We start from the raw sequence: 57,671 nt of genomic DNA on the forward strand, positions 1-57,671 counted from the left end.
CTCCGCCCAACGCGGTCCTTGCAGGAGTGAGCCTGCTTGCGATAGCAGTGTGTCAGTGGACTCAATGTTGGCTGACACACCGCCATCGCGAGCAGGCTCACTCCTAAAGGGGATTTGTAGTGTTTGGGAGATCAGGTCCGAAGCAAACAGTTCGAGGCGTTCGCGGGTGTCGCCGGCAGTGCGCCAGACTTCTTCGCTTTGCGATTGCAGCGCCTCGGGACGCGGGCCTGTCCATGGATCGGCCAGCGCACAATCGAGTGGATCGAATCCGAGTTCGAACGCTTTGGCGAGTGCTCGCAACAGGCTTGATTGCGCGCCTTTGCCGTCGCCTCGTGGAATCCGTAGCAGCGCGAGCAACGTATCAATGCGCAAACGCCCGGTCGGCGACTCGCCAAAAATGTGCAGACCGTCGCGGATCTGCGACTCCTTCAGATCACACAGATACGTATCGAGGCGCGGCAACCAGATCGCTGCGTCGGCATCGCTGTCCAGCGCGGCATCGAGTTGCAGTTCGCGGTCGATCTGCGTATCGCGCACCAGTTGCAGAATGTCGCGCTGTAGCTCCCGGGCGCGGCGCGGATCGAGCAGTTGCGCTTCGTAATACTCATCGGCCAGCAGCTCCAGATTACGCAGCGGGCCGTAGGTTTCGGCGCGGGTCAGCGGCGGCATCAGGTGGTCGATGATCACCGCTTGCGTGCGCCGTTTGGCCTGGGCGCCCTCGCCCGGATCGTTGACGATAAACGGATAGATGTTCGGCAGCGGCCCGAGCAGTGCGTCCGGCCAGCAGTTTTCCGAGAGGCCGACGCCCTTGCCCGGTAGCCATTCGAGGTTACCGTGCTTGCCGACGTGGATCACCGCGTGGGCGCCGTAGGTCTTGCGCAACCAGAAATAGAACGCCAGATAGCCGTGGGGCGGCACCAGATCCGGGTCGTGATACACCGCGCTCGGATCGACCTGATAGCCGCGCGCCGGTTGAATGCCGACAAAAGTCAGACCGAAGCGCAGACCGGCGATCATCATGCGTGCGTCGCGGCACATCGGATCGTTTTGCGGCGCGCCCCAGCGCTCGGCCACGGCCGTGCGATTGGCCTCGGGCAGTGCGTTGAACTGGGCCAGGTAATCATCCATCGCCAGACTTTGCTGGCACGGGCGCAGATCAATCGTCTCGAGATCGTTGCTGACGCCACCGAGCAATTGCTGAATCAACTCGGTGCCGCTGCCCGGCAGCTCTGCCGCGACCGGATATCCCTCAGCCTGCAACGCACGCAGGATGTTCAGCGCCGCCGCCGGCGTGTCGAGACCGACACCGTTGCCGATGCGGCCGTCACGGGTCGGGTAATTGGCGAGAACCAGTGCGATGCGCTTACCGGCATTCGGCACCCGCGCGAGGTCGATCCAGCGCCGCGCCAGCTCAGCGACGAAATCCATGCGTTCGGGCTGCGCACGGTAACAGACCACATCGGACTGGCTGCGCTCGCTGCGCCAGGCCAGATCCTTGAAGCTGATCGGCCGACTGATGATGCGTCCGTCGAGTTCCGGCAAGGCAATGTGCATCGCCAGATCGCGCGGGCCCAGCCCCTGCTCGCTGTCGCGCCAGCCGGGCTCGTTGTCCTGGGCGCAGATGGCCTGAATCACCGCAATGTTGCGGCGAAACGGCCGCAGGTGCGGGGCTTCCGGGCTGGACTGGGCGAAACCGGTGGTATTGAGAATGACCCCTGCCTCGACTTCATCCAGCCAATCCTCGACCACGCTCAGGCAGCCCGGCTCTTTCAGACTGGCGACGGCGATCGGCAGCGGATTGAGCCCCGCCGCCTGCAAGCGCTGGCAGAACACGTCGATGAACGCGGTGTTGGCCGCCTGCAAATGCGAGCGATAAAACAACACCGCCGCCACCGGGCATTCCGCCTGCCAGTCGGCTTGCCAGTCAGCCAGTGCGGCGCTGGTTTTGTCCGGGTGATAAATCGCCGTACGCGGCAAGGCTTGCGGCTCGCCCCACGGGTAATCACGGGCGAGCCAGCGGTTGGCCAGGCAATGAAAGAAATCCAGCGCATTGCCCAGGCCACCCTGACGCAGGAACTGCCAGAGGCGGTCGCGATCTTCGGCGGGCACGGTGCTCAGGTCACTGAGCTCCGGGTCGGGGCGATCATCGCCCGGTACCAGAATCACCTGCACGCCGCGCTCCGACAGCTCGACCAACCGCTCGACGCCGTAGCGCCAATAAGCGATGCCCCCGTGCAGCGAGATCAAAATCACCTTGGCGTGGCGTAACACCTCGTCGACATACAGATCGACCGACGCGTGATTCTGCACCTGCATCGGGTTGGCCAGACGCAGGCTCGGGTAATCCTCGGGCAACTGCTGCGCGGCTTCGGCGAGCAGCGCCAGGCTGGAATCGCCGCTGCACAGGATCACCAGTTCGGCGGGGGTTTGGCCAAGGTCGGCGATGTTGTCATCCGACACGAAACCGCCGGGCTGGGTCCTGAGCAGGTGCATGGTTTAAACGCTGAGCGCGGCGCGCAGTTGCGCTTCGAGTTGTGCGGCGTCGAGTTCCTGACCGATCAGCACCAGACGGGTGACGCGCGCTTCATCGGCGCCCCACTGACGGTCGAAATGCTTGTCGAAACGCGTGCCCACGCCTTGAATCAGCAGGCGCATTGGCTTGTTCGGAATGGCGGCGAAACCTTTGACACGCAGGATGCCGTGCTTGACCACCAGTTGCGTCAGGGCGTCGAGCAGCAGGCTTTCGTCGGCTTGCGGCAGTTCGATGGAGATCGAATCGAAGGCGTCGTGATCATGGTCGTCATCGCCTTCACCATGGTGGTGATCATGATGGCTGTGGCGGCTGTCGATGTGTTCTTCGGAACCGGCGCCGAGGCCGATCAGCACGTCCAGCGGCAGACGACCGTTGCTCGCTTCGATGATTTTCACCGCCGGCGGCAGTTCTTCGGCGACTTCAGCGCGTACACGCGCCAGATCTTCAGGGCTGGTCTGGTCGGATTTGTTCAGAATGACGAGGTCAGCGCTGGCCAGTTGATCGGCGAACAGTTCGTGCAGCGGCGATTCATGATCGAGGTTCGGATCGAGTTTGCGCTGGGCATCGACCTGATCCGGGAACGCAGCGAAAGTGCCGGCGGCCACGGCCGGGCTGTCGACCACGGTGATCACCGCATCAACAGTGCAGGCGCTGCGGATTTCCGGCCACTGGAAAGCCTGCACCAGCGGTTTTGGCAGGGCCAGCCCGGAAGTTTCGATGAGGATATGGTCGAGATCGCCGCGACGGGCTACCAGTTCGCGCATCACCGGGAAGAACTCTTCCTGAACGGTGCAGCACAGGCAGCCATTGGCCAGTTCGTAGACCCGGCCGGTGGCTTCTTCTTCGGTGCAACCGATGGTGCATTGCTTGAGGATTTCGCCGTCGATGCCCAACTCACCAAACTCGTTGACGATCACCGCGATACGACGGCCCTGGGCGTTGTCGAGCATGTGCCGCAGCAGCGTGGTTTTGCCCGAACCGAGGAAGCCGGTAACGATGGTGACGGGGAGTTTGGCCAGTGTTTTCATCGGTATGCCCTTTGGCAAAGCGGCGGGCATACGGGACGAGAACCGGCAACGCGCATGCGCGCCGGAAGCGTTCGCCACCGGATCACCCCGCCCGGTTGTAGTGAGAATCTGTGACGAGGCAGGTCTCCTGGCTGACGGCGTTCAGGCTTGGCCTGGCATTCGCTGCGCCTTCCCGCTGGCTCTTTGATCGAGCTGGCAGTGGCGTGGCAGCGAACTTCACCGTTCACAGTTGCGGGGGCAGCCGCGGCTTTGACCGCGTTCCCTTCTTAGCTTCGGCATGTGCCGAAGAACCTCGAAAGCGCAAGGCTACGCATGGTGTGGGGATGGGTCAATGTTTGGATTGGGGGCGTATTCGTTTCTGCGGGTGCTGCTGATTAGGGTTCCGCCCTTACGGCGGGTCACTTTTTCCAAACGCCGAAAAAGTAACCAAAAAGGCTTTACCCTGACGTTCGGCCCTCGCCTAGGCTCGGGTCCCTTCGCTCCGGGATTCATCCGGGGGGCATCGCCTCCGGTTTGCTTCGCTGCACCTCCTCTCGATGTGTTTGGCTGCGCCAAACGGTCGCTACGCTCCCACCCCCGGCTAAATCCCTCCACTCAGCCTGCCGACGGGCGCTGAGATCAAAAGCGGTACTCGAGCTAACGCTCATTGTGTTGAGTGGTGAGGAGCAAGGGCTGTGGGCTGTGGGCTGTGTGCTGCCTTTGCTTTTCTGTGGGAGCTGGCTTGCCAGCGGTGGCGGCCTGCCAGACGACCAACGTCTACCCGCTGACCTCAATCCCTGTGGGAGCTGGCTTGCCAGCGATAGCGGCCTGAAAGCCGACCAGGCTCTTGCAGACTGACGCCGGGGGCAGCCTTTTTGGTTATTTTTCGCTGAGCCGGCATTCCGGCGTCTGGAAAAAGTGAACCGCCGTAAGTGCGGAAACCTAATCAGCAACACCCGCAGCACTGGATATGCCCATTCAATTGACTAAATTCCCCCCCACATGCTCTCCTACACAACTTGTTACGGGTGCCCTTCACAGGGTGAAACGGGAAACCGGTGAATCATGTGCTTTACTCAAAGCCATGTCAGTCCGGTGCTGCCCCCGCAACGGTAAGCGAGCGAAGCGTCAGATCCACTGTGTCCCTGCGGCATGGGAAGGTGACGCTTACAGGTCGGCCTGACGCCAACCCCTCGTGAGCCCGGAGACCGGCCCGCAACACACAGCGCGCATTTGCGTCGCTGAACCTGACAACCCGCGGTGGGCGGGCGCTGTTCGAACCTCTGCGTGCCTGACTCGCAGGGGTTTTCATGCGCTCTATTCACCCGCTGACACTCCAGAGGGAAGCGCCATGTCGATCATCAGCAGCACCGCCAGCAACACAGACAAAATCGCCAGCACCGCCACACTGAGCCAACGCCTGATCGCGGCGTTCTTCGCCTCAATCCTCGGTGCCGGCCTCGTCTACTTCGCCGGTTTTTCGCACATCGAAGCGGTGCACAACGCCGCTCACGATACCCGCCACAGCGCCGCGTTCCCGTGCCACTGAGACCTGCCGACATGATCAAGCGTATTGCGCAAACCGCAGGTTTTACCGGGCTGCTGGCCGCCCTGCTCCTGACGCTGCTGCAGAGCTTCTGGGTTTCGCCACTGATTCTGCAGGCTGAAACCTTTGAAAAAGCCGAACCGGCTGTTGCGGTCCACGAACACGCTGCCGGCACCGCGGCGCACACGCACGACGCCGAAGCCTGGGAGCCGGAAGACGGCTGGCAGCGTGTGGCCTCGACCACCGGCGGCAATCTGGTGGTGGCGGTCGGTTTCGCGCTGATGCTCGCCGGTCTGTACACCCTGCGTGCACCGACCAAAACCTCGCAAGGCCTGCTCTGGGGCCTGGCTGGTTACGCCACCTTCGTGCTCGCCCCGACGCTGGGCCTGCCGCCTGAATTGCCGGGCACCGCTGCCGCCGATCTGGCCTCGCGGCAGCTGTGGTGGATCGGTACCGCTGCGTCCACGGCCGTCGGCCTCGCGCTGATCGCCTTCAGCCGTCCATGGGTGATGAAGATCCTCGGGGTAGCGATCCTTGCGGTGCCCCATGTGATTGGCGCGCCACAACCGGAAGTGCATTCCATGCTCGCCCCTGAAGCACTTGAAGCCCAGTTCAAAATCGCTTCGCAGTTGACCAACGTGGCGTTCTGGCTGGCCCTGGGCCTGATCAGCGCGTGGTTGTTCCTCCGCAAAAGCAATGGTCACTACCACGTATGATGAATGACCGCGCAGCGTCGACCTTTGTGGTCGGCCTGGGCTGCCAGCGTGGCTGCCCGGCCAGCACGCTGCGCGCGTTACTCGATCAGGCCTTGCAGGCCCATCGCATTGAACTTGAGGCAGTCAAGGCCCTGGCCAGTATCGACCTCAAGCGTGATGAACCGGGTTTGCAGGAACTTGCCGCACAACTGGCTCTGCCGTTGCTGTACTTCAGCAGCGCAGAACTGGCCGGTTATCAGCAACGGCTCAGTCACCACTCGCAGATCGCCTACGAGCGAACCGGTTGTTACGGCGTGGCGGAAAGTGCCGCCCTGGCCCTGGCCGAACAACTGATTCAGGCCCCGGCAAAGCTGCTGATTTCCCGTCAAAAATACGCCCAGGCGACGTTGGCCTTGGCCGGCGCTGCGTAAACCCCCGATAATCCCTGCCCTCGATCATGAGCAATCTTCATCTGAAGGGTTGCTGCGGCTGTTTTCAAAGGATTCCACGATGACCGTCTACTTCATCGGCGCCGGCCCCGGCGACCCGGAATTGATCACCGTCAAAGGCCAGCGGCTGATCCGTCGCTGCCCGGTGATCATCTATGCAGGCTCGCTGGTCCCGGCGGCGGTGCTGGAGGGGCATCAGGCCGAGACCGTGGTCAACAGCGCCGAATTGCATCTGGAGCAGATCATTGAATTGATCAAGGTCGCCCATGCCAACGGTGAGGATGTGGCGCGCGTGCATTCGGGCGATCCGAGCCTGTACGGCGCGATCGGCGAGCAAATTCGCCATCTGCGTGAGCTGAACATTCCGTTCGAGATCATCCCCGGCGTGACGGCAACAGCGGCGTGTGCGGCGTTGTTAGGCGCCGAACTGACTCTGCCGGATGTGTCGCAGAGCGTGATTCTGACCCGTTATGCCGACAAAACCGCGATGCCGGCGGGCGAAGAACTCGCCAGTCTGGCGCAGCATGGCGCGACCATGGCGATTCATCTGGGGGTCAATCATCTGGAGAAAATCCTCGTGGAGCTGCTGCCGCACTACGGCGCGGATTGCCCGATTGCGGTGATTCACCGGGCGACGTGGCCGGATCAGGACTGGGTGGTGGGGACGCTGGCGGATATTGCCGGGAAGGTTGCAGCCAAAGGGTTTCGGCGTACGGCGCTGATTCTGGTTGGACGGGTGTTGGGCAGTGAGGTGTTTAGCGAGTCATCGTTGTATCGCGCAGGGCATGCGCACCTGTACAGGCCCTGAATCATATGGGATTGGGTACAACCTGTGGCGAGGGGATTTATCCCCGATGAACTGCGCAGCAGTTCCTTTTCTGGGGCTGCTACGCAACCCATCGGGGATAAATCCCCTCACCACACAATAAACAGGCACTCATTAATCAAGTGCATAAAAAAACGGCGCTCACGGGGCGCCGTTTTTCATGTCCGCAGTGAACACCTTAATTAGTAGTAGGCGTTTTCTTTCTGCGTGTGGTCGGTCACGTCGCGAACACCTTTCAGCTCAGGAATGCGCTCAAGCAAGGTGCGCTCGATGCCTTCCTTGAGGGTGACGTCCGCCTGGCCGCAGCCCTGGCAACCGCCGCCAAACTGCAGCACGGCAATGCCATCCTCAACCACATCGATCAGGCTGACCTGACCGCCGTGGCTGGCCAGCCCCGGGTTGATTTCGGTCTGCAGGTAGTAGTTGATCCGCTCGTTGACCGGACTGTCGGCGTTGACCATCGGCACTTTGGCGTTTGGCGCCTTGATGGTCAACTGGCCGCCCATACGGTCGGTGGCGTAGTCGACAACGGCGTCGTCGAGAAACGCTTCGCTGAACGAATCAATGTAAGCGGTGAAGCTTTTCAGCCCCAGCGCGGTGTCTTCGGGTTTTTCTTCGCCCGGCTTGCAGTAGGCAATGCAGGTTTCGGCGTACTGGGTGCCAGGCTGGGTGATGAAGACGCGGATGCCGATGCCCGGGGTGTTCTGCTTGGACAGCAGATCAGCCAGGTAATCGTGGGCGGCGTCGGTAATGGTAATAGCGGTCATGGAAACTCCTCGCAGGCTTGGGCGCAGTTTACGCCAATCGTTGCGCCGGACAAAGTCCTAGTATTTTTGTCGGGAAAGATTCTCGACCGGCTCGTCGTCCACTCGCGCCTTGAGCCAGCGATAACTGCGTTTTTCCACCCATTCGTAGCTCAGCCACGAACCGACGCCGATGGCCAGTACACAGACGCCAAACATCAAATAAGGGTTGATACCGTAGCGCTGCGCGAGGAAACCACCGGCCGACAGCACCAGCACATGCATCAGGTACACCGAATAGGAGCAGTCGCCCAGCAGCTTGAGCACTCGGCTGCGCTCGACATAACGCTCCAGCGCCATGCACGACAGCACCAGCACCGCGCTCGGCACGCCCCAGTTCAATAGCCTTGGCGCCGGCGCGAGGTGATAAATGGCCAGCAACGCCGCGCCGATTCCCAGCAACGGCAGCCATAGGCCGGCACCGATCCAGCCACGGCGGTAGAGCATGCCGATGGCGATCCCCAGCAAAAACTCATAGACGATATCCGAGCGATAGAACGCGCTGATCCAGCCAAACCCGGTCCACGCCTGACTGACCGCGAACAGCAACGCCGCGACCACCAGCAGCCGCACTTCCAGGCGAAACAGCAGAGCCCAGGCGAACAGCACGTAGAAGAGCATTTCGTAATTGAGCGTCCAGCCGACATTGAGCGTTGGATAAATGCCGTAGCCACCGGGATTTTCGGTCGGAATGAAGAGCAGCGACAGGAGCAGATGGTTCCAGTCCAACGACTGATCCGGCAACAGCGGCTGAGCGAACACCACCAGCAACGCCATCAGCAACGTGTACAGCCAATACGCCGGGACGATGCGAAACAGCCGGTACAGCAGAAACCGCGTCGGCGGCAGCGACTTGCCCTCAGTGGAGAGGAAAATCACCAGGCCGCTGATGACGAAGAAGATATCGACCCCCACCGCGCCTTTGTCGATGAACAACTGCCCCAGCGGTCCACGTGCCTTGAAGTCGAAGAAAATCTGCATGAAGTGGTGGCAAACCACCGTCCAGGCGGCAAGTGCACGCAGGGCTTGCACTGAAATCAACATTGACCGCTCCTGACCAGATCGCTCGAAACCACCGCCGATACCTTGTAGGAGTGAGCCTGCTCGCGATGGCGTCAGCCCGATCAACATGTGATGCGCCTGACACACCGCGATCGCGAGCAGGCTCACTCCTACAATAGTTTCGCGGTGTCGCCAGGTATTGGGACAGCAGGTCCCACTCAAACGATCAAAGATTCTCGTAGCGGTTCATGTCCAGTACGCCCTCTTCCACCGGCTCGGTTTCGTGCATGTACTGACTCAGGTCGTGAAAATAGAACCAGAATTGCGGATGACTGCGACGAATCCCCCAGCGTTCGACGATTTTCTCGAAGCGGTCGGCGTCCTTGGCATGCTCCATGGCGTCAACAAACGCGGGTACCTGATCGGCCGGAATATTGAACATGAAGTTCGGATAACTGCTGAGTACCCCAGGATAAATGGTCAAGGTGTCGAGCCCCGGCTGATAGCGCAGCGACTCGCCCAACAGGAACGCCACGTTGCTGTGCGCGCGATTGCGCAGCAGGCTGTAGACCTCGCGCTTGCCGCTGGCGGTCTCGATGCGCAACATCGTTGCTTCCGGCAGTTGTTCGATGACCTTCAAGCCGGCAGCCGGGCGCGATGTCAGGCGACTGAGGGCCTGTTCGGCATTCTGCAGCGCCGGGTCGATATTCGGCCGCGAGCAATACGCGCCGTCGCACCGGTTGATCGGATCAGGCCGCGCATTGAGATCGCCGTAACGCGCCAGCAACTGCATGGCGAAGTCATATTTGGGGTCTTTCCCTGCGAGTTTCAGCCCGGTCGGCTTGTCGTCGTCGATCGCCTCATAATCAAGCCACATCTTGAACTGACCGCTGCTCTGGTACCAATCGTCGAGGTAGTCCTCACGGGAATCGGCCGGCATCAGGCGCAGGAAATTCTGCTCGGCGCCGTTGCGGATCAGGTCGAAATACAGGCGGGTCTGCGCCTGATGGGAGACATTGCCGAACACATCGAAGTTGACCGCCAACTGGTAATAGGTGCGCTCCAGCAGCGGATAATCGAACAGCCACATAGTCTGTGGCACTTCGCCGATCAGGCCTTTGGTCACCGAGGCGCTGTCGAAGTGGCGGAAGATGCTCAACAGCGCATTGTCGTTGCCGGCCCACAGGGTCGACCAGCTCGGCGGCGGTTGGTCGGCGTAGCTGTCGCGGCGCAGGGCCTCGTACTCGTTACGCTTGTCGCGGTAGTTGCGCCACAGGCTGAGGACACTGCCGACGTCATCGTTCTGCCCCGGCATCGCCAGCAACGGTGTGGCATGGCCGCGATAGTTCGGGTCGGTGATATACAGGTCGTGCTCCGGCGCCTGGAACAGCGCCCAGAAGTTGTCGCGGATCACGTCGGTCGCGATCTGCCCCCGGCACACTGGCCCGCGAATGAAGGTGCGAACGAAGTACTCGGCGTTATCGAGCATGAACTGATAACGCGCCTGTGCCGGGATCGCCTCGAACGTGGCAAACGGGTTGGCCCGGCTCTGCGGTCCATACCCCGGCAAAGCGTTGACCTGCCAGTTGCCGCTGTAGAACAGGCTTTTGACCCGCGCCATCTTCGCCGCGCTCAGCGGATAGGTGATGTGGGTCTTGTGCACGATCACCCCTTGCACGGGCCACAAGCGGTAGTACACCTGAGTACCCGGATCATCGTTCGGACGGCGGGTGGCAATCAGGTCGATTGGCTGGCCGGTCGGTGTGCGCGAACGCACCCACTGGAAGTAATGCCCTGGCTCGCCGTCCTTGAAATACAGGTGCGCGAGAAACCAGTGCTCGTACAGCCAGCGTCCGACCAGACTCTGACGGGCACCGGGGGTGTTGAGCAGGTTTTCCCACTGCACGATCTGCAGTGCCTCTTTGGCGCTGGGCGCCAGGCCTTGCTCGTCAATTGGCGCACCGGACGCCAGCCAGCGTTGCAGCGTCTGGTATTGCTGATCGGTCAGACCGGTCACCGCCAGTGGCATGCCTTCTTTCGGATGAGCGCCGGCATAGCCTTCGAACTCGGCGGGCATCGCGCACATGTTTTCCCGTTGCAGGCCGAGGACGATGTCTTCAGGGAGTTTGGCATTCGGGGTCAACGGGGTTTTGTGCCCCAGCTCCAGCATGCGCGCCATCAGCGCCGCCTGACTGCCTTGGGCATCGAGCACCGAATAGAAGTCTTTCTGCTGCCAGGCACGCTTGCCAAAAGCGTCGTAGAACAGTCGGGTGGTCGGCGCGGCCTGAGTCCGCTCGCCGTCATACACCGGCATCTTGCTCGCGCCACGGGCGGCGCCTTCACCACTGCCCAGGTTCAGCTGACAGGCGGAGTCGTAGCACGCATGGCAGGCCACGCACTTTTCGGTGAAGATCGGCTGAATATCACGGGTATAGGAAATAGTGGGATCTTGCGCAGCAGCGCCCCAGCTTAAAAACAGCAAAAATATGCTGATGACGCGGTACGACATGCCCTTGATCCCGATCCTGAAAAAAACGTCGCGATTCTACAGGATGACGCCCGCACCAACATGAGCGATATTCATGCAAAACCGCCGCATGCTCCAAAACCGCACAGGTTTGTTATGATCCCGGCCCTTCGTCATGGTCTTTTCGAGTAGTCCCAATGTCCGATCGCAGCGTTCGACTTCAAGCTCTCAAGCAAGCTCTCAAAGAGCGCATCCTGATTCTCGATGGCGGTATGGGCACGATGATCCAGAGCTACAAGCTCGAAGAACAGGATTATCGCGGCAAACGCTTCGCAGACTGGCCGAGTGACGTCAAGGGCAACAACGACCTGTTGGTGATCACCCGTCCGGATGTGATCGGCGGCATCGAGAAAGCCTATCTGGATGCCGGCGCCGACATCCTCGAAACCAACACCTTCAACGCCACACGGATTTCCATGGCCGACTACGGCATGGAAGAACTGGCGTACGAACTAAACGTAGAAGGCGCACGCCTGGCCCGCAAGGTTGCCGACGCCAAGACCGCCGAGAACCCGGACAAGCCGCGTTTCGTTGCCGGCGTGCTCGGTCCTACGAGTCGCACCTGCTCGCTGTCGCCGGACGTCAACAACCCCGGCTACCGCAACGTCACCTTCGATGAACTGGTGGAGAACTACACCGAGGCCACCAAAGGCCTGATCGAGGGCGGCGTCGACCTGATCCTGATCGAAACCATTTTCGACACCCTCAACGCCAAAGCGGCGATCTTCGCCGTGCAAGGGGTGTTCGAAGAGCTGCACATCGAACTGCCGATCATGATTTCCGGGACCATCACCGACGCTTCCGGCCGCACCCTGTCGGGCCAGACCACCGAAGCGTTCTGGAACTCCGTGGCCCACGCCAAACCGATTTCCGTGGGCCTCAACTGCGCCCTCGGCGCCAGTGAACTGCGCCCCTACCTGGAAGAGCTGTCGAACAAGGCCAGCACCCACGTTTCGGCGCACCCGAACGCGGGTCTGCCGAACGAATTCGGCGAGTACGACGAACTGCCGTCGCAAACCGCCAAGGTCATCGAAGAATTCGCCCAGAGCGGTTTCCTCAACATCGTCGGCGGTTGCTGCGGCACCACCCCGGGCCATATCGAAGCGATCGCCAAAGCCGTGGCCGGTTACGCACCGCGACAGATTCCAGACATTCCCAAGGCCTGCCGCCTGTCCGGTCTGGAGCCGTTCACCATTGATCGCAGCTCGTTGTTCGTCAACGTCGGCGAACGCACCAACATCACCGGTTCCGCCAAGTTCGCCCGTCTGATCCGTGAAGACAACTACACCGAAGCCCTGGAGGTCGCCCTGCAGCAGGTCGAGGCCGGTGCGCAGGTGATCGACATCAACATGGACGAAGGCATGCTCGATTCGAAGAAGGCTATGGTGACCTTCCTCAATCTGATCGCCGGTGAACCAGATATCTCTCGCGTGCCGATCATGATCGACTCGTCGAAATGGGAAGTGATCGAAGCCGGCCTCAAGTGCATTCAAGGCAAGGGCATCGTCAACTCGATCAGCATGAAAGAAGGCGTCGAGCAGTTCATCCATCACGCCAAGCTGTGCAAGCGCTACGGTGCCGCCGTGGTGGTGATGGCGTTCGACGAAGCCGGCCAGGCCGACACCGAAGCGCGCAAGAAAGAGATCTGCAAACGCTCCTACGACATTCTGGTCAACGAAGTCGGCTTCCCGCCGGAAGACATCATCTTCGACCCGAACATCTTCGCCGTGGCCACCGGTATCGAGGAACACAACAACTACGCCGTGGACTTCATCAACGCCTGCGCCTACATCCGCGATGAGCTGCCGTATGCCCTGAGCTCCGGCGGCGTGTCCAACGTGTCGTTCTCGTTCCGTGGCAACAACCCGGTGCGCGAGGCGATCCACTCGGTGTTCCTGCTCTACGCGATCCGCGCCGGCCTGACCATGGGCATCGTCAACGCCGGTCAGCTGGAGATCTACGACCAGATCCCGCAGGAGCTGCGCGACGCCGTTGAAGACGTGATCCTCAACCGCACGCCGGAAGGCACCGACGCCCTCCTCGCCATCGCCGACAAATACAAGGGCGACGGCAGCGTCAAGGAAGCCGAGACCGAAGAGTGGCGCAGCTGGGACGTCAACAAGCGTCTGGAGCATGCGCTGGTCAAGGGCATCACCACCCACATCGTCGAAGACACCGAAGAATCGCGCCAGTCGTTCGCCCGTCCGATCGAAGTGATCGAAGGCCCGCTGATGTCCGGCATGAACATCGTCGGCGACCTGTTCGGCGCCGGCAAAATGTTCCTGCCGCAAGTGGTGAAATCCGCCCGCGTGATGAAGCAGGCGGTGGCCCACCTGATCCCGTTCATCGAACTGGAAAAAGGCGACAAGCCCGAAGCCAAGGGCAAGATCCTCATGGCTACGGTGAAGGGAGACGTGCACGACATCGGCAAGAACATAGTCGGCGTGGTGCTGGGCTGTAACGGCTATGACATCGTCGACCTTGGCGTGATGGTGCCGGCCGAGAAGATTCTGCAGGTGGCCAAGGAAGAAAAGTGCGACATCATCGGCCTCTCCGGCCTGATCACGCCGTCGCTGGACGAAATGGTTCATGTCGCCCGGGAAATGCAGCGCCAGGATTTCCACCTGCCGCTGATGATCGGTGGCGCGACCACCTCCAAGGCGCACACCGCGGTGAAAATCGAGCCGAAGTACAGCAACGATGCCGTGGTCTACGTGACCGACGCCTCTCGTGCGGTAGGTGTGGCAACGCAATTGCTGTCCAAGGAGTTGAAGGCCGGTTTCGTCGAGAAGACGCGCCTGGAATACGTCGATGTGCGTGAGCGCACCTCCAACCGCAGCGCCCGTACCGAGCGTCTGAGCTACGCCGCTGCCATTGCCAAGAAGCCGCAGTTCGACTGGGCGAATTACCAGCCGGTCAAACCGATCTTCACCGGCAGCAAGGTGCTGGACAATATCGACCTCAAGGTCCTCGCCGAGTACATCGACTGGACGCCGTTCTTCATTTCCTGGGACCTGGCCGGCAAGTTCCCGCGCATCCTCGAAGACGAAGTGGTCGGTGAAGCCGCCACCGCGCTGTACAAGGACGCCCAGGAAATGCTCGCCAAGCTGATCGACGAAAAGTTGATCAGCGCCCGCGCGGTGTTCGGCTTCTGGCCGGCCAATCAGGTGCATGACGACGACATCGAGCTGTACGGCGATGACGGCAAGCCGTTGGCCAGACTGCATCATCTGCGTCAGCAGATCATCAAGACCGACGGCAAGCCGAACTTCTCGCTGGCCGACTTCGTGGCCCCGAAAGACAGCGACGTCACCGACTACGTTGGTGGTTTCATCACCACGGCCGGCATCGGCGCCGAAGAAGTGGCCAAGGCTTATCAGGACGCCGGCGACGATTACAACTCGATCATGGTCAAGGCCCTCGCCGACCGTCTGGCCGAGGCATGTGCCGAGTGGCTGCACCAGCAGGTGCGTAAAGAGCACTGGGGTTATGCCAAGGACGAGACCCTCGACAACGAGGCGCTGATCAAAGAGCAATACAGCGGCATCCGCCCCGCTCCGGGTTATCCGGCGTGCCCGGATCACACGGAGAAGGCCGCGCTGTTTGCCCTGCTCGACCCTGAGGCCGCCGAAATGCGCGCCGGTCGCAGCGGTGTGTTCCTCACCGAACACTACGCGATGTTCCCGGCGGCAGCGGTCAGCGGCTGGTACTTCGCCCATCCGCAGGCGCAATACTTTGCGGTGGGCAAGGTCGACAAGGACCAGGTGCAGAGCTACACCTCGCGCAAAGGACAGGAACTGAGCGTAACCGAACGCTGGCTCGCACCGAACCTGGGCTACGACAACTGAGACTTGCCAGGGCATGGGCGCCTGTTGCCGCCCATGCCCTGCCGGTCACTCAGTTCACGGGCGCCATGAAGGGCCCGGCTGCGGTGAAGCCGGTCGCGCCTGCTGCGGTGGCCCGTCAACGGTTGCCAGCCTCGTGATTTCCCCACGCGACAACTCGATCAGTTTCTCGTTGCGCGCAGTGGTCAGTTCGATCTCCAGCCGATTCATCGCCGTCTGGTACTGCTCCGTGGACAGTGCATCGCCTTGCCAGTCCGGATACGTGTCCTCGACCTCAATCTGTCGTCGCGTGGCATTTTGCTCAAGGGTGGCGAAGGTTTCAGGATTGCGTTCTACCAGGTAGCGGACCCAGTAATCGCGCAAGACCAGATTCCGCAGAAACTCGTCGGACGCTTCGGTCTCCAGTACGGTGCGACGTGCATCGAGCAGTGCCTGTCCATGAATCGGTGTGCCATACAGCATCTGTTGCGGTTGTCCGGGCAATTCCAGCCCATCCGGCCAGCCGGCGGTCATGCCGATCCGGTATTGCAGGCGAATTTCCGCTCGATCTTCACCGACAGCGACGCGCTCAGCCAGGCGATCGACCTGCTCCAGCCGAAACATTTGCCGCGACAGGTCCAGCAAGGCCCGGCCGCGCCGATCCGAAGACCACCGGGGCACATCGCGCAGGGCGTTGTATTTGAACACCCGGGTTTCCATCTCGCTGAAAGACAGGCTACGGCCGTCGGCACACGTCGCATGAGTCTGCGCATCGACAAACAGCTTCTCGCGCAACTCGCTGTTTTCCGCGGCGGCCCGGATCACCTCCCACACGCGAAAACTCAGATGGGCAGGCGACAGCTTGAAATCACTGGTGTCGCGCAGCGTCCAGAGCAGATGAAAGAACGGTCCGTAGCCGTCTGCCTCGGCCAGTTGCCGCCACAGTGCCGCATGCTCGTCACGCAAGGTGCCAGTCGTATTGGCCAACCAGGGTTCAAGGGCATCCTGCGCGACATAAGTGGCCGGGTTGTCGATGGACTCCAGTTCCTCCACATTGGCCTGTGGGTCGACCTGCTCAAGGTCTTCTTCGCTGTCGGAATCCCATTCCAAATCCGAGTCAGACTCTGACGAGCTGTCCGGATGACGGTTAGCCGCGGCGATGCGCAGATCCAGTTCATTGCGGGAAATCCCCATGACATCACCATCGCCGTGGGCAATGCTGTAATCGCGCAGGCGCTCCAGACTGTCGCGCGACAACTGACTGTTTTCTTCCAGGCGGGTGCCGCGCGCCAGCATCTCATGACCACCGTCGAACAGACCGGCCGGAATCATTTGCAGGCGATTGCCCCGCACATCCAAAGTGTGCAGATACTCTGACTCAAGGGCGCCGACGGGCCAGGCATGAAGGCCGTTGTACGCCAGGTTCAGGGTTTCAAGGCGACCGAACGCACTGACATCGAAAGTATCCAGCTGATTGTTGCTCACATCCAGCCAGCGCAACCGCTCCCCTCGCAACGTTTCATACAACGTTCGCGGGTCCGTGAAACGGTTGCTATTGAGCTCCAGCCGTTCGAGCCGCGACATGCCTCGCACGGCATCCGGTATCGCCTCCAGGTCATTACCATCGAGCACCAGTGTGTCGACTGCGGGAAATGCCCTCAAAAACCCGTTCGAGCCTTGCTCAGTGATCCGTACACCGGTGAGCAAAAGGCGTGTCACCGCGGGAAACTGCACGGGCAAAGCCGGTAAGTCGCCTGTTTGCGCCTTCATGAGATCCAGCACTTGCCCATTCTCTTGGGTTGGCGCGATCAGCCCGTCCAGCCAGCAGCGGTAAATCTGTTTCGCCGCCAGGCTGCGACTTTGCGCCGACACAAACCTTCTCGACGTTTGGAACTCGCGGATATAGAGCCAGCCGTTCAACTGGACAGCCAGTGTTTCACCCGTCTGCTTCCAGTCATTGAGCCGGCCTTCGATCTGCAGATCACTGAGGCCGGCATTGCGCAGGTGCGCAATGTGCTGCAGCGCCCGTTGCGGACTCAACAGTGGATCGAGCGCCTGCAAACGCGCAGCGAACCCGACGGTATCTGCAGGCGCGGACGTGTGCCGGGGCAGCGGCAACAGGCCTTGCTTCACACTCCAGCCGGTTTCCGACGGCGGAAACACCTCGGGCACCGATTCCTGCGCAAAGCGTTGCAGCGTACCTGCAGGCAAACCTTGCGCCGTTTCAATCCGATGCAGCGCCGCCGTCAGGTCAGACGCGCTATCCGCCGTGAACGGATTACCCGTCAGATTGACTTTGATCAGCGTGTCCGGGTGCGCAAGCACCTGCTCCGGCAGACGTGCAAGCGCATTGTCACGCAGGTCGATCCAGGTCAACCCGGCCATGTTTTCTGCGTCCCTTGGCCATGCCTTGAGCCGAGTGGCCCGCAGATTCACGGTCTTGAGCCGGGTCAAGGCACCCAGGTCGAGCTGGCCCAATGGGTTATGGCTGAGGTCGAGGTCTTCGATGTTCGTCAGAGCGTTCAACTGGTGCTGTACCACCGGCGTCACAGAGAGGCTGTTGCCCGCCAGATTCAACCGGGTCAATTGCGGCAAGTCTGCGGAGGAGATCGGCACCTCGGTCAGTTCGGTGTCAGCGATTTCGAGACTTTGCGCTTCACTGAATGCCTGAACGAAACCGCGAATATGCTCGGCAGGTACATCCAGTTCACGCAAGCGCACTGTCTTCACATGGTCAAACGCTCCGGCGGGCAACACGGGCAGCGTTTTGAACCGGGGACTACCGTGCAGGCTCAGATACGCGTCCGCCGGCGGCAGCTCGAACAGTGCCTGCTTGACGGGCACACCGTACCGCTGGCTCACGCCATTGCGCCAGGTACTCTGCAGCGCTTTGAGCAAACTGGAATTCGGCACTTCGTTCCAAAGCGGCAGCAGTCTGGCCGTGCGCAATCCCGAGGACTGGATAGGCTCATGAAACGGCCGGAATATCCCGGCGTACTCGACACTCAGCGCCTGAATGGCCTCAAGGTCGAGGTTGAGCAGTCGCTCAGGGAGCGGATCGAGGTAGCCGCGTATGCCCATCAGAAATTCCAGTTCGCCCTGGACGTAACTGCGCACCATCTGCTCCACGTCCATCAAGTGGCCCAGTGCCGCCTCGTGGCTTTTGACGTACTCGCAGGCACGCGTGAAGTCCTCGTAAGCGACCTTTCGCCAATTCAGCGACAACCCCGCCCATTGCTTCTCATGCCCGGTGTAAAACGCCTCAGGGATCGAGCGAATCGCCGTGTTGCTCAGGTCGAATCGTTCCAGTGCGGGCAGATCCAGTGTTTCGACCGGCCACTGCGTCATGTGAGGTGCGTTGAGGGTCAGGGTTTTCAGATTCACCAACGATGCCAGACAGCGCTCCGGGAACACCGTGTCTGTGCCGTAAATCTTTATTTCCAGCGCCTCAAGGGCCGTGAGTGGTGCCAGTCGCGGGGCAAAATCGGCAGGAAGGCTCATGTGGGACGCGTAACTCAGGCTTTTGAGCGTGGTCATCCTGCTGACTGAACGTGGCAGGTTGGTCAATTCCTGAATACGTAAACGTATGAACCTGAACAGCTCGCTACGCGAGCCTATCCTGAGCTTTTCCAGGCCCTGGAATCGTGCGAGAAAACCATCGGCATTGGCATCGGTCAGGCCGCTTCCGCTTACTGACAATTCACGGACGTGGCTGAAATCCGCCGTGAGTGTCGGCAACAGGTCTTCGCTGTCGATCTCCAGGCGCGCAGCACGCGGCTCTTGCGCGGCCAACGGTGCCGCACGCCAGCTTGTTTCAAATGCTTGTGCGGTATTCCTGCGGCGTTGTTGCGCGGTTTCCGGCAGCGGTCGACCAAAGGGATCGCGCGGCACCACCTCCGGCGTCCCGATCCACGCTTCAAGCGTGGCCTTCTGCGCGGCCCATTCTTGCTCACGGCGCAACAACTCGCTGTAGATTTGCCCTTCGGACAGACCTGCCTGCGATTGCTGACGTATAAATTCGTTGGCCTGCGCATCGCTCAGCCCCGGATAGACATCGCGCACCTTCGCTGTGAGTGGCGGGTTGAATGCCTGGCCGCGACCACTGGCGTAATACCCGACCAGGGTCTCATTGACCCGCACGGGGGGCTTGAACAACTTCGCCTGTGGCTCCAGGGCCTGCAGGACATCTGCGCGATTGCGCCCGGCCTGCTCGATGATACGGCTTTGCAAGTCAGCGCCTTGACCGACATGGGGGATGCCCAGGCTACGGCGAGCGTCATCGGGCAGCGCGTGCAGGATCGACGCGTAGAAATTGTCACCCTCCCTGGACAGGCTGTTGAGCGCCTCGCCCCGCTCATCGAACGCCTGAAACTGCGGGCCGTTTTTGATCAGGAATTTCCTGTGCAGGGCTGGCACGTCACCGATACTGTCGAGCAATGCACCGGTCGTACTGCCATCGCGAACTTCCAGGCGCACGTTGTCGGGCCAGCCCGGCATCCGCTGCAACATCTGCAAGGCCAGGCGTCGACTGTCGGCCGATGCCTGATTGTCGCTGCGCAGCCCCGCATAGGCCCGGGTCTGCCGCCCCTGTCGTGCATACCAGCGCGCCTCCTCCAGCATGCGCAACGGCACACGACGGGTCTGCGCGAGCCGCTCGAGATCATCCGCCGCGGCATGATGGAGCACTTCCTGGGCGGCAGACTCGCTGAGACCGGGACAGGTTCGCTGCAGCAGTGTGACCTGCCGGTCCCGGGATGGCGTGCCGGCATAAAGACTGTCGAAAATCGCCGACTGGCGGCCGCTGGCGTATTCCGCCAGCAATTCACCGAGCGCTGGCGCCCGGGCGTCGGGCGCCAGCGGGCCGCGTCCGCGCAACAGCTGACCCAGCTCAGCCTGATCGAGGCTGGCCACAATCCGGCGGTTCAGTTCTCCACCCAGGACCTGCGAACGCGTCAAGCGAATGGCCGGCCTGGCGTCGACACCGGGCACCCGCCAGCGCTCACCGTATTTGACCGACGCGCCGCTCAACTGCGGCCCTTCGAACACCTCCAGCACCCGTCCCGACGGCCAAGTGGGCAGGTCAGTCATCAATGGCAAGGCGTAGAGATATTTCTCGTTGATCGGCCTGGTTCCGCGCAGTTGCTCGATGACCTCGTCGACGCCCGCATCGGCCCTGAACAGACGCAGAGCGTCGGTCAACGCCGGCGGCGGCACCGCGTGATCGACGTGCATCTTGCGCAACGCGTTGTCACTGACGCCGCTGACGTCGGCAAGCCTGATCAGCTCGGCATCGGAGAACCCGTCGGTTTCGTGCCCCAAGCGCCGTAACAGCGTCAGACGGTCCCATTCCAGGGGGCGCTCCAGCGTATGCCGCCAGGCGCCGCGGCCATTGCTGCCAAGAATCGGCTGATAGGCCGTGGTATCGCTCGGGTGGCGGATTCGCCATTTGCCCAGTGATTCATCGAAAAACTGTTCAAACACGCGGTCGCCCTGACGAATGAAGGTCTGCGTACCGACCTCATACTGCCCCGCTTCGTTCGGCATAGCGTTGGCGTCCAGCACGACACTGGACTCATAAGCGCTGAGGTCCGGCTTCCAGAGGCGGGTTTCGCCATTGGGCAAGGTTACCGGATGCAGTTGCTCGATCACCGGTTCAGGCCTGGCTGCCGAGAACCTGCGCACACCGACACCCACCCCGGCCATCACCGCAATCTGCGCGAGGTTTTCAGCTACATCGAGCAAATGATCCTTGGCCGCCCTGCGGTCGCCCTCGCCCCACTCCACTGCGCCCTCAAGGGTTTCGTACAGCAACTGACCGGCCATCACCACCATCATGACCTCCCCCAGCACCGGCACGAACATCGACACCATGTTCAGACCGAGCATGCCGATTTGCAGCAGATGCGCCAGTTTGGCATCGCGCGCCCTGACATCGACATCAGCGCTGGGCACCGCGTGGCTGCGAGCATCGGCCAGCACCTTGGCGCAACTCTCGGTGTAGAGGTATTCCCAGAGGTTCTGGTTTTCCTCCCAAAGGCCTCTGCGCCGCTGTGTCCAGATCGACGGCGCAATGTAAGGGTCAGGTTCCGGTTCCAGTTTCGCCGCCGGCGGCGGCGGTAGCTCCCTGATCCGGGTGAATGCTGCGCCGGCGCCCAGATCGAGAATCGTGCGCCAGGGTGAACGCCAGTAATCGCTCGGAGAGTCGGCGGCCTTACGGGTGAACTGAATGAAATAATACCCACGCGCCTCGTAAGGCAGGAACTGACTGAGGAACCGCTGGTAATCAGTCGGTTCGGCGCTCGTGGCGTTGCCAGCGTGCCGCGCTGTGAGCAAGCGCTTGAACTCCGCCGTGGCCTGATCGCCGCGATAGCATTTGAAGGGATGCTCCGGGTCATGGGGGATATAAAAAACCCACTCATTGCTGTAGCGGTACTTTTCACAGATCGAAAACACCACACATCCGGTCAGCCTTTTGTCCATGACCGCCAGATCGCGGAACCAGACCGGTTTATGGCCGACCGACGGATTCAGCTCATCGTTGATGACCGACACAATCATGGCGTAGTGCGCCGGCTCGATATCCTCTTTCAAGAGGGCCAGCTCGGCAGCCGCGCGCATCGCGGCTTTCTGACTGGCGATGAACTGCTGACGGAACGCCGTTGCCGCCACCGCATCCGTCGGATGGAAGAAGCCGCGCAAGTACGTCTGGTATTGCTTGCCGATGTCGAGGTGACGGCACAGGCTCAGAAACTGGCTGACCGACACGTTGACGGTCACCGCATGGAAGGTGTCCGGCGAAGTGCCCACCACAACGAAACCGGAGGTTTCATGGTAGGCCCCGGGGCGGCATTCGTCGGCCTCGAAGTTGTGCAGGGCGGCGTCCAGCATCGAGAGTTTCAGAACCTCGAACGACGACAGCTCAATGGCCAAAATACCCACCTGCAGTGGACGCCGCAGGCACAACAGGGTGTTGTCGACATCCACCTGCACTTGATACTGCTCGCGCAGCGCCTTGAGCAGCAGCGGCCGGGCGAAGGCCTCGATGTCCTGAAACGAGGACAGGGTTTTATCCAAGCGGTTTTGCGCGATGAGACTGGCCGTTGAGCTGTCGTCCAGCGCCTTACGCCGGGCGGGCGAAGCGCTCCGATACCACGATGGCAGGACGGTGTGGCTGCCCTTCAGCGCCCGACGGCGTTGCGTCGAGGCGTCGGTCAGCCAACGGGGTATCGATTTTTCAAGAAAGTCGGCGTGCAGGCTGCGGGTGGCGAGCGGTTTCACCGGAACGGACGGCGCAGGCCCGCTCAAGCCTGGAGGCGAAGAATTACTGATCATGTTCACTCCTTTTAATGGAGTGAAAAGAAGACCATCTCAGTGGCGAGCACTTGCGGTACATAGGTATCGCTTGCACAGGAATTGGTAACCGACTGTGTAAAGTGCCGGGCCGCGTCAGGTTGTCTATGCTCTACAGGTCAATGTGCGCGACGAGGGATATATGGACGATCCAATCGACAACAAACCACCGACCTTCTGGCAGATGCTGCACAGCGTCATGGCCGCGGCGTTCGGGGTGCAGAGCGGGAAAAACCGGGCCAGGGATTTCACCCATGGCAAACCCAGTCATTTCGTGATCCTGGGCATTCTGTTCACGGCAGTGTTCGCGCTGACCCTGTTCGCCATCGTCAAACTGGTGCTGCACTTCGCCGGTCTCTGAGCGGCTTCAGTGCATCAGGGTTTGCAGAGTGAACGGGTAGCGATAGGAAGACGGTCGGCCCTTGGCCGAGAGTTTGCGGAAGCTCACGCCATAGTTCGGCGTGTTGCCCATCGCCAGCATTTGCCGGGCGTGGTGTTTGTCGATCAGTTGCAACAGAGGGATTTGCCGGTCACGCCCACCGTACTGATTCAGATCGACGCCCTGCTGATAATCATGCAACTCGACCAGTGCCCATCCGCCCAGCGTGAAATGCCCACCGACCAGCGCGCTCAGGCGCCCGTCGATCACGGCCTGCAAGGCTGCGGGTGATGTGTTGACGGCGCTGAACAGCGCGTCTTTGCCCGGCGTCTTCCCGGTTTCGGCAAACGCGCGCATCGCACCGAAGGCCATTTCATCGTTTGCCGACCACACCAGCGACACCTTCGGATAACGACTGAACAATTGCCGGGCCTGTTCGTAGGCCCGCTGCTGCATCCAGCCGCTGTAGACCATCTGCCGCAAGCGCACTTGCGGGTGTTCGGCCAGTGCGCGCTGCATGCCGTGTTCGCGCAGTTGCGCCGACGGCGTGATTTTCAGACCGGAGAACGCCAGCAGCTCAATCTCTTCATTGGCCGCGACCGGCGGATGCAGGCGAATCAACTCCTTCATCATCAGGTAACCGCCCTCCTCGTCGTTCGGCACCAGGCTACCGATTCGATCGGGTCGCTCCCCCACCAGCGCTTGCTGGTTGGGCGTCAGCGCGGCGTTAACCATGAACAGCTTCACCCCGCTGTTTTCCGCCAGACGCAGAATCTGCGGGGCAACGTATTGCTCGTTGACGAACATCAGGTAGTCGGGGCGATTCGGCCCTTGCAGCGCCAGCCGGGCCTGGGCGATGGTCAATTCGGGTTGACGCTGGGCATAGAGAATCTGCAGCTCGATACCCAGATCCCGGGCGGCCGCCTGCATGAATTGCGAATAGCTGAGCCAGAAGGCTTCCTGTGTCGAGCCCGGATTAAGGAACAGCACCGATTCCGCTCTGGCAGCGGTCGCGAACAGCGCCCCTAACAGCAGCAGGCTGAGGTGGAAAATTTTCAACATGAACATCCGGGCCCAGGGAAAAATGGCCGCGCATTATAGCCACCGATCAACCGGCTATTGGCACGTAATCCCGCCTTTTGTCCGACAATCGTCGAAAACGGGCCCGGATGGGTCGTTTATTGATGACTGACCCAGAATACCGCCGTTCCCACCACCAGAATGATCAGGAACAGAATGGCCCACGCATCAACGCTGCTGTCGCTTTTCCTTGCCTTGGTCGGATTGCTCATTGCATCGCCTCTTGTCGGTTTTATCGGTGATTGCAGAAAGACTCGACCACAGTTAAGACGAGGATTGCCCGCACGACAAATGTGGGTTAGTTGACACCCGTTCTCGTTAGGCGATTTGGTTCTTTACATATACTCAAACATCACTTTTGCGCATAACTGCAAACGGGTATATTGCCCCGGCTCCGTTAGGGAGTGCGCGGCCGTGCGCGCGTAATTGCCGAGGCACCATCGGACTCCAGCAAGCGAAAACGCAGCGTTTTCCGAGTAGCCCAAAGCCTGAGAACAGGACTTATATGTACGTATACGACGAGTACGATCAGCGGATCATCGAGGACCGCGTCAAGCAGTTCCGTGATCAGACCCGACGCTATCTGGCAGGTGAGCTGAGCGAAGAAGAATTCCGCCCCCTGCGCCTGCAAAATGGCCTGTACATCCAGCGTTTTGCACCGATGTTGCGGGTGGCGGTGCCTTACGGCCAACTGACCTCGCGTCAGGTGCGCATGATGGCCAAAATTGCCCGCGACTACGACAAGGGCTACGCCCACATCAGTACGCGGCAGAACGTGCAGTTCAACTGGCCGGCGGTGGAAGACATCCCGGACATCCTTGCCGAACTGGCCACTGTGCAGATGCACGCGATCCAGACCAGCGGCAACTGCCTGCGCAACGTCACCACCGACCAGTTCGCCGGTGTCGCTGCCGATGAGCTGATCGACCCGCGCCCGTGGTGCGAGATCGTCCGCCAGTGGACCACGTTCCACCCGGAATTCGCCTACCTGCCGCGCAAATTCAAGATCGCCGTCAACGGTTCGACCGCTGACCGTGCCGCCATCGAAGTTCACGACATCGGCCTCGAGCCGGTGCACAACGCCGCCGGCGAACTCGGCTTCCGCGTGCTGGTCGGTGGCGGCCTCGGCCGTACCCCGGTGGTTGGCGCGTTCATCAACGAGTTCCTGCCGTGGCAGGACCTGTTGAGTTACCTCGACGCCATCCTGCGGGTCTACAACCGCTACGGTCGTCGCGACAACAAATACAAGGCGCGGATCAAGATCCTCGTCAAGGCGCTGACCCCTGAAGTCTTCGCGCAGAAAGTCGATGCGGAAATGCAACACCTGCGCGGCGGCCAGACCACCCTGACCGAAGCCGAACTGCATCGCGTCGCCAAGCACTTCGTCGACCCGGACTACAAGGCGCTGGACAACCAGACCGCGCAACTGGCCGAGCTGGACAAAGAACACCCGGGTTTTGCCCGCTGGCGCGCCCGCAACACCCTGGCACACAAGAAGCCGGGTTATGTTGCCGTGACTCTGTCGCTGAAGCCGACCGGTGTTGCTCCGGGCGACATCACCGACAAACAGCTCGATGCCGTCGCCGATCTGGCCGAGCGCTACAGCTTCGGTCAACTGCGCACCTCCCACGAGCAGAACATCATTCTCGCCGACGTCGAGCAAAGCCAGTTGTTCACCCTGTGGGGCGAACTGCGTGAAAGCGGTTTTGCCACGCCGAACATCGGCTTGCTGACCGATATCATCTGCTGCCCGGGCGGTGACTTCTGCTCGCTGGCCAACGCCAAGTCGATCCCGATTGCCGAATCGATCCAGCGCCGTTTCGACGACCTGGACTACCTGTTCGACATCGGTGAGCTGGACCTGAACATCTCCGGCTGCATGAACGCCTGCGGTCACCACCACGTCGGCCACATCGGCATTCTCGGCGTGGACAAGAAAGGTGAGGAGTTCTACCAGGTCTCCCTCGGCGGCAGCGCCAGCCGTGATGCGAGCCTGGGCAAGATCCTCGGCCCGTCTTTCGCCCAGGAAGCCATGCCAGATGTGATCTCGAAGCTGATCGACGTGTACGTCGAACAACGTACCGAAGACGAGCGCTTCATCGACACCTATCAGCGTATTGGCATCGACCTCTTCAAGGAACGCGTCTATGCAGCGAATCATTAAGAACAACGAGGTCGTCGACGAAACCTGGCACCTGTTGCCCAAGGATTTCAACATCGACGAAATCAGCAACTGCGACGATCTGATCGTGCCTCTGCAGCTGTGGCGCGAACACAGCCGCATGCTCAAGGCCCGCGACGGTGGTCTGGGTGTGTGGCTGGACGCCGACGAAGAAGCCGAGGAAATCGGTGACGACGTGGCTGAATTTCAGGTGATTGCCCTGAACTTCCCGGCGTTCACTGACGGGCGCAACTACTCCAACGCCCGTCTGCTGCGTGACCGCTACGGTTTCAAAGGCGAACTGCGGGCGATTGGTGACGTGCTGCGCGATCAGCTGTTCTACATGCGCCGCTGTGGTTTCGACGCCTTTGCCGTGCGTGCGGACAAAGACCCGTACGAAGCGTTGGAAGGTCTCAAGGACTTCTCGGTAACCTATCAGGCCGCCACCGACGAACCGCTGCCGCTGTTCCGTCGCCGTTGACCGCAAACCCCGAGCCCGCGCCTGCGGACTCGGGGTTTTCTGCTTACTCCCTGGATTGTCCGAACCGACCCGGCGCCGTCGTCGGCGGCAACGTCAAACCAGGGTGACGACTCAAAGCCTCGATTGTCAGTCGCCTGCGCACCTGCGCAGCTTCGTTCCTGAAGTTATCAAGAATGGTCCTCATCTGTTGCGAGGCCACCTGGCGAGACAGCCCGGTTCGTCTCTCCAGTTGCGCCAGTGATCGGCCGCTACGTTGCAGGTTGTCTTCAAATGCAGCTCGCTGCGTCGTGGCCAGGTGCTCCGACCAGAATTCCTCCTGACTGATCCACTCCAGTAGTTGCGAGCCTTGCTCGGCCCTGATCACCTCCAGACCGACCTGATCGATTTGCCCGTCGGTCACTTCAACGTCCAGCGCGGTAGTCAGTTGCCGGGGTTGTCCGGGCAGTTGCAATCGCTCGGCCAGGCGTATCCTGTACAGCAGACTGACATCCAGCGCCTGCTGCGCGGTGAGTGAAGCGGACTGGGCGCGCTGCGCGATGTCCATCAAGGCGTGCCTGTGCACCTCATGCAAGCGAAACAGGCCGCGCAACAGCCCGATCAGTTCCCCTTCCAGCGTTTGCGTACCGGTGCGCGCAGCTGCGGCTGCCCGGTAACATAAACATCTGACCTCAAGATCAGTGAACAGCACAGCGACATTGACGGCGCTGGCCTGACCGGCCCTGGCCATACGAAACAGCGTTCGACGCAGTCTGGCGTCTGCGCAGGTCGCCTCCAGCACGCGCCACACGCGCTGGGCCAGTTGATCGCGGGTGCGGGTGAAGTCGGCAGTTGCGCGCAAGTGTTCAAGTACCTCGAAAAAATCCCGGGACTGCGCATCCGCCAGCAAAGACTTCAGCACGTCCTGAGCACGCGCAACCGACACCTGTGACAAACCATTCACCCAGCCGGCACCCTCCTTGTCGGCCGCTTGCCACGCCGTACCCGGATAATCCTGGGTCATCACGCCCAAGCCAATTCCCTGGGTCTTTTGGTATTGCGCAATCGCCTCGAGACTCGACGCTGACAGTGGGTTGCCGTCAATGTTGGTGCCACGGTTCAGCGCAGTCCGGTAGTTGAACACCGCTACGGGCACCTCGACGAGGTTGTTATTGCGCAGGTCCAGCGCTTCCAGCTCAGTCAGCGGCTCGATGTCCGAGGGCCATTCGGCAATCCCGCAGGCGTGCAGATCCAGACGCCGCAATCGACGTTGCGCCGTTAGCCGCGGTGCACGGCCTAGTGTCGGGTTCAAACTCAGATCCAGCGATACCAGATCATCGTTGTTGGCGAACTCGGGCGTCACACCCTCAGCGAACTCGATCTGGTTTCCACTCAGATCCAGATGTCGCAGACCGGGCATGTCTTCGATCGCCTGCGGAATGCGCGTCAGCCCGTTACCTGATAAGCCCAGTGTGCTCAGCCGGGGAAAATTGCGTAGAAAGCGGTTCAACCCGGCACTGGCGCCCACCCTTCTCATTTGCAGCACAGCGATATGACTGAAATCGGCAACGATCACCGGCAGATCACCCAGAGGCACCGAGTCCAGCGTCAGACTGTGTGCGCTGGTACCCGATTCATCAGTCATGCGGGTTTCCCGGCGCCAGGCGCGCTGGATCGCCCGTGCCGCACGGGATTTGCTGTGCGAGGGCACCTTTTCACGCGCACCGTCATCGGTGTGATACCAAGTGTCGCGATGGACCCAGCGCTCCAGGGTTTCAACCATCGTCTGGTACTCGACCCGCATGCGCTCAAGGGCTCGGATGGCCAGAACGTCATCCGCCTCCAATGACGCTACAAACCGCTCGATCTGCTCGCTGGAATGGGAAGGATACAGTTCGCCCGCCCGTTGCATGATCGCAGGCGATCTGGACGGCAAGGGACGGGTATCCGGCGCCGATAGTCCAATGGAGTGCTCGACCTGGCGATCCGCCAACCCCATCGGCGAGCGGTAATCCGCACCCAGGGTTTCGCCACTCAGCAAACGGGAAAACGCTTCGCGACGCTGCAAGGCCAGCGCTGTGATTTTCTGCCGAAGACCGCTGCCGTCGGCGGCCGTGGCCACACCAAGCGCCTCGCGCGCATGCGCCGGAAGGCTTTCCCATAACACCTGGAAAAAACCTGCGCGGGTGCGGGCCGATGACGTCGACACGACGGCTCCCTGCGCATCCAGGCCCTGATAATGATCCGCGTGCGCGGCAATGACGACCTTGTAGGAAGCATGCGTTTGACCGACCTGATAGCCGGTGGTGGCAGCTTCTCCCGCCTCCGTTGTCTCGACCGAAACATCGCCGGGCCACCCGGGCAAGTGCGTCAAGGTATCGAGCACCAACCCGTCGGCGTCACGGTCGCTGACCGCATCCAGATAGAGTCCCTCACAGGCTCGGTTCAACCGCTGGGCAGGTTGATAGCGCCGAGCCTCTTCGGCGAGTCGCAGCGGCACGTTTGCCGACTCGAGTTGCGCCCACTCATTGACATTCGCATGTCGTACCAGCTCATCGGCAATGCTGGCCGACAATGGCGCAAAAGCCTTGTAAATAATTTCCCCGCGGGCGTTTTCGCAGACATCTACACGGCGAAACAGCCGACTCATCAACGCCGAGCGCTGGCCCTGAGCAAGTGTGCCGATACAGGCGATCAGCGACGCAACCTGCTCTGATGCTTGCGCTGCTGTCGAGCCCAGCAGATGCGCCCGCTCTTGTGCCTCGAGTCCCGCCAGCAGCGGCGCGTGAAACTGTCCCTGGTGCAGCGCATCCTTGCTGATTTCCAGGTGACGAGATGCACTCTCAGCGCCATAACGTGCCACGTCTTGCGCCGCGGCATCCTTCACAATTACCGCCAGGTCCGCAGGCCAGCGCGATGCCGAGGTCAGCAGGTACAACTGCAGATCAGCATCGGCTGAAGAGGCCAGCGCCGGCGTGCCTGTTTGCTCCAGAAACTGCGAAACCTGCGTATCGGCGCGAAAGCGTCTGAGGGAGTCAGCCAGCAATGCCATCGTCTCCCCACGTTGCACGAATGACAGGCGCAGTTGTGTCTCATTGATGCCGGTGCAGGCGATGACTTGCAGGGCACGGGCATCGGGCAGTCCTTCTTCGCGATAACCGAGGCGGCGCAGGAGCGTGAGCGTGCTCCAGCCTTGCGCCAGTTCCGAGTCGTGGCGCCATGCCCCTTCCCCATTGGTTTCGAGCAATGGGCGGTATCGCGTCGATACAGGCGCACCACGCACCTCCCACAGCCCCGTGCCAGTGACCGGACGTACCACGTAAGCATCGGTGCCCAGCGGCAAAAAATACTCGCCACCCTGCCTGATCAAACCCTGGCCGTCCGGAGAAAGACCCGCAGCAACCGGTTCCCATTGGCGATAGGCGGCCATGTCCGGACACCACAACCGATGACCGTTGCCCCCCAAGGACTGGCGTCGCAAACCCTGGACGAACGTTGATGAACGCACGGTTCTGTAAGCCTTGCCTGCGGTCACTCCGCCTGCCGCGAATGTCGCCATGAGAATCAGGTTTTCCAAGGTATCGAACAGGCAATCCGTCGCATGTTCCTGATCGCCGTACGCCCAACTCTCCACACCTTCGTAGACTTCGTTGAGCAATTGCAGGCCGGCCACAGCAAACATCATTTCGCCAATCACGGGAACAAAAGAAGCAAAGAACGCCAGCGTGTTCAATCCGATGGATTTATAGGAATCCAGCCGCGCAAGGCGGGTCTTTTCATCCTCATCACCGGTCGGTACCACGAGCAATCGCGAATCCGCGCGGACTTTTTTCGAGTGATGCCGAAACAGCGCCAGAAAGAAATCGTGCTTTGCATCGCCTTGCAGAGAGACCGCTGTCACCGGTAAGTAGAACGTGGCAAATGGAAACTGCGTGGTATTGGCATTCAGCAGCCTTACATTCAGTCCCTTGATGAATGTCGAGCGCTCGCCAAGAAGGATGAAACGCATGAAAAAACTGCGCCATTTAACGTCTCGCAAGCGCATGCTCAACTGGCGTTCGAACATCGAGAACGAGGTGTATTGCTTCAGCGGATGATCAGGATCACCGGGTATGTAAACCACACAGCGCTCGTCATCACTGTCAACACGCACGCCGACCGGCGCGATCAACATCGGCCCCCTCAACGTCACCCCAAGCATTTCGAGATTGTGATAACCCCATGTTTGAGTGCCCAGGCTGATCGTGGACGTCGAGTCCTTGATCGATTCGAGCATCGCATAAACATCCGCACTGATATGTCCGCGCATCAGTGCGATATGCCGGTCGACGTCGAATTGGTCCCTTGAACACGCCACTGCTGCGGCCTGCAAACTGCCTGTTTGAGTATCGCTGCCAAATAAGGCTTCGGCATGTTTCTGGTATTGCCCACCCAGATCGAGATCACGACACAGTTTGGCGAACTCATGGGGTTTGAGTGGCAGTATCCGACTGCGCTGTCCTGTGACACGAGGCGGAATATACAGAAAGGAGTTATCGCTATAGTTGCCGGATTTTGTTTCCGACAGTTCGAAGTTCTCGCAAGCTGCCGTCAACAGATCGCGCTCTATCGGCAGTACGAGTTTTTTGCGCAACCCCAAAAGACTGGACGTGGAGCGCACATGCTGGAAGAGCGCACCCGCGACGTCGAAGGGCTCTCCCAGTTTCTGCGATATCGCGCTGGCCAACAGCGGCGCGCAGAAACGTTGCGGAGAACTCATCGCCTGGGCCTGCTCCCGCGCAAGGTGCCGGGACTTATAGCTGGCTTTGAGGCTTGCATAGAGTGCATCGCGCAGGGCACCCGACGACTCCAGCAACCAGGCAGGGATTTGTTCCTTGAATAACTCAAAAAAGACGCCTTGTTGAGCTGGCGTCATGACCGGCGTTTTCAGTGTTGCACTTTTAACATCCATGTTTAACAACCTTAATCTGACTTGAGCACCCAGAATAAAGTTGAAATAAAACTCGATACAGCGCGATTAATTGATGGACTCAGGCAAAAGCCATCAACAATCAAGAAGTTAAAAATACATATCTAACGCACAGTTTTCTGAAACCCTGAAACACGCTCGCATGACGATTGTCATGCGAGCGTCGAAGTGATTACCAGAAACGCTGCTGCGTCAGGCGACTCCACCAGTTCAGCAGTACGCGATCGACCGAACCGCTGGCAGCCATACCGATACGCTCCTGCAGGCTTTTGCGCTCGGCGTAGTGCAAGTGGTAGACCTCGGCTTTTTTCGCCCGGTCGGCGAGGTATTCATCACTGGTCTTGAGTTCATCCACCAGTTGTTTGTCCAGCGCCGCGACACCAAGCCAGACTTCACCGGTGGCCACATCGTCAATCGCCAGTTGCGGGCGGTAGCGCGCGACGAAGTTCTTGAACAGTTGATGGGTGATGTCGAGGTCTTCCTGAAACTTTTCGCGGCCCTTCTCGGTGTTTTCGCCAAACACGGTGAGGGTACGCTTGTACTCGCCGGCGGTAAGGACCTCGAAGTCGATGTCGTGCTTCTTCAGCAAACGGTTGACGTTGGGCAGCTGTGCAACCACGCCGATCGAGCCAAGAATCGCAAACGGCGCGCTGATGATCTTCTCGCCGATGCACGCCATCATGTAGCCGCCGCTGGCCGCGACCTTGTCGATGCACACGGTCAACGGCACGCCGGCTTCACGGATACGCGCCAGTTGCGAGGACGCCAGACCGTAGCTGTGGACCATGCCGCCACCGCTTTCCAGACGCAGGACAACTTCATCTTTTGGCGTGGCCAGGGTCAGCAATGCGGTGATTTCATGGCGCAGGCTTTCGGTGGCCGAGGCCTTGATGTCGCCGTCGAAATCCAGGACGAATACGCGAGGTTTGGCCTCGGGTTGGTTCTTCTGCTTTTTCGCGCTTTTCTCGGATTTGGCCTCGCCCTTGCGCAGAGCCTTGAGCTGATCCTTATCGAGCAAAGTCTGCTCAAGGCGCTCGCGCAGGCCCTTGTAGAAATCATTGAGCTTGCTGACCTGCAACTGCCCCGCCGACTTGCGCCGGCCCTTGCTGCGCAACGCGGCAAAACTGGCGAGAACCACCAGAATGGCGATCACCAGAGTGACGGTCTTGGCCAGGAAACTGGCGTATTCGGTGAAAAACTCCACAGAGACTCCTTAAAACAATGCGTGGATGCAAAAACACACGCGGGATGGCTCCAGCATACCCATGCGTCGGCCCGGCGACCAGCCGGGAAACCTTTGGCAACAGGCCTGTAACGGGCATTTCAAACAAGCGTATGTTTTTTCATTGACAGCTACCCGTCATCCTCATAACCTCGCCACAACCTTCAACGTACCGGGATGACGCGGACGTGGGCAGCATCTACTTGATTCGACATGGCCAGGCCTCCTTTGGTGCAGACGACTATGACGTCCTGTCGCCCATCGGTGTGCGCCAGGCAGAAATCCTCGGTCAGCACCTCGCTGAACTGGGGGTCCGCTTCGATCGCTGCCTGGCTGGTGACCTGCGTCGCCAGCAACACACCGCCACCAGCGCGCTGGAACAGTTCGCTGCCAACGGCCTGCCGGTGCCGACGCTGGAAACCGATTCGGCGTTCAATGAATTCGATGCCGACGCGGTCATCCGCGCCCTGCTCCCGGCGATGCTGCCGGACGAACCGGAAGCCCTCGACATCCTGCGCAACGCCGCACAAAACCGTGGCGAGTTCCAGCGCATCTTCGCCCTGATCATCGAGCGCTGGCTGGCCGGCACCTACGACACGCCGGGGCTGGAAAGCTGGCTGGGGTTCGTCGAGCGGGTCAAGGCCGGGCTGCAGCGGATCCTCGAACAGGCGGAGTCGCATCAGAAAATCGCCGTGTTCACCTCCGGCGGCACCATCACCGCCCTGCTCCACCTGATTACGCAAATGCCTGCCCGACAGGCCTTTGAATTGAACTGGCAAATCGTCAACACCTCGCTCAACCAGCTGAAGTTCCGCGGTCGCGAGGTGGCCTTGGCTTCCTTTAACAGTCATGCACACCTGCAACTGTTGAAGACACCGGAACTCATCACTTTCCGCTGAGTCCGGTTAACGTGTGAACCTTGCTGTAATCAACCAGCGCTTATTATCCAAGAAAGGATCGAACCATGACCTCCGTAGCTGATGCCGTAAAAGCAATGCAAGCCAAGTTCAACCCAGCCGCTGCTGCCGGTCTGGATCTGGTCTTCGGTTTCAACATCACCGACGAAGACAAGCAGTACTCGCTGATCGTCAAAGACGGTACCTGCAATATCCAGGAAGGCGAAAACCCTGACGCCAACTGCACGCTGGTGCTCGACAGCGAAACCCTGAAAGGCATCGTCAGCGGTGAAACCGACGGCATGCAGGCTTTCATGGGCGGCAAGCTGCGCGTTGAAGGCGACATGATGCTGTCGATGAAACTGTCCGAGCTGTTCCCTTCGTAACAGCGCCGCGCAGTACTCCGAAGAACCCGCCCCTGTGGCGGGTTTTTTGCGTTTGGTCGTCCGGCGTTTCGTCGCCGCAGAAATATTGGCTCACCGAACATTGACCTCGGTCACTGGCGGGCCAGCCGCCACTGATTACTCTCCCGGCTCCATCGAAGGCCAAGGACGGCTCACCGGGAGCCCGCGGCTGATCCCACTCAAGGAAGACCATTCATGCGATCACTCAAGATCATTCTGCTGTCGTCAGCGTTCAACGGCCTGACCCAACGCGCCTGGCTGGAGCTGCGCCAGGCCGGGCATTCGCCCAGCGTCGTGGTATTCACCGACGAAGCGTCGGTCTGCGAACAGATCGAATACAGCGGCGCCGACCTGGTGATCTGCCCGTTCCTCAAGGACCGCGTGCCCCAGGCACTGTGGAGCAACCGCGCGCGGCCGGTGGTGATTATCCATCCGGGCATCGTTGGCGATCGTGGTGCCAGTGCGCTGGACTGGGCGATCACCCAGGAGTTGTCGAGCTGGGGCGTGACCGCCCTGCAAGCCGTGGAGGAAATGGACGCCGGCCCGGTCTGGGCCACGTGTGAATTCAACCTGCCATCCGGGCTGCGCAAGTCCGAGCTGTACAACGGCCGGGTCAGCGATGCGGCAATGTGTTGCATCCGTGAAGTGGTGGAGAAGTTCGTCAACGGTTTTATCCCGGTCGAACTGGATTACGCCGACCCCAAGGTGCGCGGGCGTTTGCAGCCGAACATGAAACAGGTCGATCGTAGCTTCATCTGGCACGATTGCGCGCGGTTCATCAAACGCTGCATCGACGCAGCGGATGGCCAGCCCGGCGTGCTGGCAAGTCTGGCCGGTGGGCAGTATTACGTTTACGACGCACACCTCGATTCGCGCTCGGGCATGCCCGGCGAGATTCTGGCGGTGCACGACGATGCCGTGCTGGTGGCCGCGGGCGATCAGAGCGTATGGATCGGATCGCTGCGACGCAAGCCGCAACCGGGCGAGGAAACCTTCAAGCAACCGGCCCGGCACGTGCTGATCGAGCAACTGGCCGAGGTGGCGGTGCTGGACTGGACGATTGCCAGCCAGCCGTTCAGCGATGAAGCGTATCAGCCGCTGCGTTATCGCGAGTCCGGGGTGGTCGGTGAGCTGACGTTCGAGTTCTACAACGGCGCCATGAGCACCGAACAATGCCGGCGCATGGTCGAGGCGCTGCGCTGGGCCAAGTCCCGCGACACGCAAGTGCTGCTGATCCGCGGCGGTCGCGGCAGCTTTTCCAATGGTGTGCACCTGAATGTGATTCAGGCGGCGCAGGATCCCGGCGCTGAAGCCTGGGCGAATATTCAGGCCATCGACGATGTCTGCGCCGAGCTGTTGAGTGCGCGGCAACTGGTCGTCAGCGGCGTGACCGGCAATGCCGGGGCCGGCGGCGTGATGCTCGCGCTGGCGGCGGATATCGTGTTTGCGCGGGCCGACATCGTGCTCAATCCGCACTACAAGAGCATGGGCCTTTACGGCTCGGAATACTGGACATACAGCCTGCCGCGCGCGGTGGGCCCGGCCATCGCCGAGCAGTTGACCCAAGCCTGTCTGCCGGTGAGCGCCAGCCAGGCATTGCAACTGGGCATGGTCCAGGAAATCGGCCCGCGCTGCCCGGATGAGTTTTCGTTGTGGCTGCTGCAACGGGCCAATGCCGTGCTGAGCGACCCGGCCTACGCCGCCGTACGCGAGCGCAAGTTGCGGGTCGACCAGGTGCTGATCGACCAATGCCGCGAAACCGAGTTGCAGGAAATGCAGGAAGACATGCTCTACAACCGCAATCAGTTCGCCGAGAAGTGCCGGCATTTCGTCTACAAGCGCAAGGCCTGCGGCACGCCGGCACGGCTGGTGGCGGATTGGGCACGGGTGCAGGAGGTCGAGTGGGCGGGTTGATTCTGCGGTAACTGGTTTTGCCCTCACCCCGACCCTCTCCTTTTGGGAGAGGATCAGGGTGAGGGGCCACTCCAAACGATGACGCGGTCCCGAGGCTGCACTTACAATGCCCGCCACCTCAACCACCGGCCCGCCCATGGACATCGACCTCGCCCGCACCTTTCTGGAAATCGTCCGCCACGGCAGCCTGGCGGCGGCAGCGCAAAAGCTGTTCGTCACGCAAACGGCGATCACCGCCCGGGTGCAGAAACTCGAAAGCCAGTTGGGCAGTACGCTGTTCGTGCGTAACCGTGCCGGCGCGAAACTGACGCCCAACGGCGAGGCGTTCGTGGTCTACGCCAATCAACTGGTGCAGACCTGGGAGGCTGCGCGCCGCGACCTGCCGCTGCCCGAGGGCTATCACAACGTGCTGCACATCGGTGGCGAAGTCAGCCTGTGCAATCCACTGATGCTCAGTTGGGCCGCCGAACTGCGCGAAAAAATCCCCGGCCATGCCCTGCGCATGGAAATCCGCGACGGCGAAAACCTGCTCCGTCAGCTCGAACTTGGCGTGCTCGACGCCGCGCTGGTCTATCAGCCGGAGTACTGGCCGGGCTTGCAGGTCGAGCAAGTGCTGGAAGAGAAACTGATTCTGGTCCGCGCTCCCGACCGGCCCGACCCTTACGTCTACATCGACTGGGGCCCGGACTTCCGCTGCCAGCACGACGCCGCCCTGCCGGAAAAGGCCAAGGCCGCACTGAGCTTCAACCTTGGCCCGCTGGCCTTGCAATACATCCTCGAAAACGGTGGCAGCGGCTATTTCCGCACCCGGGTCGTGCGCAGTTATCTGGAAAGCGGCGCCCTGGAACCGGTCACCAAAGCCCCGGAATTCAGCTACCCGACCTATCTGGTGTATTCGCGTGATCGCGACTCCGCCACCCTGCAACACGCCTTCGATCTGCTGCGCGAAGTGATCCATGCCGATGACGACTGGTCGCAGCGCTGGAACCCGTTGAGCTGAATCGGCCGCTTTACCCCGGAGCATGGCGCAAGTGGCCTCAAGCGCCGGCCTGCACAAACCGCCGGATCGACTACGCTGCCGGGTAGAACAACAATACCCGCAGGTGACCGCAGTTGAGGCAGACCACCGAGGCATTTCGCAGCCGTTATCGGGCCGCCATTCATCCGTTCTACAACCCGTGGCTGCACGGCGCCTTCGTGCTGCTGTTCGGCGTGCTGGCCATCGGCGCCTTCTGGCACCCGGTGCAGCAGGTCAGCTGGCGGGAATGGCTGACGGTGCCGCTGACCCTGCTGTTCTTCAACTTCGGCGTGTACATGGTCCATCGCCATCTCGGCCATCACAAAAAGACCTTCGCCAGGCTGTTCTACGCTCGCCATGCCGGCGACCATCACAGCTTCTTCACCCCCGGCCACATGACCTACGACAGCGCTCGCGACTGGCGGGTGATTCTGTTTCCGGCGTGGCTGATCGTCCTGCATACGCTGGTTATCAGCCTGCCGCTGTGGTGGCTGTTTGCACAGTTCAACAGCAATGTCGCCGGACTGTTCGGTGGCTGCATGGTGCTGGGTTACCTGACCTACGAAGTGTTTCACGCTTGCGAACATCTGCCGCCGGACAATCCGCTGACACGCCTGCCATGGATCCGCCAGATGCGCCGTCTGCATGAGCTGCACCATCGCCGCGAACGCATGCAGGAGCGCAATTTCAACATCGTCTTTCCCTTGATGGATTACCTGTTCGGCACCCTCTATTGGGAACCGGAACCCGTCCCCTTGAGCCATTCGAGACCGTCCATGACCCGCATGCAGCACCACATCGAAATCGTCGGCGAGCCAGTCACCGTGCTCGCCTACGCCGCCAGCGTCAGTCGCTGGCCGGAATGGCATCCGTCGTCGCTGAAGATCGACGGCCCGCAAGGCCCGCTGCATGCCGGCGCGCACTTCGAAGAGGACATTCACGCCGGGGGACGCGCCGGTCATCTGCACTGGGAAGTCAGCGAATACCTGCCCGGCCGACGCTGGTGCGCCCGGGCTCAGGGCGATCATGGCTTGTCGCTGCTGCTGACGTACGAATGCACGGCCGAACAGGGCGGCACACGTTTTGTGCGCACGCTGGATTATCGCTTCGCCGGTTTGGGCATGCGCATTGCCAACCGGTTGCTGCTCAGACGCCGCATCGAGCGTGAATCGGCGGCGTCGATGCTGGCGCTGCGCGACCGGGCAGCGCAGTACATCAGCGCGACGAGGGCCAGCGCATGAGGCTGCGGCATGGGGTGTTGTTGATCATCATCGTCGTCATCGCGTTCTTGCTGCTGATGCCAACCAAGGTTGAACCGGTGGCGTGGCAACCGTCGCCGGCACCGTCGTTGACCGAAGGTGTCTTCGCCGACAACCAGCGCCTCAAAGCCGCGGTGCCGGTCGGGCCGAGCGACATCGAGGGACCGGAAGCCTTGCTGCTGGAAGAGGATGTCCTCATCACCGGGCTGCATGACGGTCGGCTGATCAGTACCAGCCTCGATGGCCAGGCACGCAAGGTCCTCGCCGACACCGGTGGCCGACCGTTGGGGCTGGCGCGGCATCCGAACGGCTTGCTGGTGATTGCCGACGCCATCAAGGGTTTGCTCTCACTCGATGCCCAGGGCCGCCTGATTCCCTTGTCTACCGCCGCCAACGGCGTCGCCTTCGGTTTCACCGATGATGTAGCGATCGACAAATCCGGGCACTACGCCTATTTCAGCGATGCCTCCAGCCGTTGGGGTTACGGTCATGATGGCGAGGCGATCATCGAGCATGGTGGTGACGGACGTCTGCTGCGCTATGACTTCCAGACCGGCAAGACTTCGGTGCTGCTCGACAAACTGGAATTCGCCAACGGCGTCACCCTCGGCCCGGATGAGGCGTATGTGCTGGTCAATGAAACCGGCGCGTACCGCATCAGTCGCTATTGGCTCAGCGGGCCCAAGGCCGGCACGCATGATGTGTTTATCGACAACCTGCCGGGCCTGCCGGACAACCTCGCGTTCAATGGCAGCAACCGTTTCTGGGTGGCGCTGTATGCGCCGCGCAATGCTCTGCTCGATGGCACCGCCGGGTATCCGTTCCTGCGCAAGATGATCGTGCGGGCGCTGAGGGTGTTACCGAAACCGGTGGAAAAGCGCGGCTTTGTGCTGGGCCTGGATCTGGACGGCAAGGTGATTGCCAATTTGCAGGACGCGAGCAGTGACAATTACTCGCCAATCACCACGGCACGCGAGTATGGCCAGTGGTTGTATCTGGGCTCGTTGAAGGCGACGCATATGGCGCGATTGCCGTTGGAGGCAGCCTTGAAGTAAATCCGTTCAATCCTCTGTTGAACGAGCCGGCGCCTTCGCCAGCCGGCTCGCTCACACAGGCGATGTGGGTCGTTCACGGATTCATGGTGCGAGCCAGCCTGCTGGCGATGACGGTCTGTCAATTGGAAGACTTGTCGAACTTATCGGGATCTTCGTCTGTGGGCAGGTCTTCGTCCGGCTCATCGGGGTTGGCCGTGGTGTGCGCCGGGCTGTTCGGTTCGGGGTGCGTCGGCACCGGGTCGAATGCGCCCTGCTCTTCACTGGGGAATTTGGGATCGTTCATAAGGCACCTCGCAAAGCGTCGATGAATGGAGACGCTGTACATTCGAGGTGCCGGTCGTGGCGGTCGTTCCTTTCCATTCACCACCGGCGGTCGGTGGCGCCACTGGCGGTCAGGATCGAGCCTGTAACTGCTCGACAATCCTGTCCTTGACCTGCAAGCGTTTCTCCTTGAGCTTTTTCAGCGTGTCATCACTGGGCGCATCCGAGGTGGCAGTCTCGGCCTTGACTACCTCGGCATCCGCCTCGGAATACTTGTTGATCAGTGCATCCAGATGTGGGTCCTCGGTGCGTCGTTGCTGGATCTCTTCCTTCGTAAGCTTCAAGTCCTGATACAGGTCATGGGTCACCGGCATGGAACACCTCCGTGAGTTGATCGGCAGCCAACGCGACCGATTGCGCTGGCTCGTTATCAGAATGGCCTTGGTTACCCGCTTCTGTCGACCACCTGTCAGACCAGCGGTGTCCGTTCGTCGCCCTGTCGCAAATGCGATAAAACCTTTATTCGCGGCTTTCCCTCCATTGAGTAACACCAACAAAAAACCTGCGTGGAGATACATCAATGGACGGATTCAACCTGCGGCACCTCGTTCTGGCTGTCACTTTGAGCGCTGGCATGGGTAATGCCTTCGCCGCCACCGACAATGACTTTGTCGACAACGCCGCAGCGGGCGGCATTGCCGAAATCGAAACCAGTCGCCTGGCCCTGGAAAAAAGCCAGTCGGCCGACATCAAGGCATTCGCCAACATGATGATCACCGATCATGGCAAGGCCAACGATGAACTGGCGAGCATCGCCAAAGCCCACGACATCGAAGTGCCGGACACCACCACCCTGGTCAAGCAAGCCAAGGAAAAAATCCTCGATATGCGTGATGAGTCCTTCGATGCGGCCTACGCCAACAATCAGGTCAAGGCCCACGAAGAGACCATTGAGCTGTTCAAGAAACAAGCCAATACCGTGACCGACGACAAGGTCAAAGGAGCACCGGAACTGAAGGCCTTTGCGCAGAAAATGCTCCCGGCGCTGGAAAAACACCTGGCGGCGGCGAAAGAGCTGCAAGCCAAGCATCCGAGCAAATAACCGCGCACAAAAAAGGCCGCATTCAGAGAATGCGGCCTTGTCGTATCTACCGTGACTAGCCCCCGTCCGTATCAATATCGGCATCGGTTTCTTCACCCGGTTTCGCACGATCAGGTTGCGGTTTGAAGCCCGGACTGAATTCGTTGTCGTTATCGGTGTGTTTATGCTTCTGATCGACCGCCGGATCGGCGCTCTGTGCCTGATCGTTCTCGCCCTGCTGTTGCGTCGGCGCCGGTTGCCCCGGCAGCTGCGGGTCGATTGCCGGGTCGTTGCGGTTGATCAGCTCTGCCGATTGATTCTGCTGCTGCATTGATTGCTCGTTCATGGCCACCTCGCTCATCAAACCCGTCCGACTGAAACGCGTCGGGTCTTGAAGATTCGAAGCCTGAGGCCGGGCAATCGTTCAAAACATCGCAGCAAAAATCGGCGCCTGCAGGCACCGATCCCGGCCATCAGCGCAAGGCGCGAGCGAGGAACGGCGCCGTCCGGCTCTTCTTGCTCGCCGCGACTTTCTGCGGTGTACCCGCCACCACGATTTTGCCGCCCTGATCCCCCGCGCCCGGGCCGATGTCGATCACCCAGTCGCTCTGCGCGACCACGCGCATTTCGTGTTCGACCACGATCACCGTATGCCCCGCCGTCACCAGCGTATCGAGTTGTTCCAGCAGGCGATCGACGTCGCGCGGGTGCAGGCCGGTGGTCGGTTCATCCAGCACGTACAAGGTGGCGCCGCGTTGATTGCGCTGTAACTCGGTGGCCAGTTTGATCCGCTGCGCCTCACCGCCGGACAGTTCCGTGGCCGGTTGCCCGAGACGCAGATAACCGAGGCCGATATCGCGCAGCACTTCCAGCGAACGACGAATTCCCGGTTGCCCGGCAAACACCGTCACCGCTTCATCGACGGTCAATTGCAAGACCTGGGCGATGCTCAGGCCCTCCCAGAGAATCGCCAGCGTCTGCGGGTTGTAGCGCGCGCCATGACAGGTCGGGCATGGCGCATACACGCTGGGCATGAACAACAATTCGACACTGACAAATCCCTCGCCCTCGCACGTGGCGCAACGCCCCTTGGCGACGTTGAAGGAAAACTGTCCGGCGTCATAACCGGCCGCCCGAGCCTCGGTTGTTGCGGCGAACAACTTGCGCACGTTGTCGAACAGCCCGGTGTAGGTCGCCAGATTCGAGCGCGGCGTGCGCCCGATCGGTTTTTGATCGACCTGCACCAGACGCTTGATCGACTCCAGCCCTGAAATGACCTGGCCGCTGCTGGCCTGCGGCGCATCGTCTTCGAGGCTGAGCTCTTCCGGTTCGCTGTCCGCTGGCGGACGCCCCAACTGCGCGCCGACCAGTTCCAGCAGCGCCTGACTGACCAGGCTCGACTTGCCCGAGCCGGACACGCCGGTCACCGAGGTGAAACAGCCCAACGGAAACTCGGCGCTGAGGTGGTTGAGGTTATTGCGTGAGATGCCATCGAGTTTCAGCCACCCGCCGGGCTTGCGCGCAACCCGGGGCTGGCGTGGCGCGTCAGCGAACAGGTAGGCGCGAGTCTGCGACTGTTCGATCTCGGCCAGCCCCGCTGGCGGGCCACTGTAAAGGATCTGACCACCCTTCTCGCCCGCCGCCGGGCCGACGTCGATCAGCCAGTCGGCGCGGCGCATGGTTTCCACATCATGCTCGACCACAAACAGCGTGTTGCCGTCGGCCTTGAGGCGCTGCAGGGCCTCGAACAGCGCTTCGCCATCGGCCGGGTGCAGCCCGGCGGACGGCTCGTCGAGCACGTAGATCACGCCGAACAACTGCGAGCCCAATTGCGTCGCCAGGCGCAACCGCTGCAACTCTCCCGAGGACAACGTCGGCGTGCTGCGCTCCAGGGCCAGATAGCCAAGCCCCAGATCGGTCAGGGTGCTGACCCGCTCCAGCAGATCCTCGGCAATCCGCTGTGCCGCCAGGCGCTTTTCCAGCGACAGGTTCGGCGTGTGCCGCACATCCGGCGCGCTGGCGTGAGCGCTGGCGCCGTGGGCCGCCCGCTGTTGACGGGCCTCGCGGGTTTGCGCATGGCTCAGGGTGTCGCCGGTTTCATCGGCGTGTTCGAGATAACTGGCCTCGGCCACCGGTCGCAACACTTCAGCCACTTGCAGCAGCGGCATCTGCGACAGTTCGCCGATGTCATACCCGGCGAACGTCACCGACAAGGCCTCGCGCTTCAGGCGTTTACCGTCACACAGCGGGCACGGACTGCCGAGCATGAACTGTGCAACACGCTTCTTCATCAGCGCACTTTGCGAATGGGTGAAGGTGTGCAGGATGTAACGTCGCGCACCGGTGAACGTGCCCTGGTAGCTCGGCTCCATCTTGCGCTTGAGGGCGACGCGGGTTTCTTCCGGCGTCAGCCCGGCGTACACCGGCACGGTCGGGGTTTCTTCCGTGAAGAGAATCCAGTCGCGCTGTTTTTTCGGCAGTTTCTTCCAGGGAATGTCGACGTCGATGCCCAGGGTCACGAGGATGTCACGCAGGTTCTGCCCTTGCCAGGCCAGCGGCCAGGACGCCACCGCGCGTTGGCGGATGGTCAGGTTCGGATCAGGCACCATCAGTGCTTCGGTGACCTCATACACCCGGCCCAGGCCATGACATTGCGGGCACGCGCCCTGCGGAGTGTTCGGTGAAAAATCTTCGGCATACAGCATCGGCTGCCCCGGCGGATAACTGCCGGCGCGGGAATACAGCATGCGGATCAGGCTCGACAAGGTGGTGACACTGCCCACCGATGAACGCGTGCTCGGTGTGCCACGCTGCTGTTGCAGGGCCACGGCGGGCGGCAGACCTTCGATGGAATCGACATCCGGCACGCCGACCTGGTCGATCAGCCGCCGTGCATAGGGCGCGACCGATTCGAAGTAACGGCGCTGGGCTTCGGCATACAGCGTGGAAAACGCCAGCGACGACTTGCCCGAACCGGATACGCCGGTGAACACCACCAGCGCATCGCGGGGAATGTCGACGTCAACGTTCTTCAGGTTGTGCTCACGGGCGCCACGCACCCGGACCGTACCGGCGGGCGCTTTGGAATTTCGCTTGGAAGTCATCGGCAAGCCTTATCACGAATGTCTGTTGAGAACCCGGTGGTGAGGGGATTTATCCCCGTTGGAGTGCGAAGCACTCCGCTGCATTGCACCGGGTATGACGCGAGCTCTTGTTGACGACTGCTGCGTAGCCGAACGGGGATAAATCCCCTCGCCACAGATTCCCACGCCACCGCTTTATCCATGCAGCACAGGGCAATCCCCCTCCAAGTGCCTCGCTTGCACCCGATCAGGCACCGAGCACCGCGCGAATCATCTGCAGCATGGCCTCGGGGCTATAGGGTTTGCCCAGCAAATGGGTATCGGGGCTGAGTTGGTGATTGCGCGAGATGATGTCGCGGGTGTGCCCGGAGGTGAACAGCACCGCCACCGGTGGCGTCTGCACCTTGGCCCAAGCGAACAGGTCGGAGCTTTTGATCAGCCCCGGCATGACCACGTCGGTGAAGATCAAATCGACCTCGACACCTTCGAGCAGCATCTGCATGGCCGCATCGCCATGGCCGGCGGTGAGCACGCGATAGCCCTCTTCGCGCAGCAATTCAACCGCCGAGGCGCGTACCGCCTCGTTGTCCTCGACCACCAGAATCGTCTCGTGGCCACCGCCCTGCTGCGCGTCAAGGCTCGGCATTTCAGCGCGGACCGGCCGCAAGCTGCGCGGGAAGTACAACTGCACTCGCGTGCCTTCACCGACGCGGCTGTCGATTTCGACATGGCCGCCGCTTTGTTTAACGAACCCGAAGACCATACTCAAGCCCAGACCGGTGCCCTGACCGTCGGCCTTGGTGGTGAAAAACGGTTCGAAGACTTGTTCGAGGATCTGCGCCGGGATGCCCGCACCGGTATCGCTGACCGCCACCCGCACGTACTCCCCGGGCAGGATGCCTTTACCGGCACAAAACTCGCGCTCCAGACGGGTGTTGGAGGCGCTCAGCACGATGGTGCCCTCGCCTTTCATTGCATCCCGGGCATTGATGGCCAGATTGAGAATGGCGTTTTCCAGTTGGTTGCGGTCAACGTTGATGTGCCACGGCGCTTGCGGCAGCTGCACGTCGATCTGAATGGTTTCGCCCAGCGCCCGTTGCAGCAACTCCCCCACGCCGTCGAAGATCTGTTGGGGGTTGCACACCGCAGGCGACAACGGCTGACGCCGGGCAAACGCCAGCAGTTGCGAAGACAGTTTGGCGCCACGCTCGACCGCCGCCAACGAGGCGCTGACCCGGCGCTGGACATTGGCATTGTGCGGTTCATGCCGGGCCAGCAAATGCAGATTGCCAGCGATCACTTGCAGCAGGTTATTGAAGTCGTGGGCAACGCCGCCGGTGAGCCCGCCAATCGCTTCAAGCTTCTGCGACTGGCGCAATTGCTCTTCGGCCGCCAGTCGCGCCTCGACTTCATCGGCCACGCGTTGTTCGAGGTTGCGGGTGAACTTGAGCAGGGATTCTTCAGCGGTCTTGCGCTCATGAATGTCGATCAACACGCCGGGGAAACGCCGTGCCTCAGCGTGTTCATCGAACTCGCACGCGCCACTGGCCAGGACCCACAGATAACTGCCATCGCTGCGGCGCACGCGGTACTCCGCGTTGAACGGCGCGCCGGTCCGCACCGAATGGGTGACGCGCTCGTGCACCCAGGCGATGTCATCGGGATGGATGCGGGACTGGGCGATGTCCTGGGCCAGATTGCTCAGGTCCTGATCCGGCGGATAAGAGAACGTGCGGGCGAAACGCTCATCCGCCGACAACGTATTGTTTTTCACGTCCCAGACAAACGAACCCAACAGTGCGCCGGCATTCAGCGCCAGTCGCACGCGCTCGTTATCGGCGCGGTAGGCGTCTTCGGCGGCCTGGCGCAAGCGCTCGGAATGCATGAATTCGGTGGTTTCCACCACCATCGCCATGACCCCGGCCGGTTGCCCGTCATCGTTGGCCACAGGGCTGTAATAAAGATCCATCCAGACGTCTTCGGGCACCCCGTCGCGCAGCAGCACCAGTTCCTTGTTGCGGTAAGACAGGGTGCCGCCGGCCAGACAGGTATCGACCACGTGCCGATTGAAGTCGGCCACTTCCGGCCAGCCCAGCTCCACCGGCGAGCCGAGCAGATACGGATGGCGGCCACCGGCAAATTTCGAGTAGGCGTCGTTATAGATCATGTAGCCGGCTTGGCCCCAGAGCATGACCATCGGCAGAGGCGACGCCAGCATCAATTGCACCGTGCTGCACAGACTGGCAGGCCAGGTGTCCAGCGGACCCAGCTCGGTAGGGCTCCAGTCGAACGCGCAAATGCGTTCGGCCATTTCGCCTTTCCAGCCGTCACAACCGTGACTATCGGATAAAAACTGCATCGACTGACTCGGTGTCCTGTGGTGGTTGTCCGGTAAATCACGACGACCAAACGACGCGACGCTCGTCTGTTTCGAGCATCTTGCGGCGTATTGGTTTCATAAGAGGTATAGCCGATTTCCCCAGCGCCCGGAACTCATACGCCGATCAAGTGTTTGAGCGGATGGTAGCCAGTTTTCATCTTCGCAGCGACGTCGAGAATGGCCTGTTCGATGCCGTTCAGGTGCAGGCAAGTCAATTCGATCGCCGCGCTTTGATCCCCGGCTTCGATGTACTCGAGCAGGCGCAGGTGCTCGTCATCGCGGCAGGCTTCGTGACTGTCATCATCCAGCGCGGCGACGTACAGCGAGGCGCGGGAGATGAGTTTCTGGAACCAGTCGAGCAGCACCGGGTTGTTCAGGCTGCGCGCCAGTTTGATGTGGAACTCGCCGAGCAGATGAATCAGCCGCTCGTGGTCGCCGGCGGCGTGGGCTTGATCTTCCAGCAGCAGATGCGCGCGCAAGTCCTGCATCGCGGCGAGGTCCTTGCGCCGGCACAGTTCGGTGACGATACCGATCTCGATCAGGCGCCGGGTTTCGAACAGCGAGCGGATCTCTTCGTTGCTGGGCAGCGACACCGAAGCCCCCTTGTTCGGTTCGGTGGTAACCAGTCCGTCAGCCTCCAGTTGCTTGAGCGCGGCGCGCACCGACGTGCGGCTGACATTGAATAACTCGGCCAGTGAGGCCTCGCCCAGTTTCATGCCAGGGCGCAACGAACGCTTGCAGATCGCCTCGTAAACCCCTTGGTAGACGCGGTCGACCGTGGTTTCCGGTTTCTTGTCGGTCATACGAACACTCCTTTGGCATCGGGCAACCCTCCCCTGGCGATCGCTGGCCAAGAAATAAGAGGGAGGGTGCACACGCCTATTGTCTTTATTTGCGTCTGTGAGCGTCGCGCAGAATATCGCCTTCGGCGGCAAGATGCAGGGTCTTGATTGCACGTTGAGTACGGATCGTTGATCGGGGCTGCGTCGATTTGCCAGTCTGCTCGTTGCAAGCAGGAACGCAAGCGCCAGGGGGGATGAGCGGGTCGGGACTGTCGCCCGATGAACGACAGAGGAGCACATTCCCCTTGCAGGAGCGGGCTGGCTTGCGAAAGCGCTGTGTCAGTCAGGCCAAATGCCTCTGACAGACCGCCTTCGCGAGCAAGCCCGCGCCCACAAAAGTTTCAGGTCGTCAGTCAGTGCCGTACTTCGGCGAACGCGGCCCATACAGCAGACCTGCCGGGTGGCCGGCCGACAACAGACGATTACTCGCCACACCGGCAATCGGGTAACCGGCATCGGTGGAGCTGTTGATCACCTGCTTCACTGCGGCCATGATCAGCATGCCGATCAAACCACCGGCGTTGCCGTTGTTACCCTCTTCACTCGACGCCCGGGCCGTGCCGGTCCACAGCGTGGTACCGGACTTCAGGTCGACCAGTTTCGCCGTCGCGGTCACGGCGGTTTCACTGCTGATCACCCGGTAACGCGTGCCGTATTCGGTCACGTTGATGTACAGCGCCGCGTCCGCACCGAAGATTTCCTTCAGCTTGTTCGGCGGTGCCTGATGGATGTCATCCGGCGTGGTCAGGCCGTTCTGGCGGAAGGTTTCGTCCACCAGCGCGATCGGCAGCACGTAGTAACCGGCCTCGGCCAGCGGAAACGTCACTTGCGACAACAGGCTGTACGACGCTTTCACGTCGGGCGAGGTGTTCAGCGGCGGCAGCACCAGAATGGTCTTGGGACGTGCCTGTTTATACGCCGAATAGTCGACGGTTTTCGGCGCGACACAGCCACCGAGTACGGTCAGGGCCAAGCCGGCGGCCAGCAGCTTCAGAGCACGCTTGATCATTGGGCGTCTCCGGTCTTGGCGTTTTTAAGCAGAAAGTCCATGTAGGTGCCCGACTCCGGGAACAAGGCTTTCTCGGTGCGCAACTGCTGCACCATCTGATCGTCCTTGCCCATGCTCAGGTACAACAGGCCCAGATGCGCGTGGTAACCCGGCGGTACGGCTCTGCCACTGGCGCGGATCTTTTGCAGATCGGCTTCCAGCGCTTCGGCCTGCGCTTCTTTTGGTGTTTCGCTTTTGAAGTATTCGTAAACCTGCGGCTGGTAGCCTTCCCACTGGTACAGGGTTTGCGGACTGCTGCAACCGACCAGCAAGGCGCTGGCGGCCAGCGTCAGGACCAAACGCGGTCGAGACAGAAAAACATTCATTGTTGATGCTCCTTGCAATGGGTTTCGATCAGTTGGCCGGTTTCCAGGCACCAGCGTTCATGCCATCGACCAGACGATTGATCGCCTCGCGCATGGCCAGATCAAGGACTTTGCCGTTGAGGGTGGAGTCGTACGCAGCAGTGCCGCCGAAACCGATGATTTCACGGTTGGACAAGGCGTATTCGCCGGCGCCCTGAGTCGAATACACCACTTCGGAAGTGCTGATGTTGACGATGTTCAGGTTGACCTTGGCGTAAGCGACCTGGGTCTTGCCACGGCCGAGAATGCCGAACAACTGGTGATCGCCCGTCTCTTTACGACCGAACTCGGTGACATCACCGGTAACCACGTAATCGGCACCCTTCAGACGCTGGGCCTGGCCCTTGATCGCCGCTTCCTGCTGGATCTCGCCCATGTTGTCGCGATCCAGCACGCTGAAGCGGTTGGTCTGCTGCAAGTGCGTGATCAGGATGGTCTTGGCCTGGCCGCCGAGACGGTCGACGCCATCGGAGAAGATGCCGCGCATGTAGCTCGAGCGGTTGTCGAACTTGCCCACGGCCATCGGTACGCGGACGCCGGTCCAGACCTGAGTGGCGCTTTCGACCTTGGCCACCGGCAGTGCACGGGAGCTTTCGGTAGCACAACCGGCAAGGGTGCCCAGCACGGCAATCGCAACGCCTGAGACCAACATCCGGGAGATCATTCTCACTGAGTATTCCTTCTTGAAAAACGGTGTGTCCCGGCACGGTAACGCGCTGGGCAGCGGAAAGGGGCGGCATTATGACAAAGTGCCATCATTGAAGACAGGTTTTTTTGACGCCAATGAATTAGCCGTCCGGGATCAGTGGAAATCGCGGCTCTGCACGCGGATGCCGTTGAGTAGCGGGCTGAGGTCGCTCAGGCGGCCGGCGATCAGGTGGCGCACTTCGCCTTCGCGCTCCCAGCGGCCATCGACCCTGAGCAATTGCGAGCCCACCAGCACCTGGCGCTGGCGCTCGGCGAGGTCGCGCCAGACCACCACGTTGACGTTGCCGAACTCATCTTCCAGGGTGACGAAGGTCACGCCGCTGGCGGTACCCGGTCGTTGACGACCGGTGACCAGGCCCGCGACGCTGACCGGGCGACCATGCTCGATGTCCAGCAACTCCCGTGAACTGCGGCAGCGCCGGGCCTTGAGTTCGCCACGTAACAGCGCCAGTGGATGCGGGCCCAACGTGGTGCCGACCGTGGCGTAATCGGCATGAAGGTCCTCGCCCACACTCGGCTTGGGCAACACCACATCGGACTCCTCCTGACTCGGCAAACCGGCAAACAAGCCGAGCTGCTTCTGCACTCCGGCCACTTCCCAGCGGGCGCGATGACGATGCCCCGCCAATCCGCGCAATGCCCCGGAATCGGCCAGCAACGCCTGCGCCCGGCTGTCGAGCGCGGCACGCTCGCCCAGGTCGGCGACATCGGCAAACGCCCCGCGCGTGCGCGCCACCTCGATGCGCCGGGCATCGTCCTCGCGAAAGCCCTTGATCATGCGCAGGCCCATGCGGATCGCCGGCTGGGCTGCCGTGGTCGATTCCAGGCTGCAATCCCAGTCACTGGCGCGCACGTCCACCGGGCGGATCTGCAACTGATGGCGACGCGCATCCTGAAGGATCTGGTCCGGGCTATAGAAACCCATCGGCCAACTGTTGATCAGGGCACAGGCGAACGCCGCCGGTTCATGGCACTTGAGCCAGCAACTGGCGTAGGTCAGCAGGGCGAAACTGGCAGCGTGGGATTCGGGAAAGCCGTAGCTGCCAAAACCCTTGATCTGCTCGAAAATCTGCGCGGCGAATTCCGGCGTGTAACCGTTTTTCTGCATGCCGGCAGCGAGACGTTCCTTGTGCGGTTCCAGTCCGCCGTGGCGTTTCCACGCCGCCATCGAGCGGCGCAACTGGTCGGCCTCGCCGGGGCTGTAATCGGCGGCCACGATGGCGATCTGCATGACCTGTTCCTGAAACAGTGGCACGCCGAGGGTACGCTCCAGCACCACTTTGAGCTCCGGTGATGGATAGGTTTCCGCTTCTTCCTTGTTCCGCCGACGCAGGTACGGATGGACCATCCCGCCCTGAATCGGTCCCGGACGGACGATCGCCACCTCGATCACCAGATCGTAGAACCTGGCCGGTTTCAGCCGCGGCAGCATCGACATCTGCGCCCGGGACTCGATCTGGAACACGCCGATGGTGTCGGCACGGCTGATCATGTCGTAGGTCGGTTTGTCTTCGGCCGGGATCGTCGCCAGGCTCAGGTCCAGGTGGCGATGACGACGCAGCAGGTCGAAACAGCGACGGATCGCACTGAGCATGCCAAGGGCGAGGATATCGACCTTGAGCAACCCGACGGCATCGAGGTCGTCCTTGTCCCACTGAATGATCGTGCGCTCGGCCATTGCCGCATTCTCCACCGGCACCAGCGTGTCCAGCGGCTGCTCGGAAATCACGAAGCCGCCGGGGTGCTGCGACAGGTGCCGGGGGAAGCCGATCAGTTGCCCGGTCAGGCTCAGCACCCGACGCAGCACCGGGCTGTCCGGATCAAAGCCACCTTCGAGCAAACGCGCCACTGGCGGCGTTTCATCGCTCCAGTGACCGCAGCAATCGGCCAGCGCGTTGATCTGATCCGGCGGCAGGCCGAGGGCCTTGGCCACATCGCGCACCGCTCCCGCCGCGTGATAGGTACTGACCACCGCCGTCAACGCCGCACGACGGCGGCCATACCGACGGAACACGTATTGCAGCACTTCTTCACGGCGCTCGTGCTCGAAATCGACGTCGATGTCCGGCGGCTCGTTGCGCTCCTTCGACATGAAGCGTTCGAACAGCAGCGTGGTGCGGTCCGGGTCGATTTCGGTGATGCCCAAGGCAAAACACACCGCCGAGTTGGCTGCCGAACCCCGGCCCTGACAGAGGATCTTTTGCTTGCGGGCGAAACGCACCACGTCGTGCACGGTGAGGAAGTAGCTTTCGTAGCCGAGTTCGGCGATCAGTTTCAGCTCGTCATTGATCTGCTTCAGCACTTTGGCTTGCGGCCCTTGCGGCCAGCGCCAGGCGATGCCTTCTTCGGTCAGCTGCCGAAGCCAGGAACTGGCGCTGTGCCCCTCCGGCACCAGCTCTTTCGGGTACTGATAGCGCAATTCGCCCAGATCGAACGTGCAGCGCCGGGCCAGTTGCACTGAGGCGTCCAGCAATGCCTGCGGATACAGCTCACGCAGCACATCGAGGCTGCGCAGATGACGCTCGCCGTTGGGGTGCAGGCGCAACCCGGCCTCGGCCACGGGGACGTGATGGCGAATCGCGGTCATGGTGTCCTGCAAGGCCCGCCGGCCACGGGCGTGCATGTGCACGTCGCCGCTGGCCACGGCGGCAATCTGCAGTTGATCGGCCAGACTCAGCAGTGCCGCCAGCCGACGCGGGTCGTCCTGCCCGCGATGCAACTGCACCGCCAGAAACAGACGCTCGCCAAAGGTCTGTTTCAACCAGCGCCCCTCATCCAGGTCATCCACGGTGTCCGGCACCCACACCGTGAGCAATCCCGGCAACGGCTCGCTGAAATCCTCGCGCAGCACCTGGTACTGGCCCTTCTGCGTACGCCGCCGCGCCTGGGTGATCAAGCCGCACAGGGCCTGATACCCCGCAAGGTTCTCCACCAGCAGCACCAGTTTCGGGCCGTTGTCGATGCGGATTTCGCTGCCGATGATCAGCGGCAGTTCGACCGACTTCGCTGCCTGCCAGGCGCGGACGATCCCGGCCAGGGTGCACTCGTCGGTGATCGCCAGCGCTTGATAACCGTGTTTTTTTGCCCGCTGAAACAGCTCAAGCGCACTGGAGGCACCGCGCTGGAAACTGAAGTTCGACAGGCAGTGCAACTCGGCATAGCCGTGGCTCATGCAAACCAGCCCTGCAGCCACAACGGGCCGCCCTCACCCACCGCCCGGTAGGCCCAGCCCTGCTGACCGGCGCGGTTCTGGATCAAGTAGTAATCGCGGCGCACGTCGTCGCCGTCCCACCAGCCGGATTCGATGCGCTCCGGCCCCATGAGAATCCGCGCCGAACCTTCGGGCACGCTTTGCGGCTCGCCGAGCAACCAGCCCGGACGATGAACCCTCGGCAAGCCGGTGCAACGTTGTTTGTCGACAGCATTCTGCCAGGCACATTCGGGCCGGTGATCGGCCTGAAAGCGCAGCCCCTGCACCGCGTCATCGCCCAGCCGTGCGCGCAGGCGTTCGCGCAATTGCTCCCAGGGCAAGGTCTGCTGCGGGCGATCGTCGAACAGCTCCTGAAACTGCGGCACGAAACTCGGCAGATCCTCGGCGCGCAAGCGGAAACCGCGTACCGGCGCCTCGACCTGCACGTGTTCCAGCCGGCCTCGGGCCAGCTCGAAGAGCATCGCCGGATCGCGCTCGGCACTGAGCAGACCGACCTTGATCACGGTGTCCGGCAGCCCGCCGTGTTCCAGGTGCAGGTCGAAGCGCTGCACGCCGCTGTCACGTCCGCAGAGGAACGCCGAGAGGTCGCCGGTCAGACGACGCAACGGGAACAGCAGCGCCTGATGGGACTGCACGTCGAAATTCAGCTCGATGCGCACATCGAAACGATCCGGCGGCAGGTAGAACGCCAGCGCCAGCGGACGCGCGCCGAACAGGGTGTCGAGGTGTTTGAGCATCGACGCTTCGAAGCGCCGGGCCAGGGCCTGACGTGGCAGGCTCTGCACCTGACTGAGCGTACGCAAGCCCATGCGCGATAACGCCGTGGCCACGCCCGGCTCCAGGCCCACGCGGTCAATGGGTAACTGGCCGAGGTGATGCTGCAAGGCCTCGCCGTCCGGCACCACCAAACCGTCGTAGGCATTGGCCAGCACCCGCGCCGCCACCGGGTTGGGCGCGGCCACGATGCGGTGACAAAAACCCAGGTCGCTCAGTTCCTTGCGCAGCCGCGCCTCGAATTGCGTCCAGGTGCCAAACAAGCCCAGGCTCGATTCGATCTCGAACACCACCGTGCGCGGGTAATGCACGCTGACCTGCGCGCTGAAGCGGTAGGCCCACGCGGCAAGAAACTGCTGCCAGTGCTCGACCTCGGCGACATCGTAATCCGCCGTGGCAAAACCCTTGCTCAGGGCTTGGGCGGCGGTCATCGACTGGCCGGGACGCAAACCGAGTTTACGTGCCGCCGGATTGACCGCCTGCAGCACCCGGCGCTGGGCCGGGCCGCTGAGCAACACCAACGGTTCATCGGGCTCGGGACGCTGACGCAGCACCGCGTCGAGGGCCAATTGCGGAAACAGAATACAGACCCAGCGCATGGCGACCTCAATGCCCCACGGCAAAGGCAATCGGCGCCGAACGCGCCAGCCCGCCGCGGCATTTGAGCACGCGCAACTGGGCCGGTCTGGCGTCGATGGCAATGCGCAACGCCGCCGGCGACGGGTTGACCGCTTCGCTCAACGGGCGCCAGGCAAAGGCCAGGGTCTGGCCGGTTTCCGCCGCCACCTGCAAACGCCGCAATGCGCGGTCATCGGCCTTGTGCGGCCAGCACAGCACCGCGCCGCAACTGCCTGAACGCAGGCATTGTTCCGCCGCCCACAAGGCCTCGCGCTCGCTGGCCTGGATTACCGACAACTGGCGCAGATCCACCCCCGCGCTTTCCCACGCCTGCGGGTACGGCACGAACGGCGGTGCCACCAGCACAATGCGCTCGCCCGCCGCCGAAAGCCGCGCCAGTGTTGGCCAGACCAGTTGCAACTCGCCAACCCCCGGGCCGGCCAGGAGGATTTCGCTCAGCGCCGCTTCCGGCCAGCCGCCGCTGGGCAAGGCCGCGTCCAGCGCGGCATGCCCGGTGGGTTGCGGGCTGGTAGCCGGGGGCGCAGGCCGACCCTTCCAGACCTGGCCGCCATTGAACAGCGTATCCAGCGCAACGACGACGCCCATCAGCCTTGCCTCACCAGACCGCAGAACACCCCTTCGATGGCCAGGTCCTGATCGTCGCGCACGACAATCGGCTGATACGCCGGGTTGCGCGGCAGCAACCGCACCACCGCGCCGACCCGTTCGAAGCGTTTGATCGTGACTTCACCGTCGAGCCGCGCCACCACAATCTGGCCGTTGAGCGCCTCGGGATTGCGCCGCACGCCAACCAGATCGCCATCGAGGATGCCGTCCTCGATCATCGAGTCGCCCTGCACCCGCAGCATGTAGTCGGGAGTGCGGGAGAACAGCGCCGGGTCGAGCAGCAAACGGCTGTGGACCTCGGCATCGGCACCGATCGGCGCACCGGCAGCGACCCGGCCGAGCACGGGAATCTCGAGCAGTTCCGGGCGCGCCGGTTGCCCGAGCAGGCGAATGCCCCGGGCCTGATGCGGATTGACCTCGATAAACCCGGCGTCGGTGAGCGCCAGCACATGCTTGCGCGCCACACTGCGCGAGGCAAAACCAAAAGCCTCGCTGATTTCAGCGAGGCTTGGGGACTGACCGTGTTCGGCGATGCGTTCGCGGATAAAGGTCAGGATGGCGGTACGGCGAGGCGTCAGTGTCTTCATGGAGTACATTTGTACTCCTGTAGGATTTTACTGACAAGCACCGCCAGTCGGCCTGCGGCAGTTCCTGTGTGTCGTGGGGAGCAACCCGCCCGTGCCCGGCCAGCAAATCCCTCTGAAAAAAACCTGCTCCCAGCCTTTGATTGGGGTGAACCCACTCGGTAGTTGTTACAGGATGTTTACAATTTTTTTACTAATGTTCTTCTACAGTTACACGCGCAATTGCGTGGCGGTCTTTTTTGCAGAGGAATGTTTGACATGGCTTTGGGCAACGGACTGCGTTTACCGTCCATCACTCCTACCCGACTGGTGCTGTTGTTTTCCCTGGCGCTGGTGGCGCTGTATAACCTGGCGACCTGGAAGGCGCTGGGCACGTTGATTACCCTGCAAGGCGCGCACAAACTGGCGTTTTTCGCCTCCTTCGGGCTGTTTTTGTGGGCGGCCATCACCCTGCTGCTGACCCTGGTGTCGTTTCGCTGGACGCTGAAACCGGCGCTGACCGTGGTCGCCCTGCTCTCGGCCTGCGCGGCGTATTTCATGAACGAATACGGGATCACCATCGACACGGTGATGATCCAGAACGTGTTCGAAACCAACCCCGACGAAGCCACCGCGCTGTTCAACGGCAAGCTGCTGACTTACGTGCTGTTGCTCGGCGTGCTGCCGGCCGTGCTGATCTGGCGCTGGCCGGTGAGCTATCGGCCGTTCTTTCGCGGCCTGCTCAACAAGGTGCTGGTGATCATCGCCTGCGTGCTGGTGATCGCGGCTTCCGTGGGCACGTTTTATTCGACCTACGCACCGATCTTTCGCCAGGAAGACAAGCTCACCCACTTCATCAACCCGACCAACTACATCTACGCCATCAGCAAATACACCCAACAACGCCTGGGCATCAAAAAGCACTTCGTGGTGCAGGCCATCGGCGAAGACGCGGTGATGAGCGCCAAGGTTGCGGCCCGCGAGAAGAAATCACTGATGGTGTTTGTGGTCGGGGAAACGGCGCGTGCCGACCATTTCTCGCTCAACGGTTATGCGCGAGAGACCAACCCCGAACTGAGCAAACTGGACATCCTCAACTTCACCCAGGTGCATTCCTGCGGCACCTCGACGGCGGTGTCGGTGCCGTGCATGTTCTCGAAGTTCCCCCGTGAGGATTACAGCGACAAGAAAGGCAAAACCTACGAAGGCCTGCTCGATATCCTGCAGCGGGCCGGCGTGCAGGTGCTGTGGCTGGACAACAACAGCGACTGCAAGGGCACCTGCCTGCGCGTCCCCCATCGCGATATTTCGAAGCATCAGCCGGGACCGTTCTGCGATGGCAATAATTGCCTCGACGAAGCGCTGCTGGCGGATCTGCAAAGCTACATCGACAGCCTCAAGGGCCACGCGATCATCGTTCTGCATGCCGACGGCAGCCACGGCCCCGAGTACTACGAGCGCTATCCGAAGGAAATGGAACGCTTCACACCGATCTGCCACACCAACCAGTTGGGCAGTTGCAGCCGCGATGAACTGGTGAACGTGTACGACAACACCATCCTCTACACCGACCATTTCCTCGCCAAGGTCATCGAGTTGCTCAAGCGCAATCAGGACACGCTGGAGACCTCGATGCTGTACGTTTCCGACCACGGTGAATCGCTGGGTGAAAACGGCCTGTACCTGCACGCCGCGCCATATGCACTGGCGCCCGAAGCGCAGACCCATGTGCCGATGGTGATGTGGTTTGGCAAGGGTACGCTCGCCAGCGAAGGAATTGATCGCAGCTGCCTGCAAGGCAAGACCGGGCAGGCGGATCTGAGCCATGACAACCTGTTCCATTCGGTGCTGGGGTTGTTTGACGTGAAGACCTCGCTGTATCAGCCAGGGCTGGATGTTTTCCATGGCTGCCGGCCGGCGATGACGGCTGCGCAGTAACCCGAACACCGAAGTCTCTGTGGCAGCTGGCCGCCAGCTCCCACAGGCAACGCAGTGTTCTCAAGGGGTGAGCTGTGCCAGGTAGTCCCACGGATAGATTCCGCGCTGGTGCCCATCGCTGAACACCAGTTGCACGCCGTAGCCCTGCGGGTTGATCTCGATCAGGCGAACCCGGTCATCGACCCGCGGGGTCATCCCTTTCAGGCGAAACGCACGGCACTGCGAGCACGGGCACTGGCGGCGCAGTTCGACATGATTGAGCACCGATTCACGCCCGTCCGGCCAACTCAGGCGCAAGGTCTGCGCGCTTTGCGAATTGCCCACCGACAGCGGCTTCATTGCAACTGACTCAAGGCAATCCGCACCGCTTTGCGCACTTCCGGGTCACCGTCGTCCTGCGCCGCCTGCAATGCCGCCACCGCCCCGCGATCATTCAACTCACCGAGGGCCAGCGCGGCTTCCTTGCGCAGGTTGCTGATGCGGTGGCCGAGGGTCTCGATCAAGGTGTCCAGAGCCGGTGCAAAACGCAGGCGACCGAGGCTGCGAGTGGCGCGCAGGCGTACTTGCCAGTAGTCATCGTTCAAGGCTTCGATCAACGCCGGACCGGCATCGCTGTGGCCGACCTTGCCCAGGGTGGTGGCCGCCTCTTCTCGCACTTGCCAGGCGTGGTCCTGCAAGGCCTCGCGCAAGGCCGGCAGCACCTCGGCGCCAGAGGCCAGACCGAGGGCACCAGTGGCGGCGCGGCGCACTTCGGTGTCCGGGTCGGCGCTGGCCAGGCGTGCCAGCGCCGGCAGCG

At 61.5% G+C, this 57,671-nt stretch carries 40 protein-coding genes and 2 riboswitches (2 of these 42 cut by a window edge); of the genes, 16 read left to right on the forward strand and 24 right to left on the reverse strand.

Annotated features, from left to right (window positions below; translation table 11 throughout):
- Both cobN and cobW read right to left on the reverse strand, forming a co-directional pair.
- A protein-coding gene (cobN, locus tag PseuLF5_RS04905; RefSeq protein ID WP_340133059.1) for a cobaltochelatase subunit CobN crosses the window boundary here: on the reverse strand, positions 1 to 2,493 show its 5' portion. 1,356 nt of this gene lie to the left of the window's left edge; 2,493 of the gene's 3,849 nt are visible here — the first part of the coding sequence; its start codon is at positions 2,491 to 2,493; the stop codon falls past the left edge of the window.
- Positions 2,494 to 2,496: 3 nt separating this feature from the next.
- Entirely contained in the window at positions 2,497 to 3,561 is a 1,065-nt protein-coding gene (gene cobW / locus PseuLF5_RS04910) for a cobalamin biosynthesis protein CobW (RefSeq protein WP_340133060.1), read from the reverse strand.
- Between the two features lie 100 nt (positions 3,562 to 3,661).
- Positions 3,662 to 3,871, reverse strand: a riboswitch (cobalamin riboswitch).
- Positions 3,872 to 4,549: 678 nt separating this feature from the next.
- Positions 4,550 to 4,771: riboswitch (cobalamin riboswitch) on the forward strand.
- A 120-nt stretch (positions 4,772 to 4,891) separates the two neighbouring features.
- Here cobW and PseuLF5_RS04915 point away from each other — a divergent pair.
- The 4 genes from PseuLF5_RS04915 to cobM all read left to right on the forward strand — a co-directional run bounded on the left by PseuLF5_RS04915 (position 4,892) and on the right by cobM (position 7,038).
- Entirely contained in the window at positions 4,892 to 5,089 is a 198-nt protein-coding gene (locus PseuLF5_RS04915) for a CbtB domain-containing protein (protein ID WP_123468212.1), read from the forward strand.
- A gap of 11 nt (positions 5,090 to 5,100) precedes the next feature.
- Positions 5,101 to 5,802, forward strand: coding sequence for a CbtA family protein (locus tag PseuLF5_RS04920; protein WP_340133061.1), 702 nt, complete (start codon positions 5,101 to 5,103; stop codon positions 5,800 to 5,802).
- On the forward strand, positions 5,799 to 6,212 hold the full coding sequence (locus tag PseuLF5_RS04925) for a cobalamin biosynthesis protein (RefSeq protein WP_123468208.1): 414 nt from the start codon (positions 5,799 to 5,801) through the stop codon (positions 6,210 to 6,212). The genes PseuLF5_RS04920 and PseuLF5_RS04925 overlap by 4 nt, the downstream gene beginning before the upstream one ends.
- Positions 6,213 to 6,291: 79 nt before the next feature.
- Positions 6,292 to 7,038: a precorrin-4 C(11)-methyltransferase gene (gene cobM, locus PseuLF5_RS04930; RefSeq protein WP_340133062.1), complete on the forward strand. Its 747-nt coding sequence runs from the start codon at positions 6,292 to 6,294 to the stop codon at positions 7,036 to 7,038.
- 200 nt (positions 7,039 to 7,238) lie between these two features.
- Here cobM and nfuA read toward each other — a convergent pair whose 3' ends face one another.
- The 3 genes from nfuA to PseuLF5_RS04945 all read right to left on the reverse strand — a co-directional run bounded on the left by nfuA (position 7,239) and on the right by PseuLF5_RS04945 (position 11,370).
- The gene (gene nfuA, locus PseuLF5_RS04935; RefSeq protein ID WP_003225494.1) at positions 7,239 to 7,823 is read right to left on the reverse strand and encodes a Fe-S biogenesis protein NfuA; all 585 of its coding nucleotides are present in this window, start codon (positions 7,821 to 7,823) and stop codon (positions 7,239 to 7,241) included.
- Between the two features lie 57 nt (positions 7,824 to 7,880).
- The gene (locus PseuLF5_RS04940) at positions 7,881 to 8,903 is read right to left on the reverse strand and encodes an acyltransferase family protein (RefSeq protein ID WP_186745805.1); all 1,023 of its coding nucleotides are present in this window, start codon (positions 8,901 to 8,903) and stop codon (positions 7,881 to 7,883) included.
- A 184-nt stretch (positions 8,904 to 9,087) separates the two neighbouring features.
- Entirely contained in the window at positions 9,088 to 11,370 is a 2,283-nt protein-coding gene (locus PseuLF5_RS04945) for a fatty acid cis/trans isomerase (protein ID WP_128614769.1), read from the reverse strand.
- A gap of 155 nt (positions 11,371 to 11,525) precedes the next feature.
- On the opposite strand from PseuLF5_RS04945, the gene metH reads away from it, so the two are divergent.
- Positions 11,526 to 15,236, forward strand: a complete 3,711-nt coding sequence (metH, locus tag PseuLF5_RS04950; protein WP_340133063.1) for a methionine synthase — start codon at positions 11,526 to 11,528, stop codon at positions 15,234 to 15,236.
- Between the two features lie 54 nt (positions 15,237 to 15,290).
- Here the strand turns inward: metH and PseuLF5_RS04955 are convergent, their stop codons facing one another.
- A complete protein-coding gene (locus tag PseuLF5_RS04955) occupies positions 15,291 to 22,544 on the reverse strand; it encodes an NEL-type E3 ubiquitin ligase domain-containing protein (protein ID WP_340133064.1) in 7,254 nt (2,417 codons plus the stop codon).
- A gap of 160 nt (positions 22,545 to 22,704) precedes the next feature.
- Here PseuLF5_RS04955 and PseuLF5_RS04960 point away from each other — a divergent pair, with 160 nt between their 5' ends.
- On the forward strand, positions 22,705 to 22,923 hold the full coding sequence (locus PseuLF5_RS04960; protein WP_123468196.1) for a DUF2970 domain-containing protein: 219 nt from the start codon (positions 22,705 to 22,707) through the stop codon (positions 22,921 to 22,923).
- A gap of 6 nt (positions 22,924 to 22,929) precedes the next feature.
- Here PseuLF5_RS04960 and PseuLF5_RS04965 read toward each other — a convergent pair whose 3' ends face one another.
- Positions 22,930 to 24,003, reverse strand: coding sequence for an ABC transporter substrate-binding protein (locus PseuLF5_RS04965; RefSeq protein ID WP_186745810.1), 1,074 nt, complete (start codon positions 24,001 to 24,003; stop codon positions 22,930 to 22,932).
- A gap of 523 nt (positions 24,004 to 24,526) precedes the next feature.
- On the opposite strand from PseuLF5_RS04965, the gene PseuLF5_RS04970 reads away from it, so the two are divergent.
- Together PseuLF5_RS04970 and PseuLF5_RS04975 are read left to right on the forward strand one after the other, a co-directional pair.
- Entirely contained in the window at positions 24,527 to 26,185 is a 1,659-nt protein-coding gene (locus PseuLF5_RS04970; RefSeq protein ID WP_123468194.1) for a nitrite/sulfite reductase, read from the forward strand.
- Positions 26,169 to 26,663, forward strand: coding sequence for a DUF934 domain-containing protein (locus PseuLF5_RS04975; RefSeq protein WP_123468192.1), 495 nt, complete (start codon positions 26,169 to 26,171; stop codon positions 26,661 to 26,663). Before PseuLF5_RS04970 ends, PseuLF5_RS04975 begins: the two co-directional genes overlap by 17 nt.
- 43 nt (positions 26,664 to 26,706) lie before the next feature.
- Here PseuLF5_RS04975 and PseuLF5_RS04980 read toward each other — a convergent pair whose 3' ends face one another.
- Together PseuLF5_RS04980 and sohB are read right to left on the reverse strand one after the other, a co-directional pair.
- Positions 26,707 to 31,590 carry a dermonecrotic toxin domain-containing protein gene (locus tag PseuLF5_RS04980; RefSeq protein WP_340133065.1) on the reverse strand — a complete coding sequence of 1,628 codons (4,884 nt, stop codon included), beginning with the start codon at positions 31,588 to 31,590 and terminating at the stop codon, positions 26,707 to 26,709.
- A gap of 190 nt (positions 31,591 to 31,780) precedes the next feature.
- The gene (gene sohB / locus PseuLF5_RS04985) at positions 31,781 to 32,812 is read right to left on the reverse strand and encodes a protease SohB (RefSeq protein WP_123468188.1); all 1,032 of its coding nucleotides are present in this window, start codon (positions 32,810 to 32,812) and stop codon (positions 31,781 to 31,783) included.
- 206 nt (positions 32,813 to 33,018) lie between these two features.
- Between sohB and PseuLF5_RS04990 the strand changes: the two genes are divergently transcribed.
- From PseuLF5_RS04990 to PseuLF5_RS05015, 6 genes are all read left to right on the forward strand, one after another.
- A complete protein-coding gene (locus tag PseuLF5_RS04990) occupies positions 33,019 to 33,729 on the forward strand; it encodes a histidine phosphatase family protein (protein ID WP_222833049.1) in 711 nt (236 codons plus the stop codon).
- Positions 33,730 to 33,794: 65 nt separating this feature from the next.
- A complete protein-coding gene (locus PseuLF5_RS04995; RefSeq protein ID WP_123468184.1) occupies positions 33,795 to 34,112 on the forward strand; it encodes an SCP2 sterol-binding domain-containing protein in 318 nt (105 codons plus the stop codon).
- A gap of 213 nt (positions 34,113 to 34,325) precedes the next feature.
- Positions 34,326 to 36,044: a hydrogenase maturation protein gene (locus PseuLF5_RS05000; protein WP_340133066.1), complete on the forward strand. Its 1,719-nt coding sequence runs from the start codon at positions 34,326 to 34,328 to the stop codon at positions 36,042 to 36,044.
- Between the two features lie 136 nt (positions 36,045 to 36,180).
- Complete coding sequence (locus tag PseuLF5_RS05005) at positions 36,181 to 37,044, forward strand: LysR family transcriptional regulator (RefSeq protein WP_123469167.1); 864 nt, start codon at positions 36,181 to 36,183, stop codon at positions 37,042 to 37,044.
- A 113-nt stretch (positions 37,045 to 37,157) separates the two neighbouring features.
- On the forward strand, positions 37,158 to 38,303 hold the full coding sequence (locus tag PseuLF5_RS05010; RefSeq protein WP_340133067.1) for a sterol desaturase/SRPBCC family protein: 1,146 nt from the start codon (positions 37,158 to 37,160) through the stop codon (positions 38,301 to 38,303).
- Positions 38,300 to 39,376, forward strand: coding sequence for an SMP-30/gluconolactonase/LRE family protein (locus tag PseuLF5_RS05015; protein ID WP_340133068.1), 1,077 nt, complete (start codon positions 38,300 to 38,302; stop codon positions 39,374 to 39,376). Before PseuLF5_RS05010 ends, PseuLF5_RS05015 begins: the two co-directional genes overlap by 4 nt.
- Before the next feature lie 118 nt (positions 39,377 to 39,494).
- On the opposite strand, the gene PseuLF5_RS05020 is transcribed toward PseuLF5_RS05015, so the two are convergent.
- Both PseuLF5_RS05020 and PseuLF5_RS05025 read right to left on the reverse strand, forming a co-directional pair.
- A complete protein-coding gene (locus PseuLF5_RS05020) occupies positions 39,495 to 39,659 on the reverse strand; it encodes a hypothetical protein (RefSeq protein ID WP_177490381.1) in 165 nt (54 codons plus the stop codon).
- 109 nt (positions 39,660 to 39,768) lie between these two features.
- Entirely contained in the window at positions 39,769 to 40,011 is a 243-nt protein-coding gene (locus PseuLF5_RS05025; protein ID WP_123468176.1) for a YdcH family protein, read from the reverse strand.
- A gap of 206 nt (positions 40,012 to 40,217) precedes the next feature.
- Here PseuLF5_RS05025 and PseuLF5_RS05030 point away from each other — a divergent pair, with 206 nt between their 5' ends.
- A complete protein-coding gene (locus tag PseuLF5_RS05030; RefSeq protein ID WP_128613596.1) occupies positions 40,218 to 40,739 on the forward strand; it encodes a DUF4142 domain-containing protein in 522 nt (173 codons plus the stop codon).
- A gap of 55 nt (positions 40,740 to 40,794) precedes the next feature.
- Here PseuLF5_RS05030 and PseuLF5_RS05035 read toward each other — a convergent pair whose 3' ends face one another.
- From PseuLF5_RS05035 to lexA, 11 genes are all read right to left on the reverse strand, one after another.
- Positions 40,795 to 41,064 (reverse strand): hypothetical protein, encoded by a 270-nt coding sequence (locus PseuLF5_RS05035; RefSeq protein WP_340133069.1) that lies wholly within the window; start codon positions 41,062 to 41,064, stop codon positions 40,795 to 40,797.
- 127 nt (positions 41,065 to 41,191) lie between these two features.
- Positions 41,192 to 43,822: an excinuclease ABC subunit UvrA gene (locus PseuLF5_RS05040; protein ID WP_340133070.1), complete on the reverse strand. Its 2,631-nt coding sequence runs from the start codon at positions 43,820 to 43,822 to the stop codon at positions 41,192 to 41,194.
- Between the two features lie 226 nt (positions 43,823 to 44,048).
- Positions 44,049 to 46,160: an ATP-binding protein gene (locus PseuLF5_RS05045; protein ID WP_340133071.1), complete on the reverse strand. Its 2,112-nt coding sequence runs from the start codon at positions 46,158 to 46,160 to the stop codon at positions 44,049 to 44,051.
- 134 nt (positions 46,161 to 46,294) lie between these two features.
- Entirely contained in the window at positions 46,295 to 46,984 is a 690-nt protein-coding gene (locus PseuLF5_RS05050) for a GntR family transcriptional regulator (RefSeq protein ID WP_340133072.1), read from the reverse strand.
- Positions 46,985 to 47,372: 388 nt separating this feature from the next.
- The gene (locus PseuLF5_RS05055; protein ID WP_340133073.1) at positions 47,373 to 48,032 is read right to left on the reverse strand and encodes a DUF799 domain-containing protein; all 660 of its coding nucleotides are present in this window, start codon (positions 48,030 to 48,032) and stop codon (positions 47,373 to 47,375) included.
- On the reverse strand, positions 48,029 to 48,397 hold the full coding sequence (locus PseuLF5_RS05060) for a DUF4810 domain-containing protein (RefSeq protein ID WP_340133074.1): 369 nt from the start codon (positions 48,395 to 48,397) through the stop codon (positions 48,029 to 48,031). Before PseuLF5_RS05060 ends, PseuLF5_RS05055 begins: the two co-directional genes overlap by 4 nt.
- Positions 48,398 to 48,425: 28 nt before the next feature.
- Entirely contained in the window at positions 48,426 to 49,100 is a 675-nt protein-coding gene (locus PseuLF5_RS05065) for a CsgG/HfaB family protein (RefSeq protein ID WP_340133276.1), read from the reverse strand.
- A 138-nt stretch (positions 49,101 to 49,238) separates the two neighbouring features.
- Complete coding sequence (locus tag PseuLF5_RS05070) at positions 49,239 to 52,337, reverse strand: error-prone DNA polymerase (RefSeq protein WP_340133075.1); 3,099 nt, start codon at positions 52,335 to 52,337, stop codon at positions 49,239 to 49,241.
- The gene (locus PseuLF5_RS05075; protein WP_340133076.1) at positions 52,313 to 53,728 is read right to left on the reverse strand and encodes a Y-family DNA polymerase; all 1,416 of its coding nucleotides are present in this window, start codon (positions 53,726 to 53,728) and stop codon (positions 52,313 to 52,315) included. The genes PseuLF5_RS05070 and PseuLF5_RS05075 overlap by 25 nt, the downstream gene beginning before the upstream one ends.
- A gap of 7 nt (positions 53,729 to 53,735) precedes the next feature.
- Positions 53,736 to 54,353 (reverse strand): translesion DNA synthesis-associated protein ImuA, encoded by a 618-nt coding sequence (gene imuA, locus PseuLF5_RS05080; RefSeq protein WP_340133077.1) that lies wholly within the window; start codon positions 54,351 to 54,353, stop codon positions 53,736 to 53,738.
- Positions 54,353 to 54,970, reverse strand: a complete 618-nt coding sequence (gene lexA / locus PseuLF5_RS05085) for a transcriptional repressor LexA (protein WP_123468154.1) — start codon at positions 54,968 to 54,970, stop codon at positions 54,353 to 54,355. Before lexA ends, imuA begins: the two co-directional genes overlap by 1 nt.
- 246 nt (positions 54,971 to 55,216) lie before the next feature.
- Here lexA and PseuLF5_RS05090 point away from each other — a divergent pair, with 246 nt between their 5' ends.
- Positions 55,217 to 56,875 carry a phosphoethanolamine transferase gene (locus PseuLF5_RS05090; protein WP_340133078.1) on the forward strand — a complete coding sequence of 553 codons (1,659 nt, stop codon included), beginning with the start codon at positions 55,217 to 55,219 and terminating at the stop codon, positions 56,873 to 56,875.
- A 60-nt stretch (positions 56,876 to 56,935) separates the two neighbouring features.
- Here PseuLF5_RS05090 and PseuLF5_RS05095 read toward each other — a convergent pair whose 3' ends face one another.
- Both PseuLF5_RS05095 and PseuLF5_RS05100 read right to left on the reverse strand, forming a co-directional pair.
- Positions 56,936 to 57,214 carry a DUF971 domain-containing protein gene (locus PseuLF5_RS05095; protein WP_340133079.1) on the reverse strand — a complete coding sequence of 93 codons (279 nt, stop codon included), beginning with the start codon at positions 57,212 to 57,214 and terminating at the stop codon, positions 56,936 to 56,938.
- Positions 57,211 to 57,671 carry the end of a HEAT repeat domain-containing protein gene (locus PseuLF5_RS05100; protein ID WP_340133080.1) on the reverse strand. It continues 502 nt past the right edge of the window, so 461 of the gene's 963 nt are visible here — the last part of the coding sequence; its start codon lies off the right edge, out of view; its stop codon occupies positions 57,211 to 57,213. Before PseuLF5_RS05100 ends, PseuLF5_RS05095 begins: the two co-directional genes overlap by 4 nt.

Origin of the sequence: Pseudomonas sp. LF-5 (assembly GCF_037626295.1) — a bacterium.
GTDB classification, from domain to species: Bacteria; Pseudomonadota; Gammaproteobacteria; order Pseudomonadales; family Pseudomonadaceae; genus Aquipseudomonas; species Aquipseudomonas monsensis.

Excerpts from the sequence above, each read along its gene's own strand:
- cobM (WP_340133062.1), top strand. The coding sequence starts at position 6,292 with ATGACCGTCTACTTCATCGGCGCCGGCCCCGGCGACCCGGAATTGATC.
- PseuLF5_RS04965 (WP_186745810.1), bottom strand. The coding sequence starts at position 24,003 with ATGTTGAAAATTTTCCACCTCAGCCTGCTGCTGTTAGGGGCGCTGTTC.
- PseuLF5_RS05000 (WP_340133066.1), top strand. The coding sequence starts at position 34,326 with ATGCGATCACTCAAGATCATTCTGCTGTCGTCAGCGTTCAACGGCCTG.
- PseuLF5_RS04960 (WP_123468196.1), top strand. The coding sequence starts at position 22,705 with ATGGACGATCCAATCGACAACAAACCACCGACCTTCTGGCAGATGCTG.
- imuA (WP_340133077.1), bottom strand. The coding sequence starts at position 54,353 with ATGGGCGTCGTCGTTGCGCTGGATACGCTGTTCAATGGCGGCCAGGTC.
- PseuLF5_RS05045 (WP_340133071.1), bottom strand. The coding sequence starts at position 46,160 with ATGCAGTTTTTATCCGATAGTCACGGTTGTGACGGCTGGAAAGGCGAA.
- PseuLF5_RS05050 (WP_340133072.1), bottom strand. The coding sequence starts at position 46,984 with ATGACCGACAAGAAACCGGAAACCACGGTCGACCGCGTCTACCAAGGG.
- PseuLF5_RS04925 (WP_123468208.1), top strand. The coding sequence starts at position 5,799 with ATGATGAATGACCGCGCAGCGTCGACCTTTGTGGTCGGCCTGGGCTGC.
- PseuLF5_RS04920 (WP_340133061.1), top strand. The coding sequence starts at position 5,101 with ATGATCAAGCGTATTGCGCAAACCGCAGGTTTTACCGGGCTGCTGGCC.
- PseuLF5_RS04995 (WP_123468184.1), top strand. The coding sequence starts at position 33,795 with ATGACCTCCGTAGCTGATGCCGTAAAAGCAATGCAAGCCAAGTTCAAC.
- metH (WP_340133063.1), top strand. The coding sequence starts at position 11,526 with ATGTCCGATCGCAGCGTTCGACTTCAAGCTCTCAAGCAAGCTCTCAAA.
- PseuLF5_RS04975 (WP_123468192.1), top strand. The coding sequence starts at position 26,169 with ATGCAGCGAATCATTAAGAACAACGAGGTCGTCGACGAAACCTGGCAC.
- PseuLF5_RS05020 (WP_177490381.1), bottom strand. The coding sequence starts at position 39,659 with ATGAACGATCCCAAATTCCCCAGTGAAGAGCAGGGCGCATTCGACCCG.
- PseuLF5_RS04970 (WP_123468194.1), top strand. The coding sequence starts at position 24,527 with ATGTACGTATACGACGAGTACGATCAGCGGATCATCGAGGACCGCGTC.
- PseuLF5_RS05005 (WP_123469167.1), top strand. The coding sequence starts at position 36,181 with ATGGACATCGACCTCGCCCGCACCTTTCTGGAAATCGTCCGCCACGGC.
- PseuLF5_RS05060 (WP_340133074.1), bottom strand. The coding sequence starts at position 48,397 with ATGAATGTTTTTCTGTCTCGACCGCGTTTGGTCCTGACGCTGGCCGCC.
- PseuLF5_RS05035 (WP_340133069.1), bottom strand. The coding sequence starts at position 41,064 with ATGAACGAGCAATCAATGCAGCAGCAGAATCAATCGGCAGAGCTGATC.
- PseuLF5_RS05030 (WP_128613596.1), top strand. The coding sequence starts at position 40,218 with ATGGACGGATTCAACCTGCGGCACCTCGTTCTGGCTGTCACTTTGAGC.
- PseuLF5_RS04980 (WP_340133065.1), bottom strand. The coding sequence starts at position 31,590 with ATGGATGTTAAAAGTGCAACACTGAAAACGCCGGTCATGACGCCAGCT.
- cobW (WP_340133060.1), bottom strand. The coding sequence starts at position 3,561 with ATGAAAACACTGGCCAAACTCCCCGTCACCATCGTTACCGGCTTCCTC.
- PseuLF5_RS04945 (WP_128614769.1), bottom strand. The coding sequence starts at position 11,370 with ATGTCGTACCGCGTCATCAGCATATTTTTGCTGTTTTTAAGCTGGGGC.
- nfuA (WP_003225494.1), bottom strand. The coding sequence starts at position 7,823 with ATGACCGCTATTACCATTACCGACGCCGCCCACGATTACCTGGCTGAT.
- lexA (WP_123468154.1), bottom strand. The coding sequence starts at position 54,970 with ATGTACTCCATGAAGACACTGACGCCTCGCCGTACCGCCATCCTGACC.
- PseuLF5_RS05075 (WP_340133076.1), bottom strand. The coding sequence starts at position 53,728 with ATGCGCTGGGTCTGTATTCTGTTTCCGCAATTGGCCCTCGACGCGGTG.
- PseuLF5_RS05090 (WP_340133078.1), top strand. The coding sequence starts at position 55,217 with ATGGCTTTGGGCAACGGACTGCGTTTACCGTCCATCACTCCTACCCGA.
- PseuLF5_RS05040 (WP_340133070.1), bottom strand. The coding sequence starts at position 43,822 with ATGACTTCCAAGCGAAATTCCAAAGCGCCCGCCGGTACGGTCCGGGTG.
- PseuLF5_RS04915 (WP_123468212.1), top strand. The coding sequence starts at position 4,892 with ATGTCGATCATCAGCAGCACCGCCAGCAACACAGACAAAATCGCCAGC.
- PseuLF5_RS05065 (WP_340133276.1), bottom strand. The coding sequence starts at position 49,100 with ATGATCTCCCGGATGTTGGTCTCAGGCGTTGCGATTGCCGTGCTGGGC.
- PseuLF5_RS04955 (WP_340133064.1), bottom strand. The coding sequence starts at position 22,544 with ATGATCAGTAATTCTTCGCCTCCAGGCTTGAGCGGGCCTGCGCCGTCC.
- PseuLF5_RS05055 (WP_340133073.1), bottom strand. The coding sequence starts at position 48,032 with ATGATCAAGCGTGCTCTGAAGCTGCTGGCCGCCGGCTTGGCCCTGACC.
- PseuLF5_RS05025 (WP_123468176.1), bottom strand. The coding sequence starts at position 40,011 with ATGCCGGTGACCCATGACCTGTATCAGGACTTGAAGCTTACGAAGGAA.
- PseuLF5_RS05095 (WP_340133079.1), bottom strand. The coding sequence starts at position 57,214 with ATGAAGCCGCTGTCGGTGGGCAATTCGCAAAGCGCGCAGACCTTGCGC.
- PseuLF5_RS04940 (WP_186745805.1), bottom strand. The coding sequence starts at position 8,903 with ATGTTGATTTCAGTGCAAGCCCTGCGTGCACTTGCCGCCTGGACGGTG.
- PseuLF5_RS05015 (WP_340133068.1), top strand. The coding sequence starts at position 38,300 with ATGAGGCTGCGGCATGGGGTGTTGTTGATCATCATCGTCGTCATCGCG.